The sequence below is a fragment of the Canicola haemoglobinophilus genome, assembly GCF_002015075.1.
GTDB lineage: Bacteria > Pseudomonadota > Gammaproteobacteria > Enterobacterales > Pasteurellaceae > Canicola > Canicola haemoglobinophilus.
In genome coordinates this window covers 1-57,671 of sequence record NZ_MUXZ01000021.1, presented here as the reverse complement: position 1 = coordinate 57,671, position 57,671 = coordinate 1, and the positions used below count along the sequence as shown (strand labels likewise).

General features: G+C 38.4%; 45 protein-coding genes and 4 tRNA genes (1 of these 49 running past the window's edge). 41 read left to right on the top strand and 8 right to left on the bottom strand.

Annotated features, from left to right (window positions below; translation table 11 throughout):
• From hisF to rlmB, 13 genes are all read left to right on the top strand, one after another.
• Positions 1-413, top strand: partial view of an imidazole glycerol phosphate synthase subunit HisF gene (gene hisF, locus B0186_RS07690; protein WP_078218787.1) — the 3' portion only. 361 nt of this gene lie to the left of the window's left edge; the window shows 413 of its 774 coding nt (coding positions 362-774); the start codon falls outside the window, past its left edge; it ends in the stop codon at positions 411-413.
• A gap of 23 nt (positions 414-436) precedes the next feature.
• The gene (hisIE, locus tag B0186_RS07685) at positions 437-1,054 is read left to right on the top strand and encodes a bifunctional phosphoribosyl-AMP cyclohydrolase/phosphoribosyl-ATP diphosphatase HisIE (protein ID WP_078218786.1); all 618 of its coding nucleotides are present in this window, start codon (positions 437-439) and stop codon (positions 1,052-1,054) included.
• 223 nt (positions 1,055-1,277) lie between these two features.
• The gene (locus B0186_RS07680) at positions 1,278-2,069 is read left to right on the top strand and encodes an RICIN domain-containing protein (protein ID WP_235817203.1); all 792 of its coding nucleotides are present in this window, start codon (positions 1,278-1,280) and stop codon (positions 2,067-2,069) included.
• Positions 2,070-2,077: 8 nt separating this feature from the next.
• A complete protein-coding gene (locus tag B0186_RS07675) occupies positions 2,078-2,923 on the top strand; it encodes a cytolethal distending toxin subunit B family protein (protein ID WP_078218785.1) in 846 nt (281 codons plus the stop codon).
• Between the two features lie 9 nt (positions 2,924-2,932).
• Positions 2,933-3,472 carry an RICIN domain-containing protein gene (locus B0186_RS07670; protein WP_078218784.1) on the top strand — a complete coding sequence of 180 codons (540 nt, stop codon included), beginning with the start codon at positions 2,933-2,935 and terminating at the stop codon, positions 3,470-3,472.
• 193 nt (positions 3,473-3,665) lie between these two features.
• A complete protein-coding gene (locus B0186_RS07665) occupies positions 3,666-4,301 on the top strand; it encodes a hydrolase (RefSeq protein ID WP_328587900.1) in 636 nt (211 codons plus the stop codon).
• 88 nt (positions 4,302-4,389) lie between these two features.
• The gene (locus B0186_RS07660) at positions 4,390-4,671 is read left to right on the top strand and encodes a XapX domain-containing protein (protein ID WP_078218783.1); all 282 of its coding nucleotides are present in this window, start codon (positions 4,390-4,392) and stop codon (positions 4,669-4,671) included.
• Positions 4,652-5,224 (top strand): amidohydrolase family protein, encoded by a 573-nt coding sequence (locus B0186_RS12150; RefSeq protein WP_211272430.1) that lies wholly within the window; start codon positions 4,652-4,654, stop codon positions 5,222-5,224. Before B0186_RS07660 ends, B0186_RS12150 begins: the two co-directional genes overlap by 20 nt.
• A 10-nt stretch (positions 5,225-5,234) precedes the next feature.
• Complete coding sequence (locus B0186_RS07655; protein WP_211272429.1) at positions 5,235-6,548, top strand: amidohydrolase family protein; 1,314 nt, start codon at positions 5,235-5,237, stop codon at positions 6,546-6,548.
• Between the two features lie 82 nt (positions 6,549-6,630).
• Positions 6,631-8,214, top strand: a complete 1,584-nt coding sequence (locus B0186_RS07650; RefSeq protein ID WP_078218782.1) for an MFS transporter — start codon at positions 6,631-6,633, stop codon at positions 8,212-8,214.
• 102 nt (positions 8,215-8,316) lie between these two features.
• Positions 8,317-8,979 (top strand): MOSC domain-containing protein, encoded by a 663-nt coding sequence (locus tag B0186_RS07645; RefSeq protein WP_078218781.1) that lies wholly within the window; start codon positions 8,317-8,319, stop codon positions 8,977-8,979.
• Positions 8,980-9,096: 117 nt separating this feature from the next.
• The gene (gene rnr, locus B0186_RS07640) at positions 9,097-11,970 is read left to right on the top strand and encodes a ribonuclease R (RefSeq protein WP_078218780.1); all 2,874 of its coding nucleotides are present in this window, start codon (positions 9,097-9,099) and stop codon (positions 11,968-11,970) included.
• Positions 11,971-11,972: 2 nt separating this feature from the next.
• Positions 11,973-12,716 (top strand): 23S rRNA (guanosine(2251)-2'-O)-methyltransferase RlmB, encoded by a 744-nt coding sequence (rlmB, locus tag B0186_RS07635; protein ID WP_078218779.1) that lies wholly within the window; start codon positions 11,973-11,975, stop codon positions 12,714-12,716.
• Between the two features lie 68 nt (positions 12,717-12,784).
• Here rlmB and B0186_RS07630 read toward each other — a convergent pair whose 3' ends face one another.
• Entirely contained in the window at positions 12,785-15,007 is a 2,223-nt protein-coding gene (locus B0186_RS07630) for a TonB-dependent hemoglobin/transferrin/lactoferrin family receptor (RefSeq protein WP_078218778.1), read from the bottom strand.
• Between the two features lie 185 nt (positions 15,008-15,192).
• Between B0186_RS07630 and B0186_RS07625 the strand changes: the two genes are divergently transcribed.
• The 3 genes from B0186_RS07625 to B0186_RS07615 all read left to right on the top strand — a co-directional run bounded on the left by B0186_RS07625 (position 15,193) and on the right by B0186_RS07615 (position 19,853).
• Positions 15,193-16,902: a ShlB/FhaC/HecB family hemolysin secretion/activation protein gene (locus tag B0186_RS07625; protein ID WP_158077972.1), complete on the top strand. Its 1,710-nt coding sequence runs from the start codon at positions 15,193-15,195 to the stop codon at positions 16,900-16,902.
• Positions 16,903-16,911: 9 nt separating this feature from the next.
• Positions 16,912-18,282, top strand: a complete 1,371-nt coding sequence (locus tag B0186_RS07620) for a two-partner secretion domain-containing protein (RefSeq protein WP_078218776.1) — start codon at positions 16,912-16,914, stop codon at positions 18,280-18,282.
• Between the two features lie 131 nt (positions 18,283-18,413).
• The gene (locus tag B0186_RS07615; protein WP_078218775.1) at positions 18,414-19,853 is read left to right on the top strand and encodes a hypothetical protein; all 1,440 of its coding nucleotides are present in this window, start codon (positions 18,414-18,416) and stop codon (positions 19,851-19,853) included.
• A gap of 50 nt (positions 19,854-19,903) precedes the next feature.
• Here the strand turns inward: B0186_RS07615 and murJ are convergent, their stop codons facing one another.
• The gene (gene murJ / locus B0186_RS07610) at positions 19,904-21,475 is read right to left on the bottom strand and encodes a murein biosynthesis integral membrane protein MurJ (RefSeq protein WP_078218774.1); all 1,572 of its coding nucleotides are present in this window, start codon (positions 21,473-21,475) and stop codon (positions 19,904-19,906) included.
• A gap of 289 nt (positions 21,476-21,764) precedes the next feature.
• On the opposite strand from murJ, the gene rpsT reads away from it, so the two are divergent.
• Both rpsT and B0186_RS07595 read left to right on the top strand, forming a co-directional pair.
• On the top strand, positions 21,765-22,019 hold the full coding sequence (gene rpsT, locus B0186_RS07600) for a 30S ribosomal protein S20 (protein ID WP_078218773.1): 255 nt from the start codon (positions 21,765-21,767) through the stop codon (positions 22,017-22,019).
• A gap of 137 nt (positions 22,020-22,156) precedes the next feature.
• The gene (locus B0186_RS07595) at positions 22,157-22,861 is read left to right on the top strand and encodes a DUF6882 domain-containing protein (RefSeq protein ID WP_078218772.1); all 705 of its coding nucleotides are present in this window, start codon (positions 22,157-22,159) and stop codon (positions 22,859-22,861) included.
• Positions 22,862-22,919: 58 nt separating this feature from the next.
• On the opposite strand, the gene typA is transcribed toward B0186_RS07595, so the two are convergent.
• Positions 22,920-24,770, bottom strand: a complete 1,851-nt coding sequence (gene typA, locus B0186_RS07590; RefSeq protein ID WP_078218771.1) for a translational GTPase TypA — start codon at positions 24,768-24,770, stop codon at positions 22,920-22,922.
• A 241-nt stretch (positions 24,771-25,011) separates the two neighbouring features.
• Here typA and glnA point away from each other — a divergent pair, with 241 nt between their 5' ends.
• Positions 25,012-26,430: a type I glutamate--ammonia ligase gene (gene glnA / locus B0186_RS07585; protein WP_078218770.1), complete on the top strand. Its 1,419-nt coding sequence runs from the start codon at positions 25,012-25,014 to the stop codon at positions 26,428-26,430.
• 73 nt (positions 26,431-26,503) lie between these two features.
• Here the strand turns inward: glnA and B0186_RS07580 are convergent, their stop codons facing one another.
• Genes B0186_RS07580 through B0186_RS07570 form a run of 3 tightly spaced genes read right to left on the bottom strand, consistent with a single transcriptional unit; the run spans position 26,504 to position 29,893 of the window.
• Complete coding sequence (locus B0186_RS07580; protein ID WP_078218769.1) at positions 26,504-27,808, bottom strand: sodium ion-translocating decarboxylase subunit beta; 1,305 nt, start codon at positions 27,806-27,808, stop codon at positions 26,504-26,506.
• Between the two features lie 12 nt (positions 27,809-27,820).
• Positions 27,821-29,626, bottom strand: a complete 1,806-nt coding sequence (gene oadA, locus B0186_RS07575) for a sodium-extruding oxaloacetate decarboxylase subunit alpha (protein WP_078218768.1) — start codon at positions 29,624-29,626, stop codon at positions 27,821-27,823.
• Positions 29,627-29,638: 12 nt separating this feature from the next.
• Positions 29,639-29,893, bottom strand: coding sequence for an oxaloacetate decarboxylase subunit gamma (locus B0186_RS07570; protein ID WP_078218767.1), 255 nt, complete (start codon positions 29,891-29,893; stop codon positions 29,639-29,641).
• 181 nt (positions 29,894-30,074) lie between these two features.
• Here B0186_RS07570 and B0186_RS07565 point away from each other — a divergent pair, with 181 nt between their 5' ends.
• From B0186_RS07565 to gltS, 4 genes are all read left to right on the top strand, one after another.
• The gene (locus B0186_RS07565) at positions 30,075-30,536 is read left to right on the top strand and encodes a DMT family transporter (protein ID WP_078218766.1); all 462 of its coding nucleotides are present in this window, start codon (positions 30,075-30,077) and stop codon (positions 30,534-30,536) included.
• Positions 30,537-30,672: 136 nt separating this feature from the next.
• The gene (clpB, locus tag B0186_RS07560) at positions 30,673-33,240 is read left to right on the top strand and encodes an ATP-dependent chaperone ClpB (protein WP_078218765.1); all 2,568 of its coding nucleotides are present in this window, start codon (positions 30,673-30,675) and stop codon (positions 33,238-33,240) included.
• A gap of 164 nt (positions 33,241-33,404) precedes the next feature.
• Complete coding sequence (dnaE, locus tag B0186_RS07555) at positions 33,405-36,881, top strand: DNA polymerase III subunit alpha (protein ID WP_078218764.1); 3,477 nt, start codon at positions 33,405-33,407, stop codon at positions 36,879-36,881.
• 181 nt (positions 36,882-37,062) lie between these two features.
• A complete protein-coding gene (gene gltS, locus B0186_RS07550; RefSeq protein ID WP_078218763.1) occupies positions 37,063-38,271 on the top strand; it encodes a sodium/glutamate symporter in 1,209 nt (402 codons plus the stop codon).
• Between the two features lie 57 nt (positions 38,272-38,328).
• Here the strand turns inward: gltS and coaA are convergent, their stop codons facing one another.
• Entirely contained in the window at positions 38,329-39,282 is a 954-nt protein-coding gene (gene coaA / locus B0186_RS07545) for a type I pantothenate kinase (RefSeq protein WP_078218762.1), read from the bottom strand.
• A 216-nt stretch (positions 39,283-39,498) separates the two neighbouring features.
• Between coaA and B0186_RS07540 the strand changes: the two genes are divergently transcribed.
• The 8 genes from B0186_RS07540 to B0186_RS07505 all read left to right on the top strand — a co-directional run bounded on the left by B0186_RS07540 (position 39,499) and on the right by B0186_RS07505 (position 42,579).
• Positions 39,499-39,574 (top strand) — tRNA-Thr (locus B0186_RS07540).
• Between the two features lie 30 nt (positions 39,575-39,604).
• Positions 39,605-39,689 (top strand) — tRNA-Tyr (locus B0186_RS07535).
• Between the two features lie 43 nt (positions 39,690-39,732).
• A tRNA-Gly gene (locus tag B0186_RS07530) sits at positions 39,733-39,807 on the top strand.
• Positions 39,808-39,810: 3 nt separating this feature from the next.
• Positions 39,811-39,886: transfer RNA gene (locus B0186_RS07525), tRNA-Thr, on the top strand.
• 102 nt (positions 39,887-39,988) lie between these two features.
• Positions 39,989-41,173: an elongation factor Tu gene (gene tuf / locus B0186_RS07520; RefSeq protein ID WP_078218761.1), complete on the top strand. Its 1,185-nt coding sequence runs from the start codon at positions 39,989-39,991 to the stop codon at positions 41,171-41,173.
• A gap of 180 nt (positions 41,174-41,353) precedes the next feature.
• Positions 41,354-41,761, top strand: a complete 408-nt coding sequence (gene secE, locus B0186_RS07515) for a preprotein translocase subunit SecE (protein WP_078218760.1) — start codon at positions 41,354-41,356, stop codon at positions 41,759-41,761.
• A 1-nt stretch (position 41,762) separates the two neighbouring features.
• Positions 41,763-42,317 (top strand): transcription termination/antitermination protein NusG, encoded by a 555-nt coding sequence (gene nusG, locus B0186_RS07510; protein WP_078218759.1) that lies wholly within the window; start codon positions 41,763-41,765, stop codon positions 42,315-42,317.
• Positions 42,318-42,381: 64 nt separating this feature from the next.
• Entirely contained in the window at positions 42,382-42,579 is a 198-nt protein-coding gene (locus B0186_RS07505; RefSeq protein ID WP_078218758.1) for a hypothetical protein, read from the top strand.
• On the opposite strand, the gene B0186_RS07500 is transcribed toward B0186_RS07505, so the two are convergent.
• Positions 42,576-42,965, bottom strand: coding sequence for a helix-turn-helix domain-containing protein (locus B0186_RS07500; RefSeq protein ID WP_235817202.1), 390 nt, complete (start codon positions 42,963-42,965; stop codon positions 42,576-42,578). The two genes, B0186_RS07505 and B0186_RS07500, sit on opposite strands and share 4 nt — an antisense overlap.
• Positions 42,966-43,093: 128 nt before the next feature.
• Between B0186_RS07500 and B0186_RS07495 the strand changes: the two genes are divergently transcribed.
• The 10 genes from B0186_RS07495 to B0186_RS07450 all read left to right on the top strand — a co-directional run bounded on the left by B0186_RS07495 (position 43,094) and on the right by B0186_RS07450 (position 57,638).
• Positions 43,094-43,927, top strand: a complete 834-nt coding sequence (locus B0186_RS07495; protein ID WP_078218757.1) for a hypothetical protein — start codon at positions 43,094-43,096, stop codon at positions 43,925-43,927.
• Positions 43,928-43,937: 10 nt separating this feature from the next.
• Positions 43,938-44,237 carry a hypothetical protein gene (locus B0186_RS07490; RefSeq protein ID WP_078218756.1) on the top strand — a complete coding sequence of 100 codons (300 nt, stop codon included), beginning with the start codon at positions 43,938-43,940 and terminating at the stop codon, positions 44,235-44,237.
• A 160-nt stretch (positions 44,238-44,397) separates the two neighbouring features.
• Complete coding sequence (gene rplK / locus B0186_RS07485; protein ID WP_078218755.1) at positions 44,398-44,826, top strand: 50S ribosomal protein L11; 429 nt, start codon at positions 44,398-44,400, stop codon at positions 44,824-44,826.
• A gap of 4 nt (positions 44,827-44,830) precedes the next feature.
• Positions 44,831-45,520 (top strand): 50S ribosomal protein L1, encoded by a 690-nt coding sequence (gene rplA / locus B0186_RS07480; RefSeq protein ID WP_078218754.1) that lies wholly within the window; start codon positions 44,831-44,833, stop codon positions 45,518-45,520.
• A 286-nt stretch (positions 45,521-45,806) separates the two neighbouring features.
• Positions 45,807-46,298 carry a 50S ribosomal protein L10 gene (gene rplJ / locus B0186_RS07475; RefSeq protein ID WP_078218753.1) on the top strand — a complete coding sequence of 164 codons (492 nt, stop codon included), beginning with the start codon at positions 45,807-45,809 and terminating at the stop codon, positions 46,296-46,298.
• A gap of 51 nt (positions 46,299-46,349) precedes the next feature.
• The gene (gene rplL, locus B0186_RS07470) at positions 46,350-46,718 is read left to right on the top strand and encodes a 50S ribosomal protein L7/L12 (protein WP_078218752.1); all 369 of its coding nucleotides are present in this window, start codon (positions 46,350-46,352) and stop codon (positions 46,716-46,718) included.
• Positions 46,719-47,177: 459 nt separating this feature from the next.
• Positions 47,178-51,206: a DNA-directed RNA polymerase subunit beta gene (rpoB, locus tag B0186_RS07465; protein WP_078218751.1), complete on the top strand. Its 4,029-nt coding sequence runs from the start codon at positions 47,178-47,180 to the stop codon at positions 51,204-51,206.
• 92 nt (positions 51,207-51,298) lie between these two features.
• Positions 51,299-55,561, top strand: a complete 4,263-nt coding sequence (gene rpoC / locus B0186_RS07460) for a DNA-directed RNA polymerase subunit beta' (protein WP_078218750.1) — start codon at positions 51,299-51,301, stop codon at positions 55,559-55,561.
• Positions 55,562-56,157: 596 nt separating this feature from the next.
• Entirely contained in the window at positions 56,158-56,541 is a 384-nt protein-coding gene (locus B0186_RS07455; RefSeq protein ID WP_235817201.1) for a YadA C-terminal domain-containing protein, read from the top strand.
• A 680-nt stretch (positions 56,542-57,221) separates the two neighbouring features.
• Complete coding sequence (locus tag B0186_RS07450) at positions 57,222-57,638, top strand: hypothetical protein (protein ID WP_235817200.1); 417 nt, start codon at positions 57,222-57,224, stop codon at positions 57,636-57,638.
• The last annotated feature ends 33 nt before the right edge of the window (positions 57,639-57,671 follow it).

The following is a 57,671-nucleotide window of genomic DNA, read 5'->3' as shown; positions in this document are numbered from 1 at the left end:
GTGTGCAAGCCATTGTGGTAGGGATTGATAGCTGGTTTGAGGCAGATACGGGAAAATATTGGGTTAATCAATATACTGGCGATGAAAGTCGTACTCGCCAGACGAATTGGCAACTTTTAGATTGGGCCAAAGAAGTACAAAAGCGTGGAGCTGGGGAAATTGTGCTGAACATGATGAACCAAGACGGCGTACGCCAAGGCTATGATTTAACTCAACTCAAAGCGGTGCGAGAAGTCTGCCAAGTGCCACTGATTGCTTCGGGTGGAGCCGGTGAAATGGTACATTTTCGTGATGCCTTTGCTGAAACGAATGTAGATGGTGCTTTAGCGGCGAGTGTTTTTCATAAGCGGATTATTGAAATTAGTGAATTGAAAGAATATCTCGTTCAAGCAGGGATAGACGTGCGTAAATAATACAAATTTAAGAGAGAAACTACATGAAAACACAAATTAATTGGCAAAAAGTTGATAATCTACTTCCTGTGATTATTCAAAATGCAAGCACTTGTGAAGTGCTAATGCTGGGCTATATGAATGAAGATGCCTTGGCAAAAACCTTGGCGGAAAAACGAGTTACTTTCTTTTCACGCACTAAAAATCGCTTATGGACAAAGGGCGAAACCTCGGGCAATTTTTTACATGTAGTGGATATGAGCTTGGATTGTGATAATGATGCTTTATTGATTTTGGTTAATCCAGAGGGAGAAACTTGCCACACTGGTGCCGAAAGCTGCTTTTATCAATTTGAAAATAAGGAACAGCCTGATTGGATTTTCTTCAGCAAATTAGAACGATTAATTGCGAGTCGTAAAAATGCTGATCCTGAAAGTTCTTATACTGCCCAACTTTATGCCAAAGGCACAAAACGTATTGCACAAAAAGTTGGTGAGGAGGGAGTAGAAACTGCACTTGCTGCTACCGTTAAAGACAGAAATGAAACGATTTGCGAAGCGGCAGATTTGGCTTACCACCTTACTGTTTTACTGCAAGATGCGGATTTATCTTGGTCAGATGTGATAGGCAAACTCAAAGAACGTCATACTTTATCAAAATAACTGGTCAGATTTTTTCATTCTATCAATTATGACAAAATAGAGCATGTTGCCCTAATGGGCTCTTTCTTCAGGGAAAATAATATCGGAGCACTCTCTGATTTTTATTCAATCTCACAAATCATTTTGTGGCTTTTGCCACTTCTTAACTATATGTCTTAAAAATATCATCAAGCTAAATTCTTCGCTTGATTTGTTGTGTCTAAAATATGATGAAAGGAGTTTTATGAAACTAAAACGCTTAAGTATTTTGTGCGCTTTTATGTTCGCTGTTACAGGTTGTTCTACTGTAAATCAATGTTTGCAAAGAGCTGATTTATCTCATTTGAATCAAGATAAACAAGCTGATTTAAACATTGGAGATGAGCCTACTCCGCCGAGTGATGTGGCGTTTCCGATTGCACAAGATGGATTACCGGCAGTGGATTTTATAGAAGAAAACGAAAAATCTTCACAGAATTTTGATGCAAATGTATCCACTTCATTGCTCACTACCAACTTCTCAACTAAACCATTATTGTTAAATGCGCAACCTCAGATACCACCACGCCCAGAGCCTTCTGATGCATCAAATTATGTGAGCCTTATGGGGCAAAATGGACGTGTGATTACGGTTTGGGCATTAGCAAGAGGAAATTGGCTGTGGGCTTATGCTTCTTTTGAGTCGCAAGATTTTGGCAATATTCGTAACTGGAAATTAGAGCCGAGTTTTTCTCGTGAGCATTTCCGTTTTATCAATCAGCAGTTGGGCAGCTGCATGCAAGCTTATAAAAATGGCTTAATTCATGCGGATTGTGATCCTAGAAATTTAGCTCAGGATTTTGAGTTATTGCCTTCTAACACTGGCTCTGTATTTATTAAAAGTGTGTCATCAAATCGATGTGTTACCTATAACCCCGTGAGTAATACAGGTTATTCCACACTTACACTTTCGCCCTGTACAGATCAAATTAGTGCTCTAAAAGACCAGAATTTTTATATTGCACCACCAATTTTAAAAGCAACGCCACAAAACTAGGAATTCAAATGTTAAAAAGATTTAAACAAATTTTAATACTCAGTTTATCTTTGCTGAGTTTGAACAGTTTCGCCGCTTTAAATAACTACAATGTAGCTACCTGGAATTTACAAGGTTCATCTGCATCAAGTGAAAGTAAATGGAACATCAATGTGCGTCAGTTAATTACAGGCCGTGATTCCGCCGATATTTTAATGGTTCAAGAGGCTGGATCTTTACCATTATCGGCAATGCAAACGCAAAGAGTTATTCAACCCGTGGGAGTAGGTATACCAATAAATGAATATGTCTGGAATTTAGGTACGACTACACGCCCGAACAACGTTTATATTTATTACTCTCGCTTAGATGTAGGTGCTAATCGAGTAAATTTGGCGATAGTTTCTCGTGTACAAGCGGAAGAAGTATTTGTGATCAGTCCAACAACTACGGTACTCCAAGCTAGACCAGCAATAGGCATTCGTATTGGTAATGATGTGTTTTTTAGCGTACATGCTTTATCTTCTGGTGGGAGTGATGCTATTAGCCTCATTAATAATGTCTATGATTTCTTTAATCAAGATGTAACGAGAAGAAGATATAGCTGGATGCTTGTCGGCGATTTTAACCGTTCTCCAACTAATTTACAGTCAGCATTAAGTGCAGAACCTAGGGTCAATAATAATACCTTAATTGTTGCGCCGACAGAGCCAACTCATCGCTCAGGCAGTATTTTAGATTATGCGGTCATTCATAATGCAACTGGAGAAGCAACCCAACTTAATCTTGGCGCAAGCATTATGTTTAACCAAGTTCGTTCACAGATCACTTCCGATCATTATCCTGTGAGTTTTATTAAAGATCGTAAGAAATAAGGAAAAATAATGTTAAAGAAAATATTGTTATTATCAACCGCACTTTTGTTTACTTCGATTAGCTATGCGACACCTAAACCTGATCCAACAACCTATCCTGATGTGACACAAATTCCAGCTCCCGTCATTACTTTGCGTAATATGTTTACCAGTGTGCCTGTAAATAACGATCATTATGGCGAGCGTAGTGATAAGAATGTGCATTGGTCCTTGATTGATGTGAGTGATCCCGAATTTCGCCCTTTGCGTGATGGTGGTTCAGCTGTGCAATTTCAGGCGTTTGATACAAATAAATGTTGGACAGGGGGAGGGGTAACAGATTGCTCAGACAAAACTAGAACAGTATTTAGTATTATCCCAACAGACACAGGGGCTGTTCTCATTCGTCATATGGCAGTTGGTTTTTGTGTTGCCAGTTTTGATATTCGCCAGTATCAACTGCTTGATTGTGGTAGAACAACTCAAGGTAGAACCTTTGATTTACCTTATTTATGGGCACTCTTGCCACCTTCTGGACAGAGTAAATTATTAGTTCCACCTGTTAAATAACTTAGTATTTTTTCTTTTTAGTTAAAGAATTATCAATAATAAGGCTGTTTATGTTTAATTTTAAGATAATTATACTAGCAATCAATAAATCGGCGCCGGTTTGTTATTGCAACAGTATTTTATTTTTTAATGGAGAATGACTATGTCAAATCGTAAATTTCTTGAAGTTTTAACCCCAGAAAACAGCTAACTTATCTTTATTGACCATCAACCACAAATGGCATTTGGTGTTCAATCAATCGACCGCCAAACGTTAAAAAACAACGTGGTTGCTTTAGCAAAATCAGCAAAAGTATTTAATATTCCAACCACAATTACCACCGTTGAAACTGATGGTTTCTCTGGTCATACCTATCCTGAATTATTAGCCGTATTCCCCGATCACAAAATCCTTGAGCGTACTTCAATGAACTCTTGGGACGATCAAAACGTGCGTGATGCGTTAGCCGCAAATGGCCGTAAAAAAGTGATCGTTGCTGGTTTATGGACAGAAGTGTGTAACTTAAGTTTCGCTTTATGTGCAGCTTTAGAAGGCGACTATGAAATTTATATGGTTGCAGATGCATCAGGCGGTACTTCAGTAGAAGCACACAAATATGCGATGGATCGCATGGTTCAAGCAGGGATTATTCCTGTAACTTGGCAACAAGTGCTACTTGAGTGGCAACGTGATTGGGCGAAGAAAGATACCTATGATGCAGTGCTTGATATCGTGAAAGAGCATTCAGGTGCTTACGGTATGGGTGTTGATTATGCTTACACTATGGTTCACAAAGCACCTGAGCGTGTTCAACATGGTGAGCGTATCGGTCCAAACCCTGCGAAATAATATCGCTTAAAATTTAACGCTTAATAAAGTGCGGTGTGATTTTGCAAAAATTTGTCAAAATCACACCGCTTGTTTTATAGGTGATCGAATGAAACTTTATCTTCTCACATTTGGTGTGGGTGTCTTAGTTGGTGTCATCTATTATGCTTTAGATGTTCGCTCTCCAGCACCACCAATCGTGGCATTAGTCGGACTGCTCGGTATTTTACTCAGCGAGCAAATGATTCCCGTCGCAAAACAGCTTTTTAAAGGCAAAGACTTTGTGAATGCCTGCCACGCCACTCAAGCAACGGAGCATGTTTTGGGTCAATTACCGGGTAAACATTCATTACACATAAAAGGGGGAAAGAATGACAACACAAGTTCCTGATCTCATTTTCTATAACGGAAAAATCACCACGCTTAATCGTGCACAACCCGTTGCTCAAGCGGTTGCGATCAAAGACGGCAAATTTTTAGCAGTAGGTAGCGATGCGGAAGTGATGCCACTTGCTACTGAAAAAACTCGCTGTATCGACTTAAAAGGCAAAGGTGTTCTGCCAGGTCTATTTGATAACCATACCCACATTATTCGTGGCGGTTTGAATTATAACTTAGAACTACGTTGGGACGGCGTGCGTAGCCTTGCTGATGCAATGGCAATGCTCAAAGCACAAGTGGATATTACGCCTGCTCCGCAATGGGTGCGTGTGGGCGGTGGTTTTACGGAACATCAATTCGTAGAAAAACGCCTGCCAACTATTCAAGAAATCAACGCTATTGCCCCAGATACGCCAGTCTTTATTTTGCACCTTTATGATCGTGCACTATTAAATGGTGCAGCATTAAGAGCGGTGGGTTATACCAAAGATACGCCAAATCCTGTGGGTGGTGAAATTCTGCGTGATAGCAAGGGCAATCCAACGGGCTTATTATTGGCATAAACCAAATGCGATGATTTTATATTCAACCCTTGCGAAAGGACCAAAATTACCCTTTGAGTATCAGCTTAATTCTACTCGCCATTTTATGCGTGAACTTAACCGCTTGGGCGTAACAGGCGTGATTGATGCAGGTGGTGGTTTCCAAAATTATTCTGATGATTATGAAGTCATTCAAAAATTATCGGATGAAAATCAGCTCACTGTGCGTATTGCCTATAACTTATTTACGCAAAAACCAAAAGAAGAGAAAGAAGACTTCTTACGTTGGACATCTTCGGTGAAATATAAGCAAGGTACAGACTATTTCCGTCACAATGGTGTGGGGGAAATGTTGGTATTCTCAGCGGCAGACTTTGAAGATTTCCGCCAACCACGTCCAGATATGCCACCTGAAATGGAAGGCGATTTGGAAGAAGTGGTGCGTATTCTTGCCGAAAACAAATGGCCTTGGCGTTTACATGCCACTTACGATGAAACCATTTCTCGTGCCTTAGATGTGTTTGAAAAAGTGAATAAGGATATTCCACTGCAAGGCATTAACTGGTTCTTCGACCATGCGGAAACTATTTCACAAAAATCCATTGACCGTATTGCCGAATTAGGCGGTGGCGTTGCTGTACAACATCGTATGGCATATCAAGGGGAATATTTTGTGGAGCGTTATGGCGCGGTTGCCGCAGAAGCAACACCACCAGTCAAACGCATTTTGGAAAGCGGAGTGAAAACATCAGCAGGGACAGATGCAACTCGTGTGGCTTCTTATAACCCTTGGGTATCGCTCTCTTGGCTTACTACAGGTAAAACCGTTGGTGGCACTCGTTTATATCCACAACGCAATTTACTTGATCGTGAAACCGCTCTGCGTATGTGGACAGAAAACGTCGCTTGGTTCTCCAATGAAGAAGGCAAACGTGGACGTATTGAAGTGGGGCAATTTGCCGATTTCATCGTGCCAAGTAAAGATTACTTCACTGTTCCAGAAGATGAGATTTCTTTCTTAACCTCACATTTAACCGTTGTGGGTGGACGTATTGTGTTTGGTGATGGCGACTTTGCCTCCTTAGATGAAAACCCACTTCCGCCAGCGATGCCAGATTGGTCACCAACTCGCAAATTTAAAGGCTTTGCTGCTTGGGGCGATCCTGAAGGTGCAGGTAAAAACTCACTTTCACCAATTCGCCAACAAGCCATTGCTAGCTGTGGTTGTGCAAGCTCTTGCGGATTACATGGACATGATCACGCAAAAGCTTGGGGATCATCTATTCCAAGTTCAGACCTAAAAAGTTTCTTCGGTGCATTAGGCTGTTCTTGTTGGATGGTATAAGTTAAGTGCGGTCGGTTTTGGGCAATTTTAAATACAACGTGCAAATTCTCCCCCAATTCCGACCGCTTGTTTTGGAGATAAAATGAGCGTATCAGAACAAAGCGGTTTTGCACCGCTAAAACAAAAGCTCTTCTTAGTGTTATGGATTGCCACCGTCTTGGGTAACGTGGGGAGCTTTATTCGAGATGTAGCAAGTGGCTGGTTAATTACCGATCTTTCTGCATCACCTGCTGCAGTTTCCCTTATTCAAGCAGCGACCACCTTGCCAATTTTTCTACTTGCCATTCCTGCGGGCGTGATGGCGGATATTTTAGATAGACGCAAATTCCTTATTGGCATTCAATTTATCCTCGCATTTAGTAGCGCAAGCTTGATGTTCCTTTCTGCCACAGGTTTGCAATCCGTCACTACCTTAGTGTTATTCACCTTTATCGGTGGCGTTGGTGCAGCCTTAATGGCACCGACTTGGCAAGCCATTGTGCCTGAATTGGTTTCTCGTGCTGATTTAAAAAATGCCGTTGCACTCAATTCATTGGGCATCAACATCTCTCGTGCTATCGGGCCAGCCATTGGCGGTGTCGTCTTAGCCCAACTTGGTGCTTCGTTTGCCTATGGTATTGATGTGATCAGCTACGCTTTCGTGATTGCCGCCTTGATCTGGTGGAAACGTGCGAAAAAAGAAACAGACGAACTGGCAGAGAATTTCACAGGGGCATTTCGTGCGGGGTTACGTTACGCATGCTCAAGCAAAGCCTTACATATCATCTTATTTAGAGCGATTTTCTTTTTCCTATTTGCTAGTGCCGTATGGGCGTTATTGCCTTTAGTGGCTCGCCAATTATTAGAAGGCACTGCAGGTTTTTACGGCATTTTATTAGCTGCTGTTGGCGTGGGAGCGATTATCGGAGCAGTTTTATTACCACGTTTAAGAAGACACCTAAATTCCGACCAACTTTTACTCAGTGCAGCTATTCTCAGTGCCATTGTGATGGGCTTTTTAGCACTCTCACCACCAAAATGGACAGCAATTCCTGCTCTTTGCTTACTTGGTTTCGCTTGGATTACTGCCCTCACTACTTTAAACAGTGTTGCACAATCCATTTTACCTAACTGGGTGCGTGGTCGCTCTTTAGCGATTTATTTAACCGTCTTCAATGGTTCAATGACCTTGGGCAGTTTAAGCTGGGGAGCGGTGGCACAATACATCGGCTTACCAAGCACTTTAGTGGTATCGGGTATTGCTTTAGTCATTGCTAATGCGTTGGCATACCGCAAAAAATTGCCACAGGGCGAAGACGATCTCAACCCGTCGAACCATTGGGAGCAACCGCATACCCATTCCGATGTGGCACTTGATCGCTCACCAGTCATGATTCAGGTGGAATATCAAATCAACCCAGAAAACCAATCGGCTTTCTTAAGTAAGTTACACCAACTTGCCGAACAACGCCGTAAAGATGGTGCTTATGCGTGGGGCGTATTGGAAGATGTGGAAAAACCAAATCATTTTATCGAATGGTTCTTTGTAGAAAGTTGGGCGGAACATTTACGCCAGCACCACCGAGTTTCGCAAATTGACGCAAATTTACAAAAAGAAGTGAATGATTCCCATCAAGGTGAGAAACCAAAAGTGAAGCACTTTGTGGGGGTTAATATCCGTCATTAGAACATCACTTAGTAAAAGGCTAGATTAAATTCTCGCCTTTTTTGATCAAACTTATGCTATGCTTGCCGTTCTCTCATGGCTTGCATTAGGAAGGAGGATGTGATGGAAGGTATTGTTTTAGCTATTAAATTAGGCTTGGTAGAAGAAGTTGTATTTGAAAATGGGACAAAAATGTCAACAGCAATTCGCAAAAAACCAGTGGAGCAAGCTGTTGTTCATGAGCTAGGTGCGGAAGGAAATGATGTTGCTTTGAAAGCACACCATGGTGGTGTTGATAAAGCACTATTTTTTATGGCAGAAAAATCTTTTGTAAAATTGACCGCACTTTTGGGCAAAGATTATAGCTATCAAGGCGAGGCTATTTATGGCGAGAACTTTGTCGTATCTGCTTTCGATGAGGAAAATGTCTGTGTAGGTGATCGTTACCAAATTGGCGAAGTGCAGATCGAAATTTCTCAACCTCGAGTACCTTGTGAAACCTTAGGTAAAAATGCCAATAATAAAGATACTCGTAAAATTGTAGTGGAAACTGGATTGACGGGTTGGTATGTAAGAGTGATAAAAAATGGCGTGATTAAAAAAGGTGATGCAATTCAGTGTTTAGCCAATCCTTATCCAAATTTAACCATTAAACATTTAAATGCTTTGTTAGCAGTAGAAGCGACTGAGGCTATCAAAGCCCCGTTAGAACAAGCGATAGATTGCCCTGTTTTAGCTGAGGCATTTAGACGCCATTTAAAAAAACAATGGCAAAAAATTAGATAGTGATTCTTACGCAAAGAATAAAAAACTTTACTGAGTATTTACTGATATAATAGGCAAAATTTTTCAGATAATTTTGACAAGCGACCTCTAATTTTGGACATTTCTTTATTTCGACAAATGCTTTCTTCTGCGAGTTGGCAGAAAGATGTTTTAGATTTATCTCAGCAAAAACAAGATTGGTTACTATATCAGGGTTCACTCACCAAAAAATTACAGCAGTATTGTCAGCAATTAAAGGTTGAAGTTGTGGCAGAAAAATGGACTTCAGCCATAACTTCTGAATTTGTGGAATATGATGAGCCAGTTTGGTTGCGTGAAGTGATTTTAAAGGGAGATGAGCACCCTTGGATTTTTGCTCAAACTCGTTTACCGCAGTCTACAATGAATCATGTTGCGCCTGATATTATGAGTTTAGGCTCAACGCCTATCGGATTGTGGCTTTTTGCACAGCAACCAAAAAGAACAAAACTTGATTGGGCGTATGATGCAAGCACAGGGTTATATGCACGCCGTTCAATATTACTTTTAAATCAATATCCAATTGAAATTAAGGAACTGTTTCTACAAGATTTCAACTTTTTTCCAGAAAAGATCCAAAGCATGAGTACTAAAAAAACTAAAAATAAAAAAACAAAAAAACTGACCGCACTTGTTGATCCCCATTTGCATCAAGAGCAACAAAAATATTCTAACCCACTCCCTAGTCGAGAATTTATTTTACAGATCATTCGTGAGTTTAATGTACCAATGTCAAAGGAAGAGATTTTTAGTACATTGGCTATTATTGATCCTAAACAACAAGAGGGTATGCATCGTCGTTTGCGAGCGATGGAAAATGATGGACAACTTGTTTTTACTAAAAGAAAATGCTACGCCTTGCCTGAAAAATTAGATTTACTAAAAGGCATTGTCATTGGGCACCGTGATGGCTATGGTTTTTTACAAGTTGAAGGGGGCAAATCCGATTGGTTTATTCCAAATGCACAAATGCAAAAGGTTATTCATGGTGATTTTGTTTTGGCACAACCTAATGGTTTTGATCGCAAAGGGCGGTCAGAAGTACGTATTGTTCGAGTATTAGAAAGTCGCAATAAACATATTGTTGGGCGTTTTTTCTTAGAAAAAGGAATAGGGTATGTGGTGCCTGATGATAGCCGTATCAATCGTGATATTTTGATTCCAGATGAGTTTCGCCGTGGAGCAAGAATGGGGCAGGTTGTTGTGGTTGAACTGAAACCACGTACCGCAACCTTTACTCAACTTGTGGGTATGATTGTAGAAATTCTCGGTGAAGATATGGCAAAAGGCATGGAAACTGAAATTGCTATTCGTAATCATGATATTCCTCATGTGTTTCCAAGTGCGGTAGAAAAACAAGTAAAAAAATATACTGACACTGTACCAGAACAGGCAAAAAAAGGTCGGATCGATTTAAGGCGTTTGCCATTGGTTACTATTGACGGCGAAGACGCACGAGACTTTGATGATGCTGTTTTCTGTCGAAGAGAAGATAGCGGTGGTTGGCGCTTATGGGTGGCAATTGCCGATGTGAGTTATTATGTACGCACGCATACTGCTTTGGATAAAGAAGCGTATCAGCGTGGCAATTCAGTTTATTTTCCGAATCGAGTTGTGCCAATGTTGCCAGAAATTTTATCCAATGGTTTATGTTCGCTCAATCCACAGGTTGATCGTTTGTGTATGGTTTGTGAAATACGAGTTTCAGCACAAGGAAAAATGACAGATTATAAGTTTTATGAAGCAGTGATGAACTCTCATGCAAGATTGACTTACACCAAGGTTGCTCGAATTTTAGACGGCGATGAAGAATTACAACAACGCTATCGAATTTTAGTACCGCACTTGCAAGAGCTATATCAAATGTATCAAGCCTTGTTACAAGCACGTCATCAACGAGGAGCCATTGATTTTGAAACTATCGAAACAAAATTTGTGTTCAATGAAATGGGGCGTATTGATCGCATAGAACCTGTAGTACGTAATGATGCTCATAAAATTATTGAAGAATGTATGATCTTAGCTAATATTGCCGCAGCTAATTTTATGGAGCGCCACCAAGAACCAGCCTTATTCCGTATTCACGCAAGCCCAAGTAAGGAAAAGCTTAGTTCATTCCGCACTTTTTTAAGTGAATGTGGTTTAGCCTTAAAGGGCGGTATGAAACCGACAAGTACTGATTATGCTCAATTATTGGAACAGGTTCGTGGACGTTTAAATTATGAGTTAATTCAAACCATGCTACTTCGTTCACTCAGTCAAGCAGTTTATGATGCAGATAATATAGGGCATTTTGGTCTAGCATTAGGAGAATACGCACATTTCACTTCGCCTATTCGACGTTATCCTGATTTGACTTTGCATCGTAGTATCAAATACTTATTAAGCAAACAACAAAGGGAAAATAGAAAAGCAACGGATACTGGCGGTTATCATTATTCTTTCGAAGAAATGGTGCGACTTGGCGATCATTGTTCCTTAACTGAACGCCGAGCCGATGATGCAACGAGAGAAGTTGCAGATTGGTTAAAATGTGAATATATGCAAGATCACGTAGGTGAAGAATTTAAAGGAATTATTTCTTCTGTAACGGGTTTTGGCTTGTTTGTGCGACTAGATGATTTATTGATTGATGGTTTAGTACATATTTCAACCTTAGATAATGACTATTATCAATTTGATCCGACCAAACAACGTTTAATTGGAGAAAATTCAAGAGTAACCTATCGTTTAGGCGATAAAGTTAAAATTCGTGTTGAAGCAGTAAACTTAGCACAAAAACAAGTGGACTTTGTTTTGTTATCAAACCAGTATGAGTTTGATTGCATAGACAAACTGGCAAAGGGACAGGCAACACAAAAAATTTTTCACAAAACTCCCCGCACTTTTCAAATCGAGCAACATAAAAGTGCGATGAAAAAACGCAAAAAATCAGTAACACTCAAAGATAATCAAAAAAAACAGAAAGGATAACCATGGCAGAAAGTATTTATGGTATTCATGCAGTACAAGCATTTTTAGCAAACGCCTCGGAGCGTTTGATCGAAGTCTATGTATTAAAAGGGCGAGAGGATAAACGCTTACAGCCTGTGTTAAATGAACTTTATAATTTAGGTATAAGTGTACAATTTTTGAACCGTGATGCCTTGGATAAAAAAGCTAATGGCGAAGTGCATCAAGGAATTATTGCAAAAATTCAACCTGCAAAAGAGCGGAATGAAAACGACTTAGATTACATCTTACAAACACAAACAGATCCATTATTGCTAGTGCTTGATGGAATAACAGATCCACACAATCTAGGAGCTTGCTTGCGTTCGGCAGATGCGGCAGGCGTTTGTGCAGTAATTGTGCCTAAAGATAAATCCGCACAACTCACTTCTGTTGCTCGTAAAGTCGCTTGTGGGGCAGCAGAGGTTGTGCCACTTATTCGTGTAACAAATTTAGCCCGCACTTTACGCAATCTACAACAACATAACATTTGGGTAGTGGGTACCGCAGGCGAGGCGACTGCAACCTTATATGAAGCAAAATTGACAGGTGGTTTAGCATTAGTAATGGGGGCGGAAGGCGATGGAATGCGCCGTTTAACACGTGAAACTTGCGATCAATTAATTAGTATTCCTATGGCTGGTTCGGTTTCTTCATTAAATGTTTCTGTTGCCACAGGAGTTTGTTTATTTGAAATTGTGCGACAAAGATTACAAGTCTATGCTTAAGCTAAACAGAAAAAGTAAAAAAACCTTGTAAAATTTTACAAGGTTTTTTGTTGTGAATTTAATTTTGGTTAGAAACGGTAACCAAGACTTAGTTTAACATTTCTACCGCTACCTTCTATTAAACTAAAGGCTGGTTGGTATTTTTTATCAAATAAGTTTTCGATTGCAAAATCGATGCGTAAATTGCTCCATTCACCTTTGAGTGGCGCATAGGTTGCACTAATATCTGTCAGGGTGTAACCAGCATAAGTTACAGCATGATTTTGTGGCACACGATTCTGTGGACGATAATGACTAACTCGAGAACCAACCGTAAATTTATCTTTAACCAATTCATAATTGATCGCAACAGTGAATTTATCAGCTGCAATATTGGATAGATATTGTTGTGTATTTTTATCTTTGCCACGAGTTTGTCCATAGCCAAAGGCTAAATCTAAGCGATTAGTTTGATATTGCGTTTCTAATTCAAAACCTCTCAGGCGAGCATTGGCAATGTTTTGATATTGTGAGATTTTTGGAACAAACTCAGTAAGATCAAAACGCATTTCTTTGAACACTTCTAACTGAATAAAATCTTTCACATCATTTTGGAAATAAGTTGTACTCAATTGAAATTTATCATCTTGACTAAAAACATTATCAACATGCAATCTTGCGGTAATTTCTTTATTTTGAGCAATTTCCGCTTTAAGGTTTGGATTGGCTTTAAATACATTTTGTTGCTGAAAACCGCCATTGCCACCACCGCCGCTGCCATTGAGACCAAAATGTGCTCCGCTAACAAAACGTTCTTGCAAAGAAGGGGCTCGGAAAGCTTCATTATAAAGAGCGGTCAAATCTAACCAATTTGTTGCTTTCCAAGTCAGATTGGCTGAGGTTGACCAATTGTGTTCAGTGTATTTTGTCTTTGCACTTTGAGATTTAAAATGATCGTAACGAATACTCGGCGAAAAAATGACTTTTTCATTGAACAAAGGTAAGTGAGCGATTAAATAAACACCTGTGCTTTGAGAGGTTGCGTCATAAGGGTTGGGGCGGAATTTGCCATCTTTTGCGTTAGTTCCTCGCTCTGTTTGTGCATGGTCTTGAGCATAATCGACCCCGTAAGTAAGGTTTAACTGGTCAAAGAAACTACTATTACGCAAGTTAATGCCTTGAGTCGTCAATTTTGTTACATCTTTCAAACCGCTGAACACACGACTTTCTTTTTCTATCGTTTGGTTATGGTATAACGTAGCTTGAGCATTGACATAAGGATTATTTTCAGGCGTTAAATAATAGTTAAGTGCGGTGCTTTGATCGCTAATTTTTTGCTCCGATAAATAGCTAACAGAGCCTAAGCGAGAAGAGATACTGTTGTAAAAATCAATAGTTTTTTTAAGAAATGCTTGCAATTCAGGGCTAAACATAGACGAAGGCGGTTTACCAGGCATAGATGGTGGGCTTGGAGGGGGGGGATTATTTCTATGGAACTCTGCAATTAATTGATTGATTTGCTCATTGGTAAATTCACTGATTGCTTCATTGTTAGAAGGTGCGGTCTGTTTTGCTTTGCTTAACCGATGTGAAAGTTCTAAACGTTGCCCTTCATCAATTTGCCAACCTAATTTAATTAACCCCCCTTTTTGGCTATAAGCACTATCAGGCAACTTTTTGCCATGGGCTAAACGCAACTGATCGGCATCGTTATAATAACCGCTGATTAACGCATCGAATTTATCGTTTGCCGCATAAGCCGAAATTTCACTTTCGGAAAGGGAATTTGCCGATTGATAGCCTTGGCGTAGTTTTACCCCCGACGTTTCACCGCTCTTTAATAAATCCAACGCATTTGGCGTTTTAATTGCTACAACACCCCCTATAGCACTACTTCCCCAAAGTGTACTGGCAGGTCCTTTAACCACTTCAATTTCTTGAATCAACGAGGCGGGTAAGAAATAAGACCCCCTATGGGCTAAATCAAAATTTTGCTTTACACCATCAATGACTTGTGCCACACGATTTCCGCTTAAACCACGAATTAACGGTTTTTGTGCAATTGCTCTTTGCCCGCCAGCAATATCTACGTTGACAAGATTTTTTAACGCATCAGCGACACTGGTAGGTTGCTTTTGGCGAAGAGTGTTACTTTCAATTTTGCTAATATTGTTAGTTATTTGTGCATAAGAACTCGGATCGCGAGTTGCACTAACGCTAATTTGTTCTAATTGAATAGTATTTTTTTCCGCCGCATTTGCAACCGTGGGTACGGTTAAGCATAGTGCTAAGTAAACTTTGGAAAACTTCATTATCAAATCCCTCCAATGAAAATTTAAATAACTAACTACCTGAATTTGTTTAAGAATATACTAGTATTTTTTTTTTTTCAATTTAAATTTGTTATTAATAATTGTTTATTTACTTTTTCGGGTACGATGTTGTCTATTTAATCATCATCTTCTAAGGGAAATACTGAAAGGTTATGAAAATAGATTTGAAATTTTCTCTTTTATTTACCGCACTTTTAAACATTACTGCTACTAATATTTATGCTCAACAAGTTGCTCTAGTTGCTCCAGCTACCAAAACGCCAGTGGTTAATGCTGGTTTTTTAAATCAAGAGTTAAAACAACAGCAATTACAAACAGAAAAAGTAAAACCGAGTGGTGAATTGTTTAATAACAATTTACAGACGCATGCGAGCAGTTCACAAACCACGGTAAAATTTATCCTTGCACATATTGCATTATTGGATTTAGAGGGAAAACCAATCGAGGAAAATTTATCTTTTTTAACCCAACATTATCTCAACACGCCAATTTCTGTAAACGATTTAACTCAATTGGCAGAACAAATCACGCAGTATTATCGTTCTCATAATTATCTTGTCGCAAAAGCGATTCTGCCACCACAGGAAATTGATAATGGAAATGTGTATTTCTATGTGATCAAAGGGAAAATAGGTGATACCGAGATCAAAAATAATAGTAAATTGAACAGTAAACTTGTTGAAAGAATAAACAATGTTACCTTTGATCAAGCCGTTTATGTATATAAAGATGATTTAGAAAAATTAGCATTGTTGTTAAATGATATTCAAGGAATCGAGCCTAGTTTGTCTGTTAAAGCGGGTAAGCAAAAAGAAACAACTGATTTTGTTATTTCTCTGCAAGATAGTAAGCGTTTCGGCGGTTATGCTATGTTCGATAATCAGGGGAATAAAGATACGGGTGGCTACCGTTTATCCACAGGAACATATGCTAATAATTTGCTTGGATATGGTGATGAGCTGAAATTGGATTTATTGGGATCAAATAATGCTAATTTATTCAGTGCTCGTTTAGATTATTCTGCAATGATTGATGGTTACGGCACAAGATTAGGTGTTATTGGTAATTACTTGAATTATAAATTGGGTGGTAATTTCAAAGCGTTAAAAGCCAATGGTAATTCTAATACGTTAGGTGTTTATATTTCCCACCCTAGTATTCGCACGCCACATTTTCGTTTAAATACTAAAGTCAGTTTTAATCATCAGAATTTAGCGGATAAACAAAGTGCGGTTGGTTTAGTGCAAAAACGTAAGGTTAATTCAATCGGTCTTGGTGTTTATGGTTCTTGGCGTTCTGTCGAAAATGGTGTTTCCTACTTCTCTGCAACTATTAACTTTGGACATCAGAATAATCACACCAATGAACAATCACAATATCAAGCGGATAATTTTAAACCTAAACAAAGTTTTACCGTTTTTAACTATACTTTTTCTCATGAGCAAAGTTTGCCAAAATCTTTTGCATTAAATTTATCTCTTAATGGGCAATTTTCTGATAAAAATTTAGACAGTTCACAAAAAATGTTGTTAGGTGGGCTTTATGGTGTAAGAGGATATCAGTCGGGTGTTGCGTCTGTTGATAAAGGGCATATTTTGCAAACAGAAATTAAACATTACCTTCCCTTATTTAAAGAAAGTATTTTAACAACATCTGCTTTTTATGATGCTGGATTTGGATCTTATTACAAAGATACGAAATCACTTGATGATAGCGTAGATAACAGTGTTAGCCTACAAAGTATTGGCTTAGGGTTTAATTTATCCGTTGTAAATAATTACTCTTTGAATTTCATATGGGCAACACCTGTCGGTAAAAAACTAAAAAATACAGATAATAATCAATTTTGGTTATCGCTAGTGAAAACGTTTTAAGGAGAAAATATGAATAGGTTAAATTTAATTAGCTTAGCAATTTATGGCTTATTTGCTGGTTCTTCTGCTTATGCCAATACTAATACTTTGCCACAAGGTCATAGCGTTAAATCAGGGACTGCTGAATTTGCAACTCAAAATACACAAATGACGATTACTCAAAAAACGCCACAAGTGAGTATTGAATGGAATAGTTTTGACATTGGAAAAGAAAATACTGTGGAGTTTAAACAGCCTACGGCAAGATCTATCGCTTATAACCGCATCAATGGGGGGAACGCCAGTCAAATTCAAGGTAAATTAAAAGCTAATGGTCGAGTATTTTTAGCCAATCCCAATGGAGTTATTTTCTCTGAAACTTCTCAAGTTAACGTTGGTGCAATTTTAGCCACAACGAAAGAATTAGAAAACGCTCAAGCACTTGATAATAACAAACTGAAATTTGTTCGAGTTAATAAAGATAAGAATAAAAATGAGGGCGAAATTGTCAATCGCGGTAAAATTTATGCTGATGGCGAAAATGGCTTTATTGTTTTTGTTGGCGATAAAGTCAAAAATGAAGGGGAGCTAAAAGCGAAGAATTTTGAGAAAACTACCACTAGAAAAGAAAGAGTTTGTACAGGTGGACAAGATTATTTATGTGATGGACTATATTCTAGTTACGGCTATCGTTGGGAAGAACAAGAAGTAAACGAAACCGTCCGCACTCCAGCACAAATTATCCTAGCCTCTGGTGAGAGTTTTGAGCTTGAATTAGGCGGAGATAGAGGAACATCAGTCAGTGTCTATTTAGATAAAAATACGTTAGCAAGTTTGATAGAAAATAAGGGAGCTATTATAGCGGAAAATGGCTATGTTGAGTTGACTGCTCAAGGCGTTAATCAAGTCTTAGATACGGCGGTAAATAACGATGGTTTAGTAAAAGCAACTTCTGCGACTCGGACAACAGATGGCAAAATCACGCTTTCGGCATCTAAAATTGAGCTTGGAGCGAAAAGCGATCTTTATGCACAGCAAAAACTGGATTTTACTTCTCCTGAAAAATCAGGTTCAAAACAAGTGAAGATTAGATCACAAAAAGGGTCAAAAATCTTAGCGAAAGAAACAAATATTAAAATCGATAAGTTACATTTTGAGGGAGAGTTTGCTCGTGGTGAGCATAATGAAGATAGTTTTTATCGTGGTGGTGGACTTGATCGTCAGGATAATTTATTCAATGTTGAATTACTTGGAAAAATCAATATTGGGGATCAAGGTACGACAGGAAGTGCGGTCGGAAATTCAGAGAATTTTATTAGTAACGATACATTAGCCTCAATGTTGGGTAATAGTGGACGAGTGAACTTAAATCTACGCCTGATACTTCGGGAAGTGCTATAAATTATGGTGGTTTCCATTGGACGGGGCATTTCAATGTTTCTCATTTTAAAAATACTGATAGCTTATTATCTTTAAGCACAGGCAGTGGTATTGATCTTAAAAATGCCAATATTAAATCTGAAAATGGACGGTTGCTGATTTTAGCACAGCTGACGGATTATAAAAATAAAGTACCACAAACTGCTAATGCAAAAATTTCAATTAGCGATAGCACCATTGATTTAGGCAATGGTTCAATCGGTTTGGGACGTTCGGGCAGAAATGTTGATTATGTGCAAAATATTGCTTCTACGGAAGATGAGCAACGTAGCTATTTTGATGTGAGTTTGAAGAATGTAACGCTCAGTAACATTGATGATTTTGTTGTTGCAGGGGGCTTTAAGACAGTAGACTTTGATCACGTTGAACATAAAGGGCGCATGAATTTATCCCTTCATGGTGGTAATAGTCGTAAGTATGGTGCTGAAAATAAAAAAACAGGTTGGGAATATGGCATAAAAGATCTTGAAGAGCGGATTTCTCGTTCAGAAAAAGATCAAGACTGTGAGCGTTGTCGTCGTTGGAAAGCGACATCTGATTTAGATAGCAATATTGCCCGCGAATTTTTAGATGTAACAGACAGTTGGATTGTAGAGCAAGATAGAAAACATTTAGAAACGACTATTCAGATCAATAATTCTAATTTATCTATTGATGATGGATTTTTACACTTAATGGCAAAAAATATTCGATTAAAAGACTCAACGATTAATTTGAATTTTGCTAAAAATTGGAAATATGATAGTGAGTTTCCTACTATCCCGAAAGTGAGTATTAATGGTGATACGCAGTTAGATAACAGTCATTTGAATATTCGAGGGGCAAAAATTGATAAAAAATTCGGTACTGCCGCAGGATTGTTCTTTGTTGGCGATTTACTCGGTAAAAATAAAAGTAGTGTTTTTATTAAGACTGATGATGGTTATACCGTACGTACCAACGGTAATTCACGCTGGCACGGAGAGAAAGATAAAGATGATTTAAAAGTGACTATTTTGAATCTAGGAAATAGCTATGATCCTGAAAAATACAAAAATGGTGTAGATATTACCGCAGATTACCCAGAGCTTGGCAATACAGGTTTCTCTTTGGCAGCAACCAAAGCAAAAGTGTTATTTGAAAACTTATCTTTAACGATAATTGCTCCTAATGGGGCACCTGCCTACTACAGTTCGAAAGATTTGGGGATTGAAACCAAAAACGCTGATTTTTCTTATTATGAGCGACCGAGAACTTATAAACAGCAAGAAGCTAACATTACGGGAACGACCAAAAGATTAAATTTAAGCGATAAGCAAGTAGCTCGTTTGGTGGATAGTTTGAGTGGTGTACAAGCAACAAATTTATCTACAGATCAATCACAACAAAGTGCCGAGAATCAAGCAACATTAAGTTCAGAGTTGGCTTTACAATCAGTTGAAAATGAAAAAGATGTTCATGTACAGGTTTGTATTGATGGGGAAGAGTGTAAAAATGTGAATTTAGGTAATCAGCATTCGGAAGCAACAGTTAATGTAGGAGAAATTCAATAGTAATAAAATACTTATTTGAGAAAACCTCCAGCCTTAAACTGGAGGTTTTTCTATTTATATATTAAATGATGTTTACGGATACCTAATATTATGAGCATTGTTACATAACTTATTGCAGCAACAGAAATTAGCCCGATTAACCAAAATACACGAATAGAAAAAGCCATTTGCATCCAAAAATTTAAAGCAGGGGAATAATACCAAATGATGCCTCCCATAAAGGTTGCTGAAACTAAAACTTTGATAAGAAAGACCGCACTTTGGCGAGTAAAATAGTAAACCCCTGCTTGGGATAACCCTCGATAAAGTAAATAAACGTTAAGCGTTGCGGACATCGCAGAAGCAATAGCTAATCCAACATAACCTAGTGGAATAGCAAGTAAGTTAAATCCCATATTGCTTACCATGGCGATAATTCCAACTTTTACAGGCGTTTTGGTATCTTGGCGAGCATAGTAGCCGTTTGCTAAGATTTTTATTAACATAAAACTTAATAAACCAGCGTTCAGTGCCCAAAGTGATTGGGCGGCGGCTTTTACATCAGAAAATAAAAATTGCCCACGCATAAAAAGCACTAATAGCATTGGTTGAGCTAAAATAGCAATGCCAATCATCGCAGGAATGCCTAGTAAGAAGATCATTCTAACTCCCCAATCCATTGTTTGACGAAAATCAACCGCACTTTTTTCCACATTATCTGTGCGATTAACGTGATGTCGAGAAAGGGTTGGGAGAATAACCGTTGAAATTGCAATGCCGAATAAGCCGAGTGGAAATTCTAATAAGCGATCTGAGTAATAAAGCCAACTGATTGATCCTGTCATTAAAAAGCTAGCAATAAAAGTATCTAATAAAAGATTAATCTGACTCACTGAAACGCCGAATAGGGCAGGAATCATCAAAGTTCTAACTTTTTTGACACCCTCATCATTCCAAGCCCATTTAGGCTTTGTTAACAATCCCACCCTCTTTAAAAAGGGAATTTGAAACAGGAATTGCAACAAACCACCGATGAAGATTCCAATAGCTAAAGCAAGATCAGGATTCTCTAATCGAGGGGCAAGTAAAAGTGCGGTAGCAATCATGGCTATATTGAGTAGAACAGGTGAAAAAGACATCACGCCAAATTTGCCAATAGTATTTAAAATTGCACCTGATAATGCTACAAAGGTAATAAACCATAAGTAAGGAAAAGTGATTTTAAGAAGTAAAGAGGCTTGCTCGAATTTGATTGCATTAGGACCGTCATTGAGCCAATCCACAAACCAACCCGAACCAAAAATTGCCGCAACTACAGGCGAAAAAATCATTGCCAATAGGGTAACAATGGAAACTAATCCGCCTAATGTACCAGAGACTTTGCCGATAAATTCTCTTGTTTTATTTAAATCGCCTGATTTTTGGTATTCCGCTAAAACAGGTACAAAGGCTTGTGAAAAAGCACCTTCAGCAAATAAACGTCTTAAAAAATTAGGAATTCGATTGGCAAATAAAAACACATCGGCAGCAATGCCAGCACCTAAAATTTGTGCGGTAATCACATCACGAATTAAACCCAAAATACGTGACAGCAAGGTCATTGAACTGACGACAATGCCTGATTTCAATAATTTCTTACTCAAAATAAACTTCCCTTTGTGAAAAATTGGCTTAATTGTATATAAATTTTATTTTTAAGCTATATTCTAGGCGAAAAAACTGTTAAAATCTCGCCCACATCGTGACTCTGCTCAACACTTATGCTCAAAACGAGAGACATTGAGGAAGGCCAACGATGCTTTTTTCGGTTGTGTCTCACCGAAATCCTCAAACCAAATTTTGCTAATTGTTTATTGACAATTGTATAGAAAAAAGGCATATTTTACGCCTTTATTTTTTCGTAAACTAACAGACATTTTTAGGAGTTTGACCTTGGCTAATATCAAGTCAGCTAAAAAACGTGCGATTCAATCTGAAAAACGCCGTCAGCACAACGCAAGCCAACGCTCTATGATGCGTACTTTTATCAAAAAAACTTACGCAGCAGTAGCAACTGGTGAGAAAGCAGCAGCAGAAGCAGCATTTCAAAAAGTTGTGGATCGTATGGCATCTAAAGGCTTAATCCACGCTAACAAAGCAGCTAACCACAAATCTAAATTAGCAGCACAAATCAAAAAATTAGCGTAATTTTTTTGAAAATTAATAAAAATAAAACCGCACTTTAAAGTGCGGTTTTTTATCGCTTGAATAAAGCCATAAGTTGCTTTTTAATATTGCAAACCTAAAAATAAATAATCTTCAGTGCTTAAATAAGGAAACAATTTATGTTGTTTAAAAAACTGTTTGGTTTCACGAAGTTTACTGCTTATAAAAGTTTTTCTTCTCTCTATGATCAATATGCCATTTGGGGTTTTGAGAAACAGTTGGAATTTGCCCAACAGGTTGAAGGTTTAGATTGGGAAGTTGATTTATCTTCGGGGCAAATTAAGTTTAATCAATCTCTTGTTTTCCCTGTGCAAATCTTAGGTTCCTTTTCTTTTGAAAATGAAACTTGGTTATGGGCTTGGGCAAATACAAAATCTAATATCCCAACAAAATTATTGAGCCAAGTAAAAGAATTACGTGCTTATGGAAAAAAATACAAAATTAGTGAATTAACGAAGGCTAACTTGAGGTTATCTATCAATGATATTCATAGTTTTGGTTTGGTAGCTTTAGGCATGTTTGATTATCAAGGCTATTATGTCGGGAATTTTGGTTCAGGTGCATTGTTGATGACAATTCCTGAGTTAAGCAAATCAATGGAAAAAACAGCAGAGCAAGTTCAGCTTGATATTTTGTCTGTATATTCAAAGTTTATTTCTATGTTTGAAATTAAAGCCCAGAAAAAAGTGCTAAAAAATTATGTGACGGCTAAAAAATATGTGATCGTTGAAGATAACGATACTCATCTTATTGCCAGAAAGGGAGAGAAAGAGATTATTGGTATTTTTGATGAGCAAGGCAAAATTTTGCAATTGAAAGGATAGGATTTAAAAAGGGTAAATATTTTTAACATTTACCCTTTTTATATTTGCTTTTTATCCTTTAGCGAGTACTTGTACTGGTTGTAGTACGATTTGCACGTTTACGCTCAACTTCAGTCAGAAGTTTTTTACGAATACGCACAGATGCTGGTGTGACTTCGACTAACTCATCATCATCAATAAATTCTAATGCTTGTTCAAGTGTGAATTTTAATGGTGTGGTTAAGGTTAGCGCATCATCTTTACCTGAAGCACGCATATTAGTAAGTTTTTTACCTTCTAATGGATTTACCGTTAAATCATTAGAACGGCTATGAATACCAATAACTTGTCCTTCATAGATTTCAGCACCATGATCCACCATTAACTTACCACGATCTTGTAAGGCATAAAGTGAGTAAGCAAGAGCCTTACCTGTACCATTTGAGATTAGTACACCGTTAATACGCTGACCAATTTCTCCCGCTTTTACATCATCATAATGACTAAAGCTTGAATAAAGTAAGCCTGTACCAGAAGTCATGGTCATAAATTCATTACGGAAACCAATTAAGCCACGGCTTGGAATGATGTATTCTAAACGGGTGCGACCTTTGCCATCTGGCACCATATCACGCACTTCACCTTTACGAATACCTAGCGCTTCCATTACCGCACCTTGATGCTGTTCTTCAATATCAATGGTCACTTGCTCAAATGGCTCTTGTTTACGTCCATCAATCTCTTTGAAGATAACTTTCGGACGTGATACTGCTAATTCATAGCCTTCACGACGCATATTTTCAATCAATACCGATAAGTGTAATTCACCACGACCTGATACGCTGAAAATATCTGAGTCATCTGTTTCTTCTACTCGTAAGGCTACGTTATGCACAAGCTCTTTCTTCAAACGTTCTAAAATTTGGCGAGAAGTGACAAATTTACCTTCTTGTCCACAGAATGGAGAAGTATTTACGCAGAAGAACATAGTCACAGTTGGCTCATCAACACTTAATGCTGGTAATGCTTCTACATTATTAATATCACAAATAGTATCTGAAATATTTAATTCGCCTAAACCTGTAATAGCGATAATATCGCCAGCATAAGCTTCTTGCGCTTCGTAACGTTGTAAACCTAAATGACCAAGCACTTGACCAATACGACCATTACGAGTTTTTCCTTCAGAGTCAACTAAGGTAATAGGTTGATTTGGTTTCACGGTACCACGTTTGATACGACCAATACCAATAACGCCTAAATATTTGCTGTAATCTAATTGTGAAATTTGCATTTGGAATGGCGCATCTAATTCCACATCTGGTGGCGAAACGTGCTCAACAATGGCTTCAAAGAGCGGATCCATATTTGGCGCTAATTCTTCATGTTCAAGACCCGCAACACCATTTAGTGCTGAAGCGTAGATAATCGGGAAATCAAGTTGTTCATCTGTTGCACCTAAGTTCACAAAAAGATCAAATACTTGATCTACCACCCAGTCAGGACGCGCGCCTGGGCGGTCAACTTTATTGATAACTACAATTGGTTTTAAGCCATGAGAGAAGGCTTTTTGTGTTACGAAGAGAGTTTGTGGCATTGGACCATCAAAGGCATCTACTACCAATAACACAGAGTCAACCATAGAAAGAACACGTTCAACTTCACCACCGAAGTCAGCATGTCCCGGAGTATCTACGATATTGATGCGATAGCCATTCCAGTTAATCGCCGTATTTTTTGCAAGAATAGTAATGCCACGTTCTTTCTCAAGATCGTTTGAATCCATTACACGTTCATCTGTATCGCCACGAGAGGTATCTAATGTGCCTGAAAGTTTAAGAAGTTTATCAACAAGGGTTGTTTTACCATGGTCAACGTGCGCAATAATTGCAATATTACGCAATTTTTGAATATCAATTTTATCTGTCATTTGAATAATCTAGGGTTATATAAAAAATAAAGAAATTTCTACCGCACTTTACTTTTCAAAATAGTTCATTTTTACATCTATATAGTGCGAAAGGTCGCAGATTATACAACCTTTTACTAGCTTGAGCTATAAAAAACCACCCTTGCAGACTATAAATTTCCCTACACTATTAGGTTCTAATTGATTATAATCTTCGCTTAAATTTTTTATTTCCCTTCCCACTAAAATAGAGAGAATATTTATGTCAAACACAACAGCTATTGCAAATGTATTCAAGTTAATTGAAGAAAATAACATTAGGTTTGTTCTTCTTCGTTTTACCGATATTAAAGGTAAAGAACATGGGGTTTCCTTGCCAGTCAGTTTAGTTGATGAGGACTTATTTGAAGATGGCAAGATGTTTGATGGCTCATCAGTTGAAGGTTGGAAAGCCATAAATAAGGCGGATATGTTATTGATGCCAATTGCAGAAACCGCCGTTGTTGACCCCTTCGCTCAAATTCCTACCCTTTCAATCCGCTGCAGTATTTTCGAACCAACCACAATGCAAAGTTATGATAGAGACCCTCGCTCAATTGCTATTCGAGCAGAGAATTATATGTGTTCAACAGGCATTGCGGATAATGTATTTGTTGGGCCTGAGCCAGAGTTTTTCTTATTTGACGATGTGCGTTTTGATGTTTCTATGAACGGCAATTCTTATGTTGTTGATGATATTGAGGCGGCATGGAATACAAATAAACGTTATGAAGACGGCAACAAGGCTTATCGCCCGTTGAAAAAAGGTGGTTATTGCGCAGTTGCACCAAATGATACTGCTCATGATATTCGCTCAGAAATGTGTCTGTTAATGGAAGAAATGGGATTAGTCATTGAGGCACATCATCATGAAGTGGCAACGGCTGGACAAAATGAGATTGCAACTAAATTTAATACCCTTACGCTAAAAGCAGACGAAACACAAATTTATAAATATATTGTACAAAATGTGGCTTATGAGCATGGTAAAACAGCTTGCTTTATGCCAAAACCAATTACAGGCGATAATGGTTCGGGCATGCACTGCAATATGTCTTTGAGTAAAGATGGGAAAAATATTTTCCAAGGGGACAAATATGCTGGGCTTTCTGATACCGCACTTTATTTTATTGGTGGGATTATCAAACATGCTAAAGCCTTAAATGCCTTTACTAACCCTTCGACTAACTCTTATAAACGCTTAGTTCCAGGCTTTGAAGCACCCGTTTTATTAGCTTACTCAGCAAGCAACCGTTCTGCATCAATTCGTATTCCAGCAGTAACAAATCCTAAAGCAATTCGTGTCGAAGTGCGTTTCCCAGATCCACTTGCGAACCCATATTTAGCATTTTCTGCTTTATTAATGGCTGGTTTAGATGGTATCCAAAACAAACTTCATCCGGGCGATGCAATGGATAAAAATCTTTATGACTTACCGCCAGAAGAATTGAAAGAAATTCCAGCTGTTGCAAGTTCATTAGGTGAAGCCCTAGATCATTTAGAGAAGGATTATGAATTCTTAACTCATGGCAAAGTATTTAGTAAAGAATTTATTGATGCTTTCGTTACTATGAAACGTAAAGAAGTAGAACGCCTAAATATGACGCCACATCCAGTGGAATTTGAAATGTATTATGCTTAAGTCAAGTTTTAGATCATTTTGAAACAATAAAAATGTCGAGCATATAACTCGACATTTTTTATCCGTAAAATTATTACATAATTGCTGAAATATATTTCAGCATTACCCCAGCGGCAATGGCAGAACCAATTACGCCAGCCACATTAGGACCCATTGCATGCATTAATAAAAAGTTTTGATGATCCGCTTCTAAGCCTAATTTATTGGATACTCGAGCTGCCATTGGAACAGCAGAAACACCAGCGGAGCCAATAAGAGGATTAATTTTGTCTTTACTAAAGTAGTTCATCAACTTCGCCATTAAGATACCGCTTGCCGTTCCAATAGCGAATGCAATCATACCTAGTAATAAAATCCCCAAAGTTTGTGGTTGAAGGAATTTATCTGCGACTAATTTTGCTCCAACGGATAATCCAAGGAAGATTGTCACAATATTAATTAAGGCATTTTGAGTAGTATCACTTAAACGCTCTACCACGCCACTCACTCGCATTAAATTACCAAAACAGAACATACCTAATAATGGCGCTGCATCTGGCAATAATAAGGCCACCAGAATTAATAGCACGATTGGAAATAAGATTTTTTCCCTATTGCTCACATTGCGTAGCTGTACCATTTTAATTTTGCGTTCTTGTTTCGTAGTTAAAAGACGCATGATTGGCGGTTGGATAAGTGGAACCAATGCCATATAAGAATAAGCCGCAACAGCTATAGCACCTAATAACTCTGGAGCTAGTTTGCTGGCAAGATAAATTGCTGTTGGGCCATCAGCACCACCAATAATCCCGATTGCGGCTGCTTGCGGAAGGGTAAATTCAATAATACCGAACCAATTTAATGCTAGCGCACCTAACACAGTAGCAAAAATCCCGAATTGTGCCGCTGCTCCTAGTAATAATGTTTTCGGATTGGCAAGTAATGGACCAAAATCTGTCATTGCTCCAACACCCATGAAAATAATCAGAGGTGCGGCACCTGAGTTAATGGCAACACTATAAAAAGTAGATAGCACACCATCGGTATAGCCTAAATCTTTTGCTAACAAGCCTGCTTGTGTATGTAACAGTGCTGGAGCTTGTTCCAATGCCTGCTTCAATGAAGAGGCATCGGCATTACAGTGAAGTAAATTAGCCAGTGCAGATAAATGTTGGGCATTATCCGAATGAAGTAAATTTTCGAGTGCTGAAAATGCCATATTGGCTTCGGGAATATTCGATAATAATCCTCCAAATCCAATGGGTAGTAATAAGAGCGGTTCAAATTTTTTCACAATTGCAAGGTAGAGCAATATCAAGCTGATGACAAGCATAACCGCTTGCCCCCAGCTTAAATGCATCACGCCTGTACCTTGTAAGAGGGCGAGAATACTTTCCATATTAATCTCCGATTATGCCAAAGTTAATAAAGTATCACCCACAGCCACTGTATCGCCTGCTTTTACTTTTATGCCTTGCACAGTGCCTGATGTAGCCGCACGGATTTCTGTTTCCATTTTCATTGCTTCTAAAATGAGTAATACCTCTCCTTCTGCTACTTTTTGTCCTTCATTGACAAGCACTTTCCAGATGTTCCCTGCCATTGGTGCATTGACTGGGTTACCCTTCGTGGTGGTATTTACTTGTTCAGTGGGTTGTGTTGTTGGCGCTGCTGGTGCAGGTGCAATATTACTAATATCTCCGCCTTCGCTAACTTTCACTACGAAAGATTTGCCCTCTAACTCAACGGTATAAACAGCACTACCATTTTGTTTTGGAAGTGCGGTCGGTTTTTCCGTTGGTTTTACTTTGGTTTCTTCTATGCTTGGTGCAGGTTCAAAGGCATCTGGATTGCCTCGATTTTCTAAGAATTTCAAGCCAACCTGAGGGAATAGGGCAACGATTAATACATCATCAATTTCATTCTCAGCAAGCTGGATACCTTTCTCTTTGACTAATCGTTTGATCTCTGTGGATAATTTGTCCATTTCTGGTTCAATGTGATCTGCTGGGCGGTCAGTAATAGGTTGTTCGCCAGCTAACACTTTAGCTTGCAATTCCGCATTGACCGGTGCTGGTGTACGGCCGTATTCCCCTTTGAGGATACCAGCAGTTTCTTTCGCAATAGTTTTATAACGTTCGCCCATCAATACGTTAATTACCGCCTGTGTACCAACGATTTGTGAGGTTGGTGTAACCAATGGAATATAGCCTAAATCAGACCGCACTTTTGGGATTTCCTGTAACACTTGATCTAATTTGTCGGATGCATTTTGTTGTTTGAGCTGACTTTCTAAATTAGTTAACATTCCCCCCGGTACTTGTGCAACGAGAATTCGGCTATCAACTCCTCTTAATTGCCCTTCAAATTTAGCGTATTTTTTGCGTACATCACGGAAATAGGCTGAAATGCGTTCAAGTTGCGGAATACTTAATCCCGTGTCGTATTGCGTATTATCTAAGGTCGCTACTAATGCTTCCGTGGCAGGATGTCCATAAGTACCACTCATGGAAGAAATCGCGGTATCAATACCGTCAGCACCAGCTTCGATAGCTTTGAGTAATGCCATTTCTGCCATGCCAGTAGTTGAATGGCAATGAATGTGTAAGCGCACATCGTAGCGTTTTTTGATTTCACTGACTAATTTGTATGCTTCTACTGGCGATAAAATTCCAGACATATCTTTAATAACTAATGAGTCGATACCTATTTCTAATAGTTGTTCTGTGGTATCTAGCCAAGTTTCTAAAGTATGTACTGGACTGGTTGTGTAGCTTAATGTGCCTTGTGCATGGCCGCCATTTTTACGTACAGCTTTTAAGGCTTGCTGCATATTTCGCGGATCATTCATTGCATCAAATACACGGAATACGCTCATTCCATTTGCTACCGCACGCTCAACAAATTTATCAACTACGTCATCAGCATAATGGCGGTAGCCCAATAAATTTTGACCGCGTAATAACATTTGTAATGGTGTATTTGGAATCGCTTTTTTCAGCTCACGCAAACGTACCCAAGGATCTTCACCTAAAAAACGAATACAAGCGTCAAAAGTTGCGCCACCCCAAGCCTCAAGTGACCAATAGCCAACTTTATCTAGCTCAGCGGCAATAGGTAACATATCATCAAGGCGTAAACGTGTTGCAAAAAGAGATTGATGTGCATCACGTAAAACCACATCAGTTATAGCAATTTTTTTCTCTTGAGTAGTCATTTGTATTCTCCATTATTGTAAACCTTGTTGACGGCGGTGATGAGCAATTGCAGCTATGATAACCGGACGTAAACGTTCTAAATCAGTTAATTCTGTTGTTGACGTTGATGTATTTTGAGGCGTTGAAACAGGTTCAGATGAAAAGTAACTAATGAGTTTAGACATTAGTTTTATGGCAAAAATTAAAATTAACAAGAAGACGAGAACAAAGCTCATACCAGAAAGCATTAAGTTCAATCCTTCTTGCATTAGTTGTGCACTTGTCATAGTTAGTCCTTTAAAAGTTATTTAGTTCAATAACATGCATATCATACGTTTTTTTATGGGGGAAAAATTTGAACTAGATCACATTGTTATTGGATTTATATCATAGCTATATTTTTGTTTTTTATTCTTGGCTTAAAAAGCGTAGAATGCCACTCACGGAATTTTCTTGAAGGATAAAAAAATGCTACTTCCATTTATGTTAATTGCCTTATGTGCAGGGATTGCTTTAGCCACTCAAGCGGCAATTAATAGCCAGTTGGCGCAATCTATTGCAGGTCAGCCAGCCATTGCAGCACTGATTTCTTTTGCCACAGGAACACTGGTTTTATTGTTCATTTGCTGGTGGAAAATGGATCTGTTTTCTGCGTTGCAACAAGTACCTAAACAACCTTTGTGGAAGTTAATTGGTGGGCCATTGGGAGCATTAGTGGTATTCACAACGATCTTTCTTGCGCCTAAGATTGGTGTTACCAATATGCTGTTCTTTATTATTGTGGGGCAATTATTGACCGCACTTATTATCGATCATTTCGGTTTAATTGGTATGGCACAACGGCCTGTAAACCTTTGGCAAATCATCGGTTTTATTATTATCGGCATCGGTTTATTGCTATTTTTCTTTGGCAAAAAATTCTTTCATTAACTCTCTTTACTAAAATTCTTTTCTTCTCCCTCTTGAAATATTTGTGATTAATCTTACTTATGTTGAGCGAATATAAGGCATTTCATTTTAAGTTTTATTTTAGACTGAAATGCAAACATCAATTTTAGGAGAGATTATGAACATAGATAAATTTACTACAAAATTCCAACAAGCTATTGCTGAAGCTCAATCTTTAGCTATCGGAAAAGATAACCAATTTATAGAACCCGTGCATTTAATGACCGCACTTTTAAACCAGCAAGACAGTTCTATTTCACCTATTTTAACTGCAGCTGGTGCAAATTTACCTTTATTACGTAATGAGATAAATGTGGAATTAAATAAGTTGCCACAGGTTGCAGGCAATGCAGGAGATGTTCAGCTATCTCGCCAATTAGTCAATTTGTTGAACATTTGCGATAAGCTCGCCCAACAGCATCAGGATAAATTTATTTCTTCTGAATTATTTTTATTGGCTGCATTAGAGGATAAAAGCTTAGGCGATATATTGCGTAAGAGCGGTATAAAAAAAGAAAATTTAGTACAAGCCATTGATAAATTACGAGGGGGCGAAAAAGTGAATGATCAAAATGCAGAAGAAAGTCGTCAGGCCTTGGAAAAATATACCATTGATTTAACTGCTCGAGCAGAAAGTGGCAAGTTAGATCCTGTGATTGGGCGTGATGAAGAAATTCGCCGAGCTATTCAGGTTTTACAACGCCGTACTAAAAATAACCCAGTGTTAATTGGTGAGCCAGGGGTGGGTAAAACTGCGATTGTGGAAGGCTTGGCACAACGTATAGTCAATGGTGAAGTGCCAGAAGGTTTAAAAGGTAAACGAGTGCTTTCTTTAGATATGGGGGCTTTAATTGCTGGAGCTAAATATCGTGGCGAGTTTGAAGAACGCTTAAAAGCGGTTCTTAAAGAATTAGCACAAGAAGAAGGCAGAGTGATTTTATTTATTGATGAAATTCATACCATGGTCGGTGCTGGAAAAACGGACGGTGCTATGGACGCAGGTAACTTGTTAAAGCCAAGTTTAGCCCGTGGCGAGTTGCATTGCGTGGGTGCGACAACTTTAGATGAATATCGCCAATATATTGAAAAAGATGCCGCACTTGAACGTCGTTTCCAAAAAGTTTTTGTGGGCGAACCAACGGTGGAAGATACCATTGCGATTTTGCGTGGCTTAAAAGAGCGGTATGAAATTCATCATCATGTGCAAATTACCGATCCAGCGATTGTGGCGGCAGCAACCCTTTCTCATCGTTATATTTCAGATCGTCAATTGCCAGATAAAGCCATTGACTTAATTGATGAAGCGGCATCAAGTATCCGCATGGAAATTGACAGTAAGCCACAACCTTTAGATAGATTAGAACGCCGTATTATTCAGTTAAAACTGGAACAACAAGCCTTACAAAAAGAAGATGATGAAGCGAGCCGTAAGCGTTTAGACATTCTTGAGAAAGAGCTAAGTGAAAAAGAACGTGAATATGCGGAATTAGAAGAAGTTTGGAAAGCAGAAAAAGCCGCACTTTCAGGTACGCAGCATATTAAAGCGGAATTAGACAATGCGAAAACCCAAATGGAACAAGCTCGCCGTGTGAGTGATTTTGCCAAAATGTCTGAATTGCAGTATGGCATCATTCCTGAGCTAGAAAAACAGCTTGCACAGGCAGAAAGTGCGGAAGGAAAAGAGATGACTTTATTGCGTAATCGCGTTACTGACGAGGAAATTGCTGAGGTGCTTTCTCGTGCGACTGGTATTCCAGTAGCGAAAATGATGGAAGGCGAAAAAGAGAAATTATTACGCATGGAGCAAGAGTTACATAAACGTGTTGTGGGACAGTCAGAGGCTGTGGTTGCGGTGGCTAATGCCATTCGCCGTAGCCGTGCGGGACTTTCCGATCCAAATCGCCCTATTGGCTCGTTCTTGTTTTTAGGACCAACAGGCGTAGGGAAAACGGAACTTTGCAAAACGCTTGCTAACTTTATGTTCGATGATGAAAACGCCATGGTGCGTATTGATATGTCGGAGTTTATGGAAAAACATTCGGTTTCACGCTTGGTGGGTGCGCCTCCGGGATACGTGGGCTATGAAGAAGGTGGCTATTTAACCGAAGCTGTTCGCCGCCGTCCATATTCTGTGATTTTGCTGGATGAAGTAGAAAAAGCCCATAGCGATGTATTTAATATTTTATTACAAGTATTAGATGACGGACGTTTAACCGATGGACAAGGCAGAACCGTTGATTTCCGCAATACTGTGGTGATTATGACTTCAAATTTAGGCTCTGATTTAATTCAAGGCAATAAAGAGTTGGATTATAACGCAATGAAAGAGGTTGTGATGTCTGTTGTAGGACAGCATTTCCGCCCTGAATTTATCAACCGTATTGATGAAACTGTGGTGTTCCACCCATTAGCCAAAGAAAATATCCGAGCTATTGCCACTATTCAGTTACAACGCTTAGTTAAACGTATGGAAACTCATGGTTATCAGCTTGAATTTACCGATGCGACTTTAGATTTTATCGGTGAAGTAGGCTACGATGTGATTTACGGAGCAAGACCATTAAAACGTGCTATTCAACAAGAAATTGAAAATCCATTAGCACAACAAATTTTATCAGGGCAATTATTACCAGGTAAAAAAGTGATTGTGGATTATGTTGATGGGAAGGTTGTTGCTCAACAGTAAGTCATTTTAGTTAAATTGAACCCGGCTTTTAGTCGGGTTTCTTTTTTTCAAAGTGCGGTAATAATTTGCCAAGATTTTTGCCCTTTGCCTTTGATTGAGCTTGTTGATAAATACCGCTAAAATACACCGCACTTTTCCCTCAAATGATTTTTATAGGATTTGTTATGTCGCAGCCTCGTTTTGTGCATTTGCGTGTACACAGTGATTTTTCCATGATTAACGGTATCGCTAAAGTTAAACCTTTGGTAAAAGCCTGTGTGCAAAATGAAATGGTCGCAATGGCATTAACGGATTTTACCAATTTTTGTGGCTTGGTGCGTTTTTATGGTGAGGCGCAATCTTCGGGGGTTAAGCCTATTATTGGCGCCGATGTGTTGGTTAAAAGTGATTTGTTGGGCGATGAGCTTTTTGAACTGACTTTATTAGCCAAAAATAATCAAGGCTATCATAATATTACCTTGTTGCTTTCAAAGGCTTATGAGCGTGGTTATTCCGATTTGCCTTATATTGATCAGGCTTGGTTAGCCGAACATCGTGAAGGGATTATTGTTTTATCTGGTGGGCGTAATGGCGATGTGGGGAAAAAATTACTGAAAAATAACCCTGCAGATGTGGAAAGTGCGGTGGCGTTTTATCAAGAATATTTCCCTGAGCATTTTTATTTAAGTTTAAGCCGTACGGGTCGTCCTGATGAAGAACGCTATATTCAAGCAGCCTTAGTTCTTGCACGACAAAAGCAGTTGCCTTTAGTAGCAACAAATGATGTTTGTTTTTTAAATGCAGAAGATTTTGAGGCTCATGAAATTCGGGTTGCCATTCATGACGGTTATACATTAGATGACCCGAAACGCCCGAAATTATATAGCCCACAGCAATATTTCCGTTCTGAACAAGAGATGTGTGAATTATTTGCTGATATTCCAACCGCACTTGAAAATACCTTATTAATTGCTCAGCGTTGTAATGTTACTGTGCGCTTAGGCACTTACTTCTTACCGCAATTCCCAACAGGCGAGTTAAGCACCGAAGACTTTTTAATTCAAAAATCTAAAGAAGGCTTAGAGGAACGTTTAAAAGTCTTATTTCCTGATCCTCAAGTGCGGTCAGAAAAACGCACAGTTTATGATGAGCGTTTACAAACAGAATTAGACGTAATTAACCAAATGGGCTTTCCAGGCTATTTCTTGATCGTAATGGAGTTTATTCAATGGTCAAAAGATAATGATATTCCAGTGGGGCCAGGGCGTGGTTCTGGGGCGGGTTCCTTAGTTGCCTATGCGTTAAAAATTACCGATTTGGACCCGCTCGAATTTGATTTGCTCTTTGAGCGTTTTCTTAACCCTGAACGTGTGTCTATGCCCGATTTTGATGTGGACTTCTGTATGGACGGTCGAGATCGCGTGATTGAGCACGTTGCCGAAACCTATGGACGTGGTGCGGTATCGCAAATTATCACTTTTGGTACTATGGCGGCAAAAGCGGTGATTCGAGATGTGGGGCGTGTATTAGGGCATCCTTATGGCTTTGTGGATCGTATTTCTAAATTAATTCCTTCTGATCCGGGCATGACTTTGGCAAAAGCCTTTGAAGCGGAACCGAGATTACCAGAAATTTATGAAAATGATGAAGAAGTGAAAGCCTTAGTGGATATGGCTCGTAAACTGGAAGGGGTGACTCGTAATGCGGGCAAACACGCGGGTGGCGTGGTAATTTCCCCAAGTTTAATCACTGATTTTTCCCCTTTATATTGTGATTCTGAAGGTAAACACCCTGTTACCCATTTCGATAAAAATGATGTGGAATATGCCGGTTTAGTCAAATTTGACTTCTTAGGGTTACGCACCTTAACCATTATTAAATGGGCATTGGATATGATTAATGCTCGTTTAGCCAAAGAGGGTAAAAGTGCGGTAGATATTTCGGCAATTCCTTTAGATGATCCTGATTCATTTGCGTTGTTGAAAAGAGCTGAAACCACAGCGGTATTCCAGTTGGAATCTCGAGGAATGAAAGACTTAATTAAACGTCTTCAGCCTGACTGTTTTGAGGATATTATCGCTCTTGTTGCTTTATTCCGTCCCGGTCCTTTGGAGTCGGGAATGGTGCAAAATTTTATTGACCGTAAACATGGGGTTGAGCCTGTTTCTTATCCTGATGCGGAATATCAACATGAATCTCTTAAACCGATTTTAGAGCCAACCTATGGTGTTATTGTTTATCAAGAACAAGTGATGCAAATCGCACAGGAATTGGCTGGCTACAGTTTAGGTGGAGCGGATTTATTACGTCGAGCCATGGGTAAGAAAAAGCCTGAAGAAATGGCTGCACAGCGTGATATTTTTGAAAAAGGAGCAATAGCAAAAGGTATTGATGGCGATCTCGCAATGAAAATCTTTGACTTGGTGGAGAAATTTGCAGGTTATGGTTTCAATAAATCGCACTCTGCAGCTTATGCGTTAGTGTCTTATCAAACTCTTTGGTTAAAGACCCATTATCCAGCGGAATTTATGGCAGCGGTAATGACATCTGAAATGGATAATACCGATAAGATTGTGGGACTTTATGATGAATGTTTACGCATGGGATTAACTGTTGTACCACCAGATATTAATACGGGTAAGCACCATTTTAGTGTGAATGAAAATGGCGAAATTGTGTATGGTATTGGTGCAATAAAAGGGGTGGGAGAAAGCCCAATCAATGCACTTGTTACCGCGCGCGAACAGGGCGGAATTTTTAAAGACCTCTTCGATCTTTGTGCCAGAGTGGATTTAAAACAAGTTAATCGCCGCACTTTTGAAAGCCTGATTAAATCTGGTGCGTTTGATAAATTAGGTCCACATCGTGCCGCACTTGCTAAAAATTTGGAAGATGCTTTAAGAGCATCAGACCAACATGCTAAAGATGAAGCTATGGGGCAGGCGGATATGTTTGGGGTGTTGACCGAAAGCCCAGAAGATGTTGAAAATGCCTATGCGCATACGCCTCGCTGGAGCGAAAAACAGATTTTAGATGGCGAACGTGAAACCTTAGGATTGTATTTAAGTAGCCATCCAATTAGTCGATATTTAAAAGAGTTATCCCATTATAGCTCTACAAGATTGAACGAATTATCACCGAGTAAGAAAGGCAAGATGAGTACGGCTTGTGGTTTAATTGTTGCATCAAGATTTGCGGTAACTAAAAAAGGAAGTCGATTAGGTATTGCTACACTAGATGATCGCTCAGGTCTTTTAGATATAACCTTATTTGCCGAGGCGTTAGAGCGCTTTGGTGATAAATTGCAAAAAGACACCATTGTGATTGTGTCTGGTATGGTCAGTTTTGATGATTTCTCTCAAGGCTTAAAAATGTCAGTGCGAGAGCTAATGACCTTAGATGAGGCTCGTAGCCGTTATGCGAAAAATTTAGCTATTAGTCTATCGCAAGAACAAATTTCTCTACCATTTATTCGTCAATTGAAAGGGATTATTGAGCCGCATAGTAATGGCTCATTGCCAATTCATGTGTATTATCAAAGTAACGAGGGGCGTGCGTTGATACGTTTTGGTGTGCAATGGTCTGTAACTCCTACTGATGAATTATTAAGTAATTTGGTGGCAATGCTAGGCGAAAGTGCGGTAGAGCTTGAGTTTGAGTAAAAAGCATCTGGTTTATTTGAAACTAACATAGATGAGGTAAATTATGCTTTTTACTAGACAAAGACGCTTTCTTTTTGTTACATTCCTTCACCTTACCTAATTTGCAAAGATAATTTGCTAATTTTCCTATCCTAGTATTTGATTTAATACGTACAGGAATAACAATCAAAAAGAGGATAATATGACTTTTGATACTTATGAAACAGTGGCGTTAGCCTGTTTGGTTTTATTACTTGGTTATTTTTTAGTAAAACGAGTTCGTTTCTTGAATGAGTACAATATTCCTGAGCCAGTTGTTGGTGGATTTATTGTTGCCGTTGGTTTGACTATCGTGCACCATTTTTGGAATATGAGCTTTAGTTTTGATACTAATTTACAACGCACTATGATGTTAGTGTTCTTTAGCTCTATTGGGCTTAGTGCTAACTTTGCTCGTTTAGCAAAAGGCGGTAAACCGCTCGTTATCTTTTTATTTGCCGCTCTCGGCTTAATTATCTTACAAAATACTGTGGGTATTGGTACATCTTTACTGGTTGGTTTAGATCCTGCCTATGGCTTAATTGCTGGTTCTGTAACACTGACTGGTGGTCATGGTACGGGAGCTGCTTGGGCTGAAACACTCAGTAATCGCTTTGGTATCCAAGGTGCATTAGAGCTAGCGATGGCTTGTGCAACATTTGGTTTAGTATTCGGTGGTATTATCGGTGGACCAGTAGCGAGCTTCTTATTGAAACGTTTGCATAAAGCCGAAGTGCCAGAAGATGAAAATGTAGATGATGTAGAAGAGGTTTTTGAAAAGCCAGTATATCGCCATAAAATTAATACTCGTTCAATTATTGAAACCATCACGATGATGTCGGTGTGTTTATTTGTAGGGCAATATTTAGATGTTCTAACAAAAGGTACCGCACTTCAATTGCCGACTTTCGTTTGGTGTTTATTTACAGGTACAGTAATTCGTAATGCTTTAGCTCATGTTGTGAAGTTCAAAGTGGCTGATGAGGCAATCGATGTATTAGGTACGGTAGGATTATCACTCTTTTTAGCGATTGCGTTAATGTCTTTAAAACTTTGGGAATTAGTAGGCTTAGCATTACCAATTCTAGTGGTGTTATTGGCACAAGTAGTTGTAATGGCAGCGTATTCTATTTTTGTGACTTATCGTCTAATGGGACGTGATTATGATGCGGTTGTATTAAGTGCTGGCCATTGCGGCTTTGGTTTAGGCGCTACACCAACAGCGGTTGCGAATATGCAAGCAGTAACGTCGCATTTTGGACCTTCGCATAAAGCTTTCTTAATTGTACCTATGGTCGGTGCATTCTTTATCGATTTATTAAATAGCGTGTCATTAAAAATCTTTTTAAATATTGTTGATGTTTTACATTAATTAAAAGATGGATAAAAAATACCGCACTTTTTGGTCGAAAGTGCGGTATTTTTTTGTTTATTTTCTGAGTTTAACTAATTCAACTTTATGATTTGCTCCTTTTTTCAGAATTAAATTTGCTCGCTCTCTGGTGGGTAAAATATTTTGCCGTAAATTTAATCCATTAATATTATCCCAAATTTGACTTGCTGTTTCGATAGCCTCTTGCTCTGATAAATTAGCGAAATGCTTAAAGTAAGAATTTGGATCTGAGAAAGCGCTACGACGAAACTTTAAGAAACGTTTTATGTACCATTCTTTTAATTGTTCTTCGTCAGCATCAACAAAAATTGAAAAATCAACAAAATCAGATACGAATAGTTGATTAGATTTATTTGAACCAATTTGCAAAACGTTAAGTCCTTCTAAAATAAGAATATCTGGTTGGTCAACTATATCAAATTGATCAGGAATAATATCGTAGGTTAAATGAGAATAAATTGGGGCTTGAACACTACGTTTACCTGATTTTATATCAGCTAAAAAACGAATTAAGCGCTGGGTATCATAAGAAACAGGAAAGCCTTTTTTTTGTAGTAAATTCTTTTTTTGTAATATTTCTAATGGATATAAAAATCCGTCAGTGGTGATTAAATCTACTTTTCTTGCTTGAGGCCAATTGGCTAATAATGATTGTAAGATACGAGCCGATGTACTTTTCCCAACTGATACACTCCCAGCTATACTGATGATATAAGGGACTTTGGGATTATGTCCGCCAAGAAAACGTTTCAATACAGTTTGCCGGCGTAAATTTTCTTCTATGTAGTAGTTAATTAGACGTGCAAGGGGCAAGTAAATTGTGCTGACTTCGTCTAAAGAAAGCTCTTCATTAAAACCTAATAATGGTTTGAGATCTTGCTCGGTCAGTTTTAATGGTACTGACTTTCGTAGCTCAGACCACTGTTGTCGATTAAAATTTAAAAAAGGCGTTAAATGCTCAGGAATTTTAATTGTATTAAGCTCTTCCACGATAATTTCTACTTCAAAGGATAGACAATGGAGTAGAAATATACATGATAAATGATAAAACAAGTATCTAAAAATAGGCTAAATTCGCTGTTTTTTTATAAATTTTATGCATTTTGCCTGATTATTAATCGAATAATGAAAAAAAGTGTTTTTTTTCAAAAAAAACACTTGTCAGGGGTAATTTTTTCCATATAATACGCCTCACTTGCTTACGACGCCGACTTAGCTCAGTAGGTAGAGCAACTGACTTGTAATCAGTAGGTCACCAGTTCGATTCCGGTAGTCGGCACCATTCTCAAGTAAACAAGTATTCATTTAGTGTGGAGGGATTCCCGAGCGGCCAAAGGGAGCAGACTGTAAATCTGCCGGCTCAGCCTTCGAAGGTTCGAATCCTTCTCCCTCCACCATTCTTAATAATGAATTCTGATGGGACAGTTGAATTGATGGACTGCGGGCATCGTATAATGGCTATTACCTCAGCCTTCCAAGCTGATGATGCGGGTTCGATTCCCGCTGCCCGCTCCAAGCGCTGATATAGCTCAGTTGGTAGAGCGCACCCTTGGTAAGGGTGAGGTCGGCGGTTCAAATCCGCCTATCAGCACCACTTCTTATTTCAACTATCCTTTTAAATAAACCGTAAATCATACATTAGGTTAATGTGGTGTTATTGTACCATCGATAACCGTGTTTTTTAGAGGGACTTTCAATGTCTAAAGAAAAATTTGAACGTACAAAACCGCACGTAAACGTGGGTACAATCGGCCACGTTGACCACGGTAAAACAACTTTAACAGCAGCAATCACGACAGTATTAGCAAAACACTTCGGTGGTGCAGCTCGTGCATTCGATCAAATCGATAACGCACCAGAAGAAAAAGCGCGTGGTATCACTATCAACACCTCACACGTTGAATACGATACAGAAACTCGTCACTACGCACACGTAGACTGCCCGGGACACGCGGACTATGTTAAAAACATGATTACTGGTGCGGCACAAATGGACGGCGCTATCTTAGTAGTAGCAGCAACAGATGGCCCAATGCCACAAACTCGTGAACACATCTTATTAGGTCGCCAAGTAGGTGTACCATACATCATCGTATTCTTAAATAAATGCGACATGGTAGATGACGAAGAGTTATTAGAATTAGTAGAAATGGAAGTACGCGAACTTCTATCTCAATATGACTTCCCGGGAGATGATACTCCAATTGTTCGAGGTTCAGCATTACAAGCATTAAACGGCGTACCGGAATGGGAAGAAAAAATTCTTGAATTAGCGGGCTACCTAGACAACTACATTCCAGAGCCAGAGCGTGCAGTAGACCAACCATTCTTATTACCAATTGAAGACGTATTCTCAATTTCAGGTCGTGGTACAGTAGTAACTGGTCGTGTAGAGCGTGGTATCATCCGTACAGGTGAAGAGGTTGAAATCGTTGGTATTAAAGAAACTACGAAAACAACAGTAACTGGTGTTGAAATGTTCCGTAAATTGTTAGACGAAGGACGAGCAGGTGAGAACATTGGTGCATTATTGCGTGGTACAAAACGTGAAGAAATCGAACGTGGTCAAGTATTAGCGAAACCAGGTTCAATCACACCACACACAGACTTTGAATCAGAAGTTTACGTATTATCAAAAGAAGAAGGTGGTCGTCATACTCCATTCTTCAAAGGTTACCGTCCACAGTTCTATTTCCGTACAACAGACGTAACTGGTACTATCGAATTACCAGAAGGTGTTGAGATGGTAATGCCAGGCGATAACATCAAAATGACAGTAAGCTTAATTCACCCAATCGCAATGGACCAAGGTTTACGTTTTGCGATTCGTGAAGGTGGTCGTACAGTAGGTGCTGGTGTTGTGGCTAAAATTATCAAGTAGGTATTGAATTCCTATTTATATAGGCTTTGATAAGAAAGGGATCTTACAGATCCCTTTTTCATTGATATTAAAAATAAACAATTTATATTTTTTAATAGGCAATAAAATAATAAAGTGATAAAATCGCCCATCTAATTTAGATGGGAATCCTATTATAAAATAAGATGATGGATATAATTTATGGCGTTAGAAATTGCAAGAAATAAGACCGCTCCTGAAATTGAGCAAAAATCAAAAGGTCTAAATGGCTTTTTATGGTTATTAGTAGTTGCTGTTGTTATTGTGGTAGCAGTGGGTAATGTTTACTTGGTAGAAAAATTTTCTACTCCTATTCGTGTCGTTGGTATCGTTATTGCTTTGCTTGTGGCTTTAGGTATTGCAGCTACTACTAATCAAGGAACAAAAGCAAGAGGATTTTTTTCTGATGCTCGTGTTGAATTAAGAAGGATTACATGGCCTACTCGTCCAGAAGTGATGCAAACAACATTAATTGTATTTGCCGTTACCGCACTCATCTCATTAATTTTATGGGGATTAGATTCAGTTATCGTTTCATTAATTACATTTTTAACAGATTTAAGGTTCTAATATGACAGAGAATACAGCAAAAAAACGCTGGTATGTCCTTCAAGCATTTTCTGGTTTTGAAGGTCGTGTTGCTGCGACATTACGAGAATATATTAAATTGCATCAAATGGAAGACCAATTTGGTGAAGTATTAGTGCCAACAGAAGAGGTTGTTGAAAATGTTGGTGGCAAACGCCGTAAAAGTGAGCGTAAATATTTCCCAGGTTATGTTTTAGTGCAAATGGAAATGAACGATTACACTTGGCAAGTCGTTCGTAGCGTGCCTAGAGTAATGGGATTTATCGGTGGAACACCAGATAAACCAGCGCCAATTTCACAAAAAGAAGCAGAACGTATTCTTAACCGAGTTCAAGAAACGGCAGACAAACCACGTCACCGCAAAGAATTCCAACCGGGCGAAGAAATCCGAGTTACCGAAGGGCCATTTGCCGACTTTAACGGCACCGTTGAAGAAGTGGATTATGATAAGGGGCGCCTTAAAGTATCTGTTTCAATTTTTGGTCGTGCCACGCCAGTTGAACTTGAATTTAGCCAAGTTGAGAAGATGAACGGCTAGTTGCAAATTTTTAACAAAATCGAACCGCTTGTATAATGACAAGCGGTTTGTTTATAGGGGGAATATGAGTAAAGACTTAGATAAGTTACTTTCTGTTGAATCTGAATGGGAAGAATCATTCAAACCTAAAAAGCTATGGGATTTTGCAACAATTACAGCCAAAACTCTAGAGGGTATTTCTGATGAAAGCTGGGAAGAGTTTGAGCAAATACTGAGAGATATTCACCAGTCCACCAAGTTACGTGAAGTGAATTTTGATTAGGCTTGTTTCATTAATGTAATAATTTCCTTTAATGCAGAAATTTCATTATCTTTCTGTAAAAGTAGCTCTTTTTGATGTTCAACCACTAATTTAAGCTTTTCATTTTCTGCAGCAACCGCATCAGAATTTGCATAGTAAGTTGAGTTGTTTTGACTATTCTCACTAAACAAACAAAAGAACCCTTTTTCATTCGCAGAGTAAAGATCTGACACATTGATATTAAAAATTGTTGCGATCTGTTCTAATTTTTCTAGGCTCAACTTTGAGATTCCACGCTCAAGTTTTGAGTACCCATTTATCGACATTCCTAGCTTTTCTGCCATATCTTCTTGGGTAAGTTGGTTCATTTCTCGCATAACCTTTACTGTTTCGTTTACTTTTGCCATATTCATCTCTTAGTTTAATTTATCGCCTTGTTAGGTGAATTTTATAGATTTGGAGTTGGTGGCATAAATTTTAAACCAGTATAGCATATAGGACAATATATTAAGTTCATTGTATAGGAGATTTTGGGATGTATGAGACATATAAGTTCTTAAGAGATGCGATTGACTCTGTTGGTATTGCTGCTGAGTTGAGATATAAAGGAACAATGTATCCGCTTTATGATCAAAGTAGGTTCGATGATGATTTTTTTCCATATCCAGTAAGAAAATTGAATAACGCTAAAAAATCCTTTGGAAAAAATATAGATGATTCAGAAAAAATACTACTTCTATTTGATACAACCTTATTTGGAAGTGCTACGGATGGCATTATTTTTACGGATAAAAAAATTTATATTAAAAATCTGTTTGAAGATCCTTGTGAAGTTGCATACGAAGATATAGATGAAATAAAAATTCATAATAAAGATAGCACATTGGAACTATATAATAAAAATGGGGATAGCTTCGGTATTGCATATAAAATAAAACCTGTTGCCAGTCATGATTTTTTCCTTTCATTAAATTTAGCTCATTTTATAGTTGGATTCTCCGCAGTTATTAATGCAAACACACAGTTAATTAATGAAAAGAAGCCGTTGTTAGATGATAAGGAGGCTCAAAATTTATATGATGAGTGCTTTTTATATAAATTTCATTTTGAAGGAGATGTTCCTGAAGAGTCAGCTCTCGAAAAATTCTTGAATAAGCATGAAGATAGTATTGCGAAAATTTTAGAAAGTAGTGGTGTATCTGATCTTGTCTATCAGCTCCAAACAGGTGAGGATGAAGCATGGCTAAAACTTATTGAAAAATTGTACCAAGTACTTCCTATGCCCGTCAGAATGGTCATCCCCGAAACTAAAGTTAAAGATCTTATTTTGAATAATAAAGACGCAATTTTAAGAAGAATTCGTGAATGAGGGATAGGCAATGTCTAAAGAGTATGAATTTAAAATTATGGCGAGAATGGAAGGTAATCGTAGTACCTCCTTATATATTATTGTGGCTAGAAACGAGAGAGAAGCAAGAAATAAGTTTAAAGCTAATTTTGTAAATGCAAGTATTGTTTCTTGTGTTCGTGGCTGTGAAAGGACGAAACAAAATGAACCAAAGAATATGTCAACTAAAAAGAACTCTGAATCAGAAGGTTCAAATAATTTAGTGTTAGGAGTTGCAGGATTAGTGGGCGGTTTCTTGCTTTCTAAAGTTTTAGGCAATAAGGATAAGTAATCCATTAAACTTTCCGCTTGAAAAACGATCATAAATCCCCTACAATTCGCAACCTATTTACGAACCAGTTTTACTGGCTCGTATTTTTGTGTAGCACATGGTGCTTATGAGTAACTGGGGAGCTGGTAACAGCGTTATACCCATAAAGAGGAAGCTAAAAATGGCAAAAAAAGTCCAAGCATACGTTAAGTTGCAAGTTGCAGCTGGTATGGCTAACCCATCACCACCAGTTGGTCCTGCATTAGGTCAACAAGGTGTGAACATTATGGAATTCTGTAAAGCATTCAACGCTCGTACTGAGAGCTTAGAAAAAGGTTTACCAATTCCTGTAGTTATTACAGTTTATGCAGACCGCTCTTTCACATTCGTGACAAAAACTCCACCTGCGGCAGTATTATTGAAAAAAGCAGCTGGTATTAAATCTGGTTCTGGTAAACCAAACAAAGATAAAGTAGGTAAAGTGACTTTAGATCAAATCCGTCAAATCGCTGAAACTAAAGCAGCAGATATGACTGGTGCAACAATTGAAACTAAAATGAAATCTATTGAAGGTACTGCGCGTTCAATGGGTTTAGTAGTGGAGGGTTAATCTAATGGCTAAACTTACTAAACGTATGAAAGCAATTAAAGCTGGCGTTGATTCAACAAAACAATATGAAATCAATGAAGCTATTGCAGTATTAAAACAATTCACTTCAGCAAAATTCGTTGAAAGTGTTGATGTTGCAGTTAACTTAGGTATTGACGCTCGTAAATCTGATCAAAACGTTCGTGGTGCAACAGTATTACCACATGGTACTGGTCGTTCAGTGCGTGTTGCGGTATTTACTCAAGGTGCTAATGCTGATGCAGCTAAAGCAGCTGGTGCTGATTTAGTGGGTATGGAAGACTTAGCAGAGCAAATCAAAAAAGGCGAAATGAACTTTGATGTTGTTATCGCTTCTCCAGATGCAATGCGTGTTGTGGGTCAATTAGGTCAAATCTTAGGACCACGTGGTTTAATGCCAAACCCGAAAGTAGGTACTGTAACTCCAAACGTTGCTGAAGCAGTTAAAAATGCTAAATCTGGTCAGATCCGTTACCGTAACGACAAAAATGGTATTATCCATACCACAATCGGTAAAGCAGATTTCTCAGCTGAACAATTAAAAGAAAACTTACAAGCATTGTTAGCAGCGTTAACTAAAGCTAAACCTGCAACAGCTAAAGGTATTTTTATCAAGAAAGTAAGTATTTCTACTACCCAAGGTGCTGGTGTTGCTGTTGATCAAAGCAGCTTATAATTAATAGCCAAACCTTTACAGAGGCGTATTTTGTCTATATAATATGCGCCTTTGTTTATGCCGTAAGGCATAAGATTTCTGGTTGGTGCTTGACCTTATCAAGCCCCGTCCAAGACCGTAGGGGAAAGATGATTTCTTAATAATCCTACGTAGATGGTGATACAGAATAAGAATTTTTCTTGCTTCTGTGCACCTTAGCCTCAAGAAAATCCGCTAAAAGTGCGGTGTTTTTTTGAGAAGTTTTATAATTCCGAGCAATCGGAGTGTATTCAGGAGCTAAAAGCCAATGGCATTAAATCTTCAAGACAAACAAGCAATTGTTGCTGAAGTAAATGAAGCAGCCAAAGGTGCCCTATCTGCAGTTATCGCGGACTCTCGTGGTGTTACTGTTGATAAAATGACTGAATTACGTAAAGCAGCTCGTGAAGCTGGCGTTTCTATGCGTGTTGTGCGTAATACATTATTACGTCGTGCAGTAGAAGGCACAGATTTCGAATGCTTAAAAGATACGTTTGTAGGTCCAACACTTATCGCATTCTCTAATGAGCATCTAGGTGCAGCAGCACGTTTGTTCAAAGATTTTGCTAAAGCAAACGATAAGTTTGAAGTTAAAGGTGCAGCCTTTGAAGGTAAGATCCAAGATGTTGAATTCTTAGCAACATTACCAACTTACGACGAAGCAATTGCACGTTTAATGGGTACTATGAAAGAAGCAGCGGCAGGCAAACTTGCTCGCACTCTTGCGGCATACCGCGACAAATTACAAGAAGCGGCTTAATTAAAGCCTTTCTTAACTCGTTTAATTTATTTACTTTAGGAATTGATTGTTATGTCATTAACTAACGAACAAATCATTGAAGCGATTGCTTCAAAAACTGTAACTGAAATCGTAGAATTAATTTCTGCAATGGAAGAAAAATTTGGTGTTTCTGCAGCGGCAGCAGCAGTAGCAGTAGCAGCTGGTCCAGCAGAAGCAGCTGAAGAGAAAACTGAATTCGACGTAATTCTTGCTGAAGCTGGTGCTAACAAAGTAGCAGTAATCAAAGCAGTACGTGGTGCAACTGGTTTAGGCTTAAAAGAAGCTAAAGACTTAGTTGAATCTGCTCCAGCAGCATTAAAAGAAGGCATCTCTAAAGCTGAAGCTGAAGCACTTAAGAAAGAATTAGAAGAAGCTGGTGCAAAAGTAGAAATCAAATAATTTTGATTTTTTGCATAGTCTTCAAGATTCAAAAAAGCCCGATGGAAACATCGGGTTTTTTGTTGGAAATTTTTATCTGAATTTGGCATCTGATCTTGTTCTTATATCCAAAAACGCCTCAATTGTTTTGTAAAAGTGAAATGCAGTCAGAACAGGATAATTGTGATAAAGATTTGACCATATAAGCCGTTATTTGCTATAATTCTCGACCATTTTGTCGCTAGCTAGGCTAGTTTGTTTAATGGCAAAAGTAAATCTTCCCATCTTATTGCAGAAAAATTAAGTTAAATCAATCTGTTAGCTTAATGCAATCCGTTCATCAGAAGTAAGGTTCAGAGTGCGGTATCTGAAAATGGGCTCAATCATTGATTTGAAAATTTTGAAAAAATTAACCGCACTTTGTGGTTAGTTTCGTTTTTTCATTTCATCGGTCTCACTAATATTTACAGAGGAACCCAAATGGTTTACTCCTATACCGAAAAAAAGCGTATTCGTAAAAGCTTCGGCAAACGTCCGCAAGTTTTGAATGTACCTTATTTATTAACAATTCAACTTGATTCTTTCGAGAAATTTATTCAGAAAGATCCTGAAGGTCAACAAGGCTTAGAAGCCGCATTTCGTTCTGTATTCCCTATTGTCAGCAATAACGGCAATACGGAATTACAATATGTTAGCTATAAATTAGGTGAACCTGTTTTTGACGTAAGAGAATGTCAAATTCGTGGTACAACCTATGCTGCGCCATTACGCGTAAAATTACGTTTAGTGAGCTATGATAAAGATGCAGCACCAGGCACGATTAAAGATATTAAAGAACAAGAAGTTTACATGGGTGAAATCCCATTGATGACAGATAACGGTACTTTTGTAATTAATGGTACTGAGCGTGTTATCGTGTCTCAATTACATCGTAGCCCGGGCGTATTCTTTGATAGCGATAAAGGTAAAACGCACTCATCAGGAAAAGTATTATATAACGCGCGTATTATCCCTTATCGCGGCTCTTGGTTGGATTTTGAATTTGATCCAAAAGATAATTTATTTGCTCGTATTGACCGCCGTCGTAAATTACCAGCAACGATCATTTTACGTGCATTAAATTACACGACAGAAGAAATCTTAGATTTATTCTTCGATAAAATTGCATTTGAGATCAAAGATAACAAATTACTAATGACTTTAGTCCCAGAAAGATTACGTGGAGAAACCGCATCTTTCGATATCGAAGCAAATGGCAAAGTTTATGTTGAACGTGGTCGTCGCATTACTGCTCGTCATATTAAAGCATTAGAAAAAGATCAAGTTAGCCAAGTTGAAGTGCCAACAGAATATATTGTGGGTAAAGTTTCAGCTAAAGATTACGTTGATTTATCAACAGGTGAGATTATTTGTCCAGCAAATATGGAAATCTCATTAGAGTTATTAGCGAAATTATCACAAGCTGGCTATAAGAATATTGAAACCTTATTTACTAACGACTTAGATTTTGGACCATATATTTCGGAAACATTACGTGTTGATCCGTCTTATGATCGTTTAAGTGCATTAGTTGAAATTTATCGCATGATGCGTCCAGGTGAGCCACCTACAAAAGAAGCTGCGGAAGGATTATTTGATAACTTATTCTTCTCATCTGAACGCTATGATTTATCTGCAGTAGGACGTATGAAATTCAACCGCTCTTTAGGCATTGAAGAAACAACGGGTAGCGGTACATTGAGCAAAGAAGATATTGTCAATGTAATGCGTAAGCTGATCGATATTCGTAACGGTCGTGGCGAAGTGGATGATATTGACCACTTAGGTAACCGTCGTATTCGTTCTGTTGGTGAAATGGCAGAAAACCAATTCCGTATTGGTTTAGTTCGTGTAGAAAGAGCGGTGAAAGAACGTCTTTCTTTAGGTGACTTAGGTGCAGTTACACCACAAGATTTAATTAATGCAAAACCTATTTCAGCAGCGGTGAAAGAGTTCTTTGGTTCTTCACAACTTTCTCAGTTCATGGACCAAAATAACCCATTATCAGAAGTTACCCATAAACGCCGTATTTCTGCGTTAGGACCGGGTGGTTTAACTCGTGAGCGTGCTGGCTTTGAGGTTCGAGATGTTCACGCAACACATTATGGTCGTGTTTGTCCAATCGAAACCCCAGAGGGTCTAAACATTGGTTTGATTAACTCATTATCTGTTTATGCGCGTACTAATGACTATGGTTTCTTAGAAACGCCATATCGTAAAGTGGTAAATGGTCAAGTAACAGAAGAAATTGAATATTTATCGGCAATTGAAGAAGGTAAATATGTTATCGCGCAGGCAAACTCAAATCTTGATGAGGAACTTCGTTTTACTGATGCTTTTGTAACTTGTCGTGGTGAGCATGGCGAGTCAGGTTTATATCGCCCAGAAGAAATTCATTATATGGACGTTTCAACACAACAAGTTGTTTCTGTGGCGGCAGCATTAATCCCATTCCTTGAGCATGACGATGCGAACCGTGCCTTGATGGGTGCGAACATGCAACGTCAAGCAGTACCAACATTAAGAGCTGATAAGCCATTAGTAGGTACAGGTATGGAGAAACCAGTAGCACTAGACTCTGGTGTTGCGGTTGTTGCTAAACGCGGTGGTACTATCCAATATGTTGATGCTTCTCGTATCGTAGTAAAAGTAAATGAAGATGAAACTGTTGCAGGTGAAGCGGGTATCGATATTTATAACCTAATTAAATACACTCGTTCTAACCAAAATACTTGTATCAACCAAATTCCTTGCGTGCAATTAGGCGATCCGATTGAACGTGGTGAAATCTTAGCTGACGGTCCGTCAACTGACTTGGGTGAGTTAGCACTTGGTCAAAATATGCGTGTAGCATTCATGCCTTGGAACGGTTATAACTTTGAAGACTCAATGTTAGTGTCTGAGCGTGTAGTGCAAGAAAATCGTTTCACAACTATTCATATTCAAGAATTATCTTGTGTTGCTCGTGATACAAAATTAGGTTCAGAAGAAATTACCGCAGATATTCCAAATGTAGGTGAAGCTGCGCTAAGTAAACTTGATGAATCAGGTATCGTTTATATCGGTGCTGAAGTTAAAGGTGGCGACATTCTTGTGGGTAAAGTAACTCCTAAAGGTGAAACACAATTAACCCCAGAAGAAAAACTTTTACGCGCTATTTTTGGTGAAAAAGCATCTGATGTTAAAGATTCTTCATTACGTGTACCAAATGGTACATCTGGTACAGTTATTGATGTTCAAGTCTTCACACGTGATGGCGTGGAAAAAGATAAACGTGCATTAGAAATTGAAGAAATGCAATTAAAACAAGCGAAGAAAGATCTTGTGGAAGAATTAGAGATCTTAGAAGCAGGTTTATTTGCACGTGTACATAATCTTCTTATTTCTGGTGGTTTCGATGAGAAACAATTAGAAAAATTAGACCGCACTCAATGGCTAGAACAAACCTTGGCAGATGAAGATAAACAAAATCAATTAGAGCAACTTGCGGAACAATACGAAGAATTGCGTAAAGATTTCGAGCACAAACTTGAAGTTAAACGTAGCAAAATTATTCAAGGTGACGATTTAGCACCGGGCGTGTTGAAAGTTGTTAAAGTTTATCTTGCTGTGAAACGCCAAATCCAACCGGGGGATAAAATGGCTGGTCGTCATGGTAACAAAGGGGTTATCTCAAAAATTAACCCAGTTGAAGATATGCCATACGATGAGAACGGTCAACCAGTTGATATCGTATTGAACCCACTAGGGGTTCCGTCACGTATGAACATCGGTCAGATCTTAGAAACTCACTTAGGTTTAGCTGCAAAAGGTATTGGTGATCAAATCAATGCCATGATCAAGCAAAAACAAGATGTTGAAAAATTACGTGGCTATATCCAAAAAGCTTATGACTTAGGTGATGGTTCACAAAAAGTTGATCTTTCAACCTTTACTGATGAAGAAGTGTTACGTTTAGCACAAAATTTACGTAAAGGTATGCCATTAGCAACGCCAGTATTTGACGGTGCGCATGAGAAAGAAATCAAAGCGTTATTAGAATTAGGTGGATTACCAACTTCTGGTCAAATTACCTTATTTGATGGTCGTACAGGTGAACAATTTGAACGTCCAGTAACAGTAGGTTACATGTATATGCTGAAATTGAACCACTTAGTTGATGACAAAATGCATGCTCGTTCAACTGGTTCATATAGTCTTGTTACTCAGCAACCACTTGGTGGTAAAGCACAATTCGGTGGTCAACGTTTCGGTGAGATGGAGGTATGGGCTCTAGAAGCATATGGTGCTGCTTATACATTACAAGAAATGTTGACAGTGAAATCCGATGATGTGAACGGTCGTACGAAGATGTATAAAAACATCGTTGGCGGCACTCACCAAATGGATCTAGGTACACCAGAGTCTTTCAATGTAATTATGAAAGAAATTCGTTCATTAGGTATCAACATTGACCTTGATGAAGAATAATTGGTAAACCGAAAAAAATACGCCCAAGTGCGGTAGAAATTTTAAAATTTTTGACCGCACTTGAATAAGTTTAACTCCGATAGGAGCAAATCGTGAAAGACTTAGTAAAGTTTTTAAAAGCACAATCAAAAACTTCAGAAGATTTTGATGTCATTAAAATTGGTTTAGCATCACCAGATATGATCCGTTCTTGGTCATATGGTGAAGTTAAAAAACCTGAAACTATCAACTACCGCACATTCAAGCCTGAGCGTGACGGTCTTTTCTGTGCTCGCATTTTTGGACCAGTAAAAGATTATGAATGTTTATGTGGTAAGTACAAACGCTTAAAACATCGTGGTGTTATTTGTGAAAAATGTGGTGTTGAAGTAACGCAGGCTAAAGTACGCCGTGAACGTATGGGGCATATTGAGCTTGCTTCACCAGTTGCACATATTTGGTTCTTAAAATCATTGCCGTCCCGTATTGGTTTATTATTAGATATGCCATTGCGTGATATTGAGCGTGTACTTTATTTTGAATCTTACATTGTTATCGAGCCGGGAATGACTGATCTTGAACGCGGTCAATTATTAACGGAAGAGCAGTTCTTAGAAGCAGAAGATCGTTGGCAAGATGAATTTGATGCGAAAATGGGGGCAGAAGCAATTCAAGCCTTATTACGCGACATGGATTTAGAAGCGGAATGTGAAACATTGCGTGAAGAATTACAAGAAACAAATTCTGAAACGAAACGTAAGAAAATCACTAAGCGCTTAAAATTATTAGAATCTTTCATTCAGTCTGGTAATAAGCCAGAGTGGATGGTAATGACAGTATTACCTGTTTTACCACCAGATTTACGTCCATTGGTGCCATTAGATGGTGGTCGTTTTGCTACATCTGATTTGAACGATTTATATCGCCGTGTAATCAACCGTAACAACCGTTTAAAACGTTTATTAGACCTTATTGCGCCAGATATTATTGTGCGTAATGAAAAACGTATGTTACAAGAATCAGTTGATGCATTATTAGATAATGGTCGTCGTGGTCGCGCAATTACAGGTTCAAACCGTCGTCCATTAAAATCTCTTGCGGATATGATCAAAGGTAAACAAGGTCGTTTCCGTCAAAACTTATTAGGTAAACGTGTTGACTATTCAGGTCGTTCTGTAATTACAGTAGGTCCATACTTACATTTACATCAATGTGGTTTACCGAAAAAAATGGTATTGGAATTATTCCGTCCATTTATCTACGCTAAATTAGAAAGCCGTGGTTTTGCAACCACCATTAAAGCAGCGAAGAAAATAGTTGAGCGTGAAGATGCGATTGTTTGGGATATTCTTGCTGATGTTATTCGCGAACACCCAATTTTATTAAACCGTGCACCAACATTGCACCGTTTGGGTATTCAAGCATTTGAGCCAATCTTGATCGAAGGTAAAGCAATTCAGTTACACCCACTTGTTTGTGCGGCGTTCAATGCGGACTTCGATGGTGACCAAATGGCTGTTCACGTTCCATTAACGCTCGAAGCGCAATTAGAAGCTCGTGCTTTAATGATGTCAACTAACAACATTTTATCGCCTGCAAACGGTGAGCCAATTATCGTTCCATCACAAGACGTTGTATTAGGTCTTTACTATATGACTCGTGACAAAGTGAACGGTAAATGCGAAGGCATGTTGTTACAGGACCCTCGTGAAGCAGAGAAAGCTTATCGTACAGGTCAAGCTGAATTACATTCACGTGTAAAAGTGCGTATTACTGAATATGTGAAGAATGCAATTGGTGAATTTGAACCTCAAACAAATTTAGTGGATACCACCATTGGTCGTGCAATCCTATGGATGATCGCACCAAAAGGTATGCCGTTTAGTTTGTTCAACCAAACCCTAGGCAAAAAAGCAATTTCTAAATTAATCAATGAAAGCTATCGCCGTTTAGGATTGAAAGAGAGCGTATTGTTTGCTGACCATATTATGTACACTGGTTTTGCTTATGCGGCTCGTTCTGGTTCATCTGTTGGTATTGATGATATGGTTATTCCTCAGAAGAAATATGAAATTATTTCTGCTGCGGAAGAAGAAGTTGCTGAAATTCAAGAGCAATTCCAGTCTGGTTTAGTAACTGCAGGCGAACGTTACAATAAAGTAATCGATATTTGGGCTGCAGCAAACGAACGTGTTGCTAAAGCGATGATGGAAAACCTTTCACAAGAAGAAGTTATTAACCGTGAAGGTCAACCAGAAAAACAAGCATCATTTAATAGCATCTTTATGATGGCAGACTCAGGTGCTCGTGGTTCTGCCGCACAGATTCGTCAGCTTGCTGGTATGCGTGGTTTGATGGCTCGTCCAGATGGTTCTATCATTGAGACACCAATTACAGCGAACTTCCGTGAAGGTCTAAACGTATTACAGTACTTTATTTCAACTCACGGTGCGCGTAAAGGTCTTGCGGATACGGCGTTAAAAACAGCGAACTCAGGTTACTTAACTCGTCGTTTAGTTGATGTTGCACAAGATTTAGTCATCATTGAAGATGACTGTGGTACACATGAAGGTATCGTAATGACTCCACTTATTGAGGGTGGTGATGTAAAAGAAGCATTACGTGATCGTGTATTAGGTCGTGTAGCGGCAGAAGATATTTTAAAACCGGGTACAAGCGAAGTTTTAATTCCTCGCAATACTTTATTAGATGAAAAACTTTGTGATGTTATTGATGCAAACTCTGTGGATAGCATCAAAGTGCGGTCTGTTGTAACTTGTGATACTGATTTTGGTGTGTGTGCGAAATGTTACGGACGTGACTTAGCGCGTGGCCACTTAATTAACCAAGGTGAAGCTGTGGGTGTTATTGCGGCACAATCAATCGGTGAACCAGGTACACAGTTAACCATGCGTACGTTCCATATCGGTGGTGCGGCATCTGCGGCTGCAAAAGAATCTAGTGTTCAAGTTAAAAATACCGGTACATTGCGTTTAGCAAATGTTAAGTTCGTTACGAATAAAGAAGGTAAATTAGTTTTAACTTCACGTAATACCGAATTAACTATTATTGACGCATTCGGAAGAACGAAAGAGCATTATAAAGTGCCTTATGGTGCGGTATTAAATAAAGCGGATGGACAAGAAGTTACAGCTGGCGAAACAGTTGCTAACTGGGATCCACATACAATGCCAGTTGTTTCTGAAGTAAGTGGTTTTGTGAAATTTGTAGATATTGTTGATGGCTTAACTGTAACTCGTCAAACTGATGAATTAACAGGTTTATCTTCAATCGTTGTTCAAGATGTAGGTGAGCGAGCAACAGCTGGTAAAGATTTACGTCCTGCAATCAAATTAGTTGATGCGCAGGGTAACGATATCTTTATCCCAGGTACTGATGTAATGGCACAATACTTCCTACCTGGTAAAGCGATTGTGATATTAGATGATGGCGCAGAAGTTTCTGTGGGTGAGCCATTAGCTCGTATTCCACAAGAATCTGTTGGTACAAAAGATATTACTGGTGGTCTTCCACGCGTAGCAGATTTATTTGAAGCACGTAAACCGAAAGAACCAGCAATTCTAGCTGAGATCTCAGGTGTTGTGTCCTTCGGTAAAGAAACTAAAGGTAAACGCCGCCTATTAATCACACCAGCAGAAGGCGAAACATACGAAGAAATGATTCCAAAATGGCGTCAATTGAACGTATTTGAAGGCGAGATGGTACAACGTGGTGACTTAATCTCTGATGGTGCAGAAACACCACATGATATTTTACGCTTACGTGGTGTACATGCAGTAACTGATTACATCGTTAACGAAGTACAAGAAGTTTACCGCTTACAAGGGGTAAAAATTAACGATAAACATATCGAAGTTATTGTACGCCAAATGTTGCGTAAAGCGATTATCGCCAACGCTTATGACTCTGAATTCTTAGAGGGTGAGCAAGTTGAAGTAGCACGTGTGAAAATCGTTAACCGCAAACGTGCAGCAGAAGGTAAGCCATTAGTTGAGTTTGAACGTGAATTGCTTGGTATAACTAAAGCATCTCTTGCAACAGAATCCTTCATTTCTGCTGCATCCTTCCAAGAAACAACTCGTGTGTTAACAGAAGCAGCGGTAGCAGGCAAACGCGATGAATTACGTGGCTTAAAAGAAAACGTTATTGTTGGTCGCTTAATTCCAGCTGGTACAGGTTTTGCATATCATCAAAATCGCCAGAAAAATCGTGCAGCAGGCATTGCTGAGGTAGAACCAGAAGTTAAATTATCCGCACTTGATGAAGAAGAAATTGCTTCTGAATTTACGTTCTCCGCAGAAGATGCAACGGCAAATTTAGCAGAAATGTTAAATATGGCAGATGATGCAGAATAATATGTAACTAGTTACAAATTATTTCGTTCAATGAAACCGATATTCATATTTGTGAATATCGGTTTTTTGATGGCAAACCATCTTTTATTTTTACTAATGATAGGGATTTTTCTATTTAAATTGTTTTTTTGAAGTTTTTCTTTATTTTGATTTTCTTTTTATTATTTTAATATTTTGGTTGTTATCGATTTTTTATACTTTGTTGTTATCATATCGCAGTTTTTTATTTTTTAGGGAGATATAAATATGAAACAATATAAATTAACAAAAATGACGTTATTACTTACTTCGCTGATTTCAGGGGGGCATTAGCTGCTGGCACTTTAGCTGATACATTTAAACTTTCTAAAGATGACGCTAGTAATCCAGAAAAAGTTGCTGAGGTTGTAACTTATATTGGTACTAACGCGTTTGGGGCGAATACCCAAGCTACCAGAGCTCTTAGTATCGCGAATGATGCTGCTACTTTAGCTAGTGACACTAAAAACGAATTAAAAGCCGAATTAAAAGGAATTACAGAAAAATTAGAAAATTTTGATGAAGAAGCTCTAAAAGGAAAAGCAAGTCAAGCAGATCTTGATACGACTAATTCAAAATTGGAGAAGAAAGCAGAACAATCGGCACTTGATGCTGCTAATTTACTTATTCAGCAAAATCAGCAAGCAATAGCGTTGTTAGCTCCGGCTAATATTAGTAAGTTAAATGAGCAATTAGAAAGTAATACATCACGCATTGAGAAATTAAATAAGGAAGTAAAAGTGGGATTAGCGACACAAGCTGCTTTAGCAGGCTTATTCCAGCCTTATAATGTTGGCAAAGTAAATGTTACAGCAGCTGTGGGTGGTTATAAATCTAAATCAGCAGTTGCTGTTGGTATGGGCTATAGAGTGAATACTAAATTTGCAGCTAAAGCTGGTGTTGCGGTAGGATTTGGTAAAGGCAACGCTGCTTATAATGTAGGCGTAAATTACGAGTTCTAAAAAGTATTAGAAAAATAAGCGGTGCCATTTTGTCGATTACACCAAACAATAAAGTACAGTAATAATTTGGTCTGCACCTCAAAATTTGGATTAAAAAACCAACAAATTAAGGTGCAGATTTGTATGACTAAATACAACTAATCTTTTACATAACAGGTGAAGTGATTGTGATTTTATCTCACACACCACTAGAGCCTTTCTATGAGCACCAGGTTCGGATAAAAAGCAGAGCAACTAGTTCATGGTTTTTCAATAGTGTGATTCAGACTCAAGAGAGTTTGCGTACTACATACTAAATTTACCTATTCTCCCAAATTTAAATATAACTGTTAAAATAGTGCTTTCCGCTGAGTTTACCTTATTGAAAGTCAGCTTTCATTTTGGCATTTCAAACTAGGGGGATTATTTCTCAGAGCTTAAAAGGTCTTTGATAAAAATAGTATAACAGGTTACTAAAGGCTAAAAGACATCTGAGCATGAGCCACAAATACGTCAAAATGTTTCAATCATCTAAAAACGAAGAAGACCGATTGCATTTCATAATCTTCGAACTTGAAACGGAGGCTGTTTTTCTAAAAAGGTTGGATGAAGTCATCAAAAAGGATGAAAACAAACTTCGAAAGTTATCGAAGAGTTGTGAAAAAACTCTCAGTTTCGGCGAGGTTTGCTCAAGGATTTTATTGAATACCCCAACCCAAATGTGCCATTTCCATTTAGTGGTGATGGTAATGAGGAAGTTAAGAAAAAAGCATAAATTTTTAGCAGGAAAAGAATTAAAAACATTAGTTAAAATGCTCAAAGAAAGCAGTAAAAATGATTTTTATCGTCGTCTGCATTATTGGTATTTAAAACATCAAGATTATTTAAATGAACGCTCAGAGAAATGTAATGAAAGCGGTTATTTTCCTTATAAACATAAAGGCTTAAGAGGCGCTTATGCAAGTCTGAAATATTCTGAATTAAATATAGAAAAAACAACAAATAGGCTTGAAGGTTTATTTAGTGAATTAAAGCGGAAATTAATAAATCATAATGGATTAACTAAAAAGCATAAGATTATGTTTATTAAGGATTTTTTAAATAAAAAAAGTTGCTAATAACTTGAGAAAAAGAGCCTATATCACTTTCAT

Bases quoted from the DNA above. Each gene is read 5' to 3' on its own strand.
- hisIE (WP_078218786.1), top strand. From the start codon at position 437: ATGAAAACACAAATTAATTGGCAAAAAGTTGATAATCTACTTCCTGTG.
- B0186_RS07680 (WP_235817203.1), top strand. From the start codon at position 1,278: ATGAAACTAAAACGCTTAAGTATTTTGTGCGCTTTTATGTTCGCTGTT.
- B0186_RS07675 (WP_078218785.1), top strand. From the start codon at position 2,078: ATGTTAAAAAGATTTAAACAAATTTTAATACTCAGTTTATCTTTGCTG.
- B0186_RS07670 (WP_078218784.1), top strand. From the start codon at position 2,933: ATGTTAAAGAAAATATTGTTATTATCAACCGCACTTTTGTTTACTTCG.
- B0186_RS07660 (WP_078218783.1), top strand. From the start codon at position 4,390: ATGAAACTTTATCTTCTCACATTTGGTGTGGGTGTCTTAGTTGGTGTC.
- B0186_RS12150 (WP_211272430.1), top strand. From the start codon at position 4,652: ATGACAACACAAGTTCCTGATCTCATTTTCTATAACGGAAAAATCACC.
- B0186_RS07655 (WP_211272429.1), top strand. From the start codon at position 5,235: ATGATTTTATATTCAACCCTTGCGAAAGGACCAAAATTACCCTTTGAG.
- B0186_RS07650 (WP_078218782.1), top strand. From the start codon at position 6,631: ATGAGCGTATCAGAACAAAGCGGTTTTGCACCGCTAAAACAAAAGCTC.
- B0186_RS07645 (WP_078218781.1), top strand. From the start codon at position 8,317: ATGGAAGGTATTGTTTTAGCTATTAAATTAGGCTTGGTAGAAGAAGTT.
- rnr (WP_078218780.1), top strand. From the start codon at position 9,097: ATGCTTTCTTCTGCGAGTTGGCAGAAAGATGTTTTAGATTTATCTCAG.
- rlmB (WP_078218779.1), top strand. From the start codon at position 11,973: ATGGCAGAAAGTATTTATGGTATTCATGCAGTACAAGCATTTTTAGCA.
- B0186_RS07630 (WP_078218778.1), bottom strand. From the start codon at position 15,007: ATGAAGTTTTCCAAAGTTTACTTAGCACTATGCTTAACCGTACCCACG.
- B0186_RS07620 (WP_078218776.1), top strand. From the start codon at position 16,912: ATGAATAGGTTAAATTTAATTAGCTTAGCAATTTATGGCTTATTTGCT.
- B0186_RS07595 (WP_078218772.1), top strand. From the start codon at position 22,157: ATGTTGTTTAAAAAACTGTTTGGTTTCACGAAGTTTACTGCTTATAAA.
- typA (WP_078218771.1), bottom strand. From the start codon at position 24,770: ATGACAGATAAAATTGATATTCAAAAATTGCGTAATATTGCAATTATT.
- glnA (WP_078218770.1), top strand. From the start codon at position 25,012: ATGTCAAACACAACAGCTATTGCAAATGTATTCAAGTTAATTGAAGAA.
- B0186_RS07580 (WP_078218769.1), bottom strand. From the start codon at position 27,808: ATGGAAAGTATTCTCGCCCTCTTACAAGGTACAGGCGTGATGCATTTA.
- oadA (WP_078218768.1), bottom strand. From the start codon at position 29,626: ATGACTACTCAAGAGAAAAAAATTGCTATAACTGATGTGGTTTTACGT.
- B0186_RS07570 (WP_078218767.1), bottom strand. From the start codon at position 29,893: ATGACAAGTGCACAACTAATGCAAGAAGGATTGAACTTAATGCTTTCT.
- B0186_RS07565 (WP_078218766.1), top strand. From the start codon at position 30,075: ATGCTACTTCCATTTATGTTAATTGCCTTATGTGCAGGGATTGCTTTA.
- clpB (WP_078218765.1), top strand. From the start codon at position 30,673: ATGAACATAGATAAATTTACTACAAAATTCCAACAAGCTATTGCTGAA.
- dnaE (WP_078218764.1), top strand. From the start codon at position 33,405: ATGTCGCAGCCTCGTTTTGTGCATTTGCGTGTACACAGTGATTTTTCC.
- gltS (WP_078218763.1), top strand. From the start codon at position 37,063: ATGACTTTTGATACTTATGAAACAGTGGCGTTAGCCTGTTTGGTTTTA.
- tuf (WP_078218761.1), top strand. From the start codon at position 39,989: ATGTCTAAAGAAAAATTTGAACGTACAAAACCGCACGTAAACGTGGGT.
- secE (WP_078218760.1), top strand. From the start codon at position 41,354: ATGGCGTTAGAAATTGCAAGAAATAAGACCGCTCCTGAAATTGAGCAA.
- nusG (WP_078218759.1), top strand. From the start codon at position 41,763: ATGACAGAGAATACAGCAAAAAAACGCTGGTATGTCCTTCAAGCATTT.
- B0186_RS07505 (WP_078218758.1), top strand. From the start codon at position 42,382: ATGAGTAAAGACTTAGATAAGTTACTTTCTGTTGAATCTGAATGGGAA.
- B0186_RS07500 (WP_235817202.1), bottom strand. From the start codon at position 42,965: ATGGCAAAAGTAAACGAAACAGTAAAGGTTATGCGAGAAATGAACCAA.
- B0186_RS07495 (WP_078218757.1), top strand. From the start codon at position 43,094: ATGTATGAGACATATAAGTTCTTAAGAGATGCGATTGACTCTGTTGGT.
- B0186_RS07490 (WP_078218756.1), top strand. From the start codon at position 43,938: ATGTCTAAAGAGTATGAATTTAAAATTATGGCGAGAATGGAAGGTAAT.
- rplK (WP_078218755.1), top strand. From the start codon at position 44,398: ATGGCAAAAAAAGTCCAAGCATACGTTAAGTTGCAAGTTGCAGCTGGT.
- rplA (WP_078218754.1), top strand. From the start codon at position 44,831: ATGGCTAAACTTACTAAACGTATGAAAGCAATTAAAGCTGGCGTTGAT.
- rplJ (WP_078218753.1), top strand. From the start codon at position 45,807: ATGGCATTAAATCTTCAAGACAAACAAGCAATTGTTGCTGAAGTAAAT.
- rplL (WP_078218752.1), top strand. From the start codon at position 46,350: ATGTCATTAACTAACGAACAAATCATTGAAGCGATTGCTTCAAAAACT.
- rpoB (WP_078218751.1), top strand. From the start codon at position 47,178: ATGGTTTACTCCTATACCGAAAAAAAGCGTATTCGTAAAAGCTTCGGC.